At 58.5% G+C, this 57,671-nt stretch carries 43 protein-coding genes and 2 pseudogenes; 21 read left to right on the top strand and 24 right to left on the bottom strand.

Annotation, left to right across the window (positions count from 1 at the left end; all coding sequences use genetic code 11):
* The first annotated feature begins 501 nt into the window (after positions 1-501).
* Positions 502-957 (top strand): helix-turn-helix domain-containing protein, encoded by a 456-nt coding sequence (locus QZ460_RS08480; protein ID WP_290541144.1) that lies wholly within the window; start codon positions 502-504, stop codon positions 955-957.
* Between the two features lie 757 nt (positions 958-1,714).
* On the opposite strand, the gene QZ460_RS08475 is transcribed toward QZ460_RS08480, so the two are convergent.
* The 3 genes from QZ460_RS08475 to QZ460_RS08465 form a co-directional block, all read right to left on the bottom strand.
* Positions 1,715-4,684: a glycoside hydrolase family 2 TIM barrel-domain containing protein gene (locus tag QZ460_RS08475; protein WP_290541143.1), complete on the bottom strand. Its 2,970-nt coding sequence runs from the start codon at positions 4,682-4,684 to the stop codon at positions 1,715-1,717.
* A gap of 12 nt (positions 4,685-4,696) precedes the next feature.
* Positions 4,697-4,981, bottom strand: a complete 285-nt coding sequence (locus tag QZ460_RS08470) for a hypothetical protein (protein WP_290541142.1) — start codon at positions 4,979-4,981, stop codon at positions 4,697-4,699.
* 71 nt (positions 4,982-5,052) lie between these two features.
* A complete protein-coding gene (locus QZ460_RS08465) occupies positions 5,053-6,459 on the bottom strand; it encodes a hypothetical protein (RefSeq protein ID WP_290541141.1) in 1,407 nt (468 codons plus the stop codon).
* Between the two features lie 189 nt (positions 6,460-6,648).
* On the opposite strand from QZ460_RS08465, the gene QZ460_RS08460 reads away from it, so the two are divergent.
* The 9 genes from QZ460_RS08460 (at position 6,649) to QZ460_RS08420 (ending at position 20,769) form a co-directional block, all read left to right on the top strand.
* Positions 6,649-7,233: an RNA polymerase sigma-70 factor gene (locus QZ460_RS08460; protein WP_290541140.1), complete on the top strand. Its 585-nt coding sequence runs from the start codon at positions 6,649-6,651 to the stop codon at positions 7,231-7,233.
* A 58-nt stretch (positions 7,234-7,291) separates the two neighbouring features.
* Positions 7,292-8,320: a FecR domain-containing protein gene (locus tag QZ460_RS08455; RefSeq protein ID WP_290541139.1), complete on the top strand. Its 1,029-nt coding sequence runs from the start codon at positions 7,292-7,294 to the stop codon at positions 8,318-8,320.
* A 258-nt stretch (positions 8,321-8,578) separates the two neighbouring features.
* Complete coding sequence (locus tag QZ460_RS08450) at positions 8,579-11,935, top strand: SusC/RagA family TonB-linked outer membrane protein (RefSeq protein WP_290541138.1); 3,357 nt, start codon at positions 8,579-8,581, stop codon at positions 11,933-11,935.
* Between the two features lie 26 nt (positions 11,936-11,961).
* Positions 11,962-13,629, top strand: a complete 1,668-nt coding sequence (locus tag QZ460_RS08445) for a RagB/SusD family nutrient uptake outer membrane protein (protein ID WP_290541137.1) — start codon at positions 11,962-11,964, stop codon at positions 13,627-13,629.
* Between the two features lie 29 nt (positions 13,630-13,658).
* Positions 13,659-14,675, top strand: a complete 1,017-nt coding sequence (locus QZ460_RS08440; protein WP_290541136.1) for a hypothetical protein — start codon at positions 13,659-13,661, stop codon at positions 14,673-14,675.
* A gap of 68 nt (positions 14,676-14,743) precedes the next feature.
* Entirely contained in the window at positions 14,744-16,747 is a 2,004-nt protein-coding gene (locus QZ460_RS08435) for a glycoside hydrolase family 97 protein (RefSeq protein ID WP_290541135.1), read from the top strand.
* Positions 16,748-16,788: 41 nt separating this feature from the next.
* Positions 16,789-18,987: a beta-glucosidase BglX gene (gene bglX, locus QZ460_RS08430; RefSeq protein WP_366935005.1), complete on the top strand. Its 2,199-nt coding sequence runs from the start codon at positions 16,789-16,791 to the stop codon at positions 18,985-18,987.
* A gap of 157 nt (positions 18,988-19,144) precedes the next feature.
* A complete protein-coding gene (locus tag QZ460_RS08425) occupies positions 19,145-20,002 on the top strand; it encodes a zinc ABC transporter substrate-binding protein (protein WP_290541133.1) in 858 nt (285 codons plus the stop codon).
* Complete coding sequence (locus tag QZ460_RS08420) at positions 19,999-20,769, top strand: ABC transporter ATP-binding protein (RefSeq protein WP_290541132.1); 771 nt, start codon at positions 19,999-20,001, stop codon at positions 20,767-20,769. The genes QZ460_RS08425 and QZ460_RS08420 overlap by 4 nt, the downstream gene beginning before the upstream one ends.
* A 71-nt stretch (positions 20,770-20,840) precedes the next feature.
* Here QZ460_RS08420 and QZ460_RS08415 read toward each other — a convergent pair whose 3' ends face one another.
* Positions 20,841-21,128 carry a hypothetical protein gene (locus tag QZ460_RS08415; RefSeq protein ID WP_290541131.1) on the bottom strand — a complete coding sequence of 96 codons (288 nt, stop codon included), beginning with the start codon at positions 21,126-21,128 and terminating at the stop codon, positions 20,841-20,843.
* Between the two features lie 145 nt (positions 21,129-21,273).
* Positions 21,274-22,275, bottom strand: a complete 1,002-nt coding sequence (locus QZ460_RS08410; RefSeq protein ID WP_290541130.1) for a hypothetical protein — start codon at positions 22,273-22,275, stop codon at positions 21,274-21,276.
* Between the two features lie 132 nt (positions 22,276-22,407).
* Between QZ460_RS08410 and QZ460_RS08405 the strand changes: the two genes are divergently transcribed.
* The gene (locus QZ460_RS08405) at positions 22,408-23,262 is read left to right on the top strand and encodes a GIY-YIG nuclease family protein (protein ID WP_290541129.1); all 855 of its coding nucleotides are present in this window, start codon (positions 22,408-22,410) and stop codon (positions 23,260-23,262) included.
* Positions 23,263-23,308: 46 nt separating this feature from the next.
* Here the strand turns inward: QZ460_RS08405 and argS are convergent, their stop codons facing one another.
* Positions 23,309-25,090 carry an arginine--tRNA ligase gene (argS, locus tag QZ460_RS08400; RefSeq protein ID WP_290541128.1) on the bottom strand — a complete coding sequence of 594 codons (1,782 nt, stop codon included), beginning with the start codon at positions 25,088-25,090 and terminating at the stop codon, positions 23,309-23,311.
* A gap of 123 nt (positions 25,091-25,213) precedes the next feature.
* Between argS and QZ460_RS08395 the strand changes: the two genes are divergently transcribed.
* Positions 25,214-26,485 (top strand): hemolysin family protein, encoded by a 1,272-nt coding sequence (locus tag QZ460_RS08395; protein WP_290541127.1) that lies wholly within the window; start codon positions 25,214-25,216, stop codon positions 26,483-26,485.
* A complete protein-coding gene (gene dusB / locus QZ460_RS08390) occupies positions 26,482-27,504 on the top strand; it encodes a tRNA dihydrouridine synthase DusB (protein WP_290541126.1) in 1,023 nt (340 codons plus the stop codon). The genes QZ460_RS08395 and dusB overlap by 4 nt, the downstream gene beginning before the upstream one ends.
* 441 nt (positions 27,505-27,945) lie before the next feature.
* Here the strand turns inward: dusB and QZ460_RS08385 are convergent, their stop codons facing one another.
* From QZ460_RS08385 to QZ460_RS08370, 4 genes are all read right to left on the bottom strand, one after another.
* Positions 27,946-28,434, bottom strand: coding sequence for a methylglyoxal synthase (locus tag QZ460_RS08385; protein ID WP_290541125.1), 489 nt, complete (start codon positions 28,432-28,434; stop codon positions 27,946-27,948).
* A 73-nt stretch (positions 28,435-28,507) separates the two neighbouring features.
* Positions 28,508-28,912: a DUF5606 domain-containing protein gene (locus QZ460_RS08380; RefSeq protein WP_290541124.1), complete on the bottom strand. Its 405-nt coding sequence runs from the start codon at positions 28,910-28,912 to the stop codon at positions 28,508-28,510.
* On the bottom strand, positions 28,903-29,355 hold the full coding sequence (locus QZ460_RS08375; RefSeq protein ID WP_290541123.1) for a hypothetical protein: 453 nt from the start codon (positions 29,353-29,355) through the stop codon (positions 28,903-28,905). Before QZ460_RS08375 ends, QZ460_RS08380 begins: the two co-directional genes overlap by 10 nt.
* Before the next feature lie 3 nt (positions 29,356-29,358).
* Positions 29,359-30,270: a mechanosensitive ion channel family protein gene (locus tag QZ460_RS08370; protein WP_290541122.1), complete on the bottom strand. Its 912-nt coding sequence runs from the start codon at positions 30,268-30,270 to the stop codon at positions 29,359-29,361.
* A gap of 116 nt (positions 30,271-30,386) precedes the next feature.
* On the opposite strand from QZ460_RS08370, the gene serB reads away from it, so the two are divergent.
* From serB to QZ460_RS08355, 3 genes and pseudogenes are all read left to right on the top strand, one after another.
* Positions 30,387-31,607 carry a phosphoserine phosphatase SerB gene (serB, locus tag QZ460_RS08365; RefSeq protein ID WP_290541121.1) on the top strand — a complete coding sequence of 407 codons (1,221 nt, stop codon included), beginning with the start codon at positions 30,387-30,389 and terminating at the stop codon, positions 31,605-31,607.
* Positions 31,608-31,863: 256 nt separating this feature from the next.
* Positions 31,864-32,640: a DUF5689 domain-containing protein gene (locus QZ460_RS08360; RefSeq protein WP_290541120.1), complete on the top strand. Its 777-nt coding sequence runs from the start codon at positions 31,864-31,866 to the stop codon at positions 32,638-32,640.
* Positions 32,618-33,430 (top strand): annotated as a pseudogene (locus QZ460_RS08355) (DUF5689 domain-containing protein). The gene QZ460_RS08360 and the pseudogene QZ460_RS08355 overlap by 23 nt, the downstream one beginning before the upstream one ends.
* A 51-nt stretch (positions 33,431-33,481) precedes the next feature.
* Here the strand turns inward: QZ460_RS08355 and obgE are convergent.
* From obgE to QZ460_RS08325, 6 genes and pseudogenes are all read right to left on the bottom strand, one after another.
* Entirely contained in the window at positions 33,482-34,495 is a 1,014-nt protein-coding gene (gene obgE, locus QZ460_RS08350) for a GTPase ObgE (RefSeq protein ID WP_290541119.1), read from the bottom strand.
* A 238-nt stretch (positions 34,496-34,733) separates the two neighbouring features.
* A pseudogene (locus QZ460_RS08345) lies at positions 34,734-35,653 on the bottom strand (2-isopropylmalate synthase); the annotation flags it as partial.
* A 232-nt stretch (positions 35,654-35,885) separates the two neighbouring features.
* Positions 35,886-36,992, bottom strand: coding sequence for an alanine dehydrogenase (gene ald, locus QZ460_RS08340; protein ID WP_290541118.1), 1,107 nt, complete (start codon positions 36,990-36,992; stop codon positions 35,886-35,888).
* A 90-nt stretch (positions 36,993-37,082) separates the two neighbouring features.
* Positions 37,083-39,140 carry a TonB-dependent receptor gene (locus QZ460_RS08335; protein ID WP_290541117.1) on the bottom strand — a complete coding sequence of 686 codons (2,058 nt, stop codon included), beginning with the start codon at positions 39,138-39,140 and terminating at the stop codon, positions 37,083-37,085.
* A gap of 4 nt (positions 39,141-39,144) precedes the next feature.
* Positions 39,145-39,459, bottom strand: a complete 315-nt coding sequence (locus QZ460_RS08330) for a hypothetical protein (RefSeq protein ID WP_290541116.1) — start codon at positions 39,457-39,459, stop codon at positions 39,145-39,147.
* A 494-nt stretch (positions 39,460-39,953) separates the two neighbouring features.
* Positions 39,954-41,405 (bottom strand): aminoacyl-histidine dipeptidase, encoded by a 1,452-nt coding sequence (locus QZ460_RS08325; RefSeq protein ID WP_290541115.1) that lies wholly within the window; start codon positions 41,403-41,405, stop codon positions 39,954-39,956.
* A 67-nt stretch (positions 41,406-41,472) separates the two neighbouring features.
* Here QZ460_RS08325 and ispF point away from each other — a divergent pair, with 67 nt between their 5' ends.
* Positions 41,473-41,964, top strand: coding sequence for a 2-C-methyl-D-erythritol 2,4-cyclodiphosphate synthase (gene ispF, locus QZ460_RS08320; protein WP_290541114.1), 492 nt, complete (start codon positions 41,473-41,475; stop codon positions 41,962-41,964).
* A 57-nt stretch (positions 41,965-42,021) separates the two neighbouring features.
* Here the strand turns inward: ispF and QZ460_RS08315 are convergent, their stop codons facing one another.
* The 5 genes from QZ460_RS08315 to QZ460_RS08295 form a co-directional block, all read right to left on the bottom strand.
* Positions 42,022-42,672 (bottom strand): hypothetical protein, encoded by a 651-nt coding sequence (locus QZ460_RS08315; RefSeq protein WP_290541113.1) that lies wholly within the window; start codon positions 42,670-42,672, stop codon positions 42,022-42,024.
* Between the two features lie 202 nt (positions 42,673-42,874).
* Complete coding sequence (locus QZ460_RS08310) at positions 42,875-43,417, bottom strand: DUF4251 domain-containing protein (protein WP_290541112.1); 543 nt, start codon at positions 43,415-43,417, stop codon at positions 42,875-42,877.
* A 437-nt stretch (positions 43,418-43,854) separates the two neighbouring features.
* The gene (uvrA, locus tag QZ460_RS08305; RefSeq protein WP_290541111.1) at positions 43,855-46,671 is read right to left on the bottom strand and encodes an excinuclease ABC subunit UvrA; all 2,817 of its coding nucleotides are present in this window, start codon (positions 46,669-46,671) and stop codon (positions 43,855-43,857) included.
* Between the two features lie 175 nt (positions 46,672-46,846).
* A complete protein-coding gene (locus QZ460_RS08300; RefSeq protein ID WP_290541110.1) occupies positions 46,847-47,608 on the bottom strand; it encodes a nitrilase family protein in 762 nt (253 codons plus the stop codon).
* Positions 47,609-47,613: 5 nt separating this feature from the next.
* A complete protein-coding gene (locus QZ460_RS08295; RefSeq protein ID WP_290541166.1) occupies positions 47,614-49,431 on the bottom strand; it encodes a CocE/NonD family hydrolase in 1,818 nt (605 codons plus the stop codon).
* A 167-nt stretch (positions 49,432-49,598) separates the two neighbouring features.
* Between QZ460_RS08295 and QZ460_RS08290 the strand changes: the two genes are divergently transcribed.
* Together QZ460_RS08290 and QZ460_RS08285 are read left to right on the top strand one after the other, a co-directional pair.
* Positions 49,599-50,447, top strand: a complete 849-nt coding sequence (locus tag QZ460_RS08290; RefSeq protein ID WP_290541109.1) for a S1-like domain-containing RNA-binding protein — start codon at positions 49,599-49,601, stop codon at positions 50,445-50,447.
* The gene (locus tag QZ460_RS08285) at positions 50,434-51,198 is read left to right on the top strand and encodes a class I SAM-dependent methyltransferase (RefSeq protein WP_290541108.1); all 765 of its coding nucleotides are present in this window, start codon (positions 50,434-50,436) and stop codon (positions 51,196-51,198) included. Before QZ460_RS08290 ends, QZ460_RS08285 begins: the two co-directional genes overlap by 14 nt.
* A 38-nt stretch (positions 51,199-51,236) precedes the next feature.
* Here the strand turns inward: QZ460_RS08285 and QZ460_RS08280 are convergent, their stop codons facing one another.
* Positions 51,237-53,240, bottom strand: coding sequence for a hypothetical protein (locus tag QZ460_RS08280; RefSeq protein WP_290541107.1), 2,004 nt, complete (start codon positions 53,238-53,240; stop codon positions 51,237-51,239).
* A 336-nt stretch (positions 53,241-53,576) separates the two neighbouring features.
* Here QZ460_RS08280 and QZ460_RS08275 point away from each other — a divergent pair, with 336 nt between their 5' ends.
* Together QZ460_RS08275 and QZ460_RS08270 are read left to right on the top strand one after the other, a co-directional pair.
* Positions 53,577-53,798 carry a DUF2795 domain-containing protein gene (locus QZ460_RS08275; protein ID WP_009597992.1) on the top strand — a complete coding sequence of 74 codons (222 nt, stop codon included), beginning with the start codon at positions 53,577-53,579 and terminating at the stop codon, positions 53,796-53,798.
* A gap of 111 nt (positions 53,799-53,909) precedes the next feature.
* Positions 53,910-54,377, top strand: coding sequence for a hypothetical protein (locus QZ460_RS08270; RefSeq protein WP_290541106.1), 468 nt, complete (start codon positions 53,910-53,912; stop codon positions 54,375-54,377).
* Between the two features lie 961 nt (positions 54,378-55,338).
* Here QZ460_RS08270 and QZ460_RS08265 read toward each other — a convergent pair.
* Positions 55,339-56,610, bottom strand: a complete 1,272-nt coding sequence (locus QZ460_RS08265; protein ID WP_290541105.1) for a DNA-processing protein DprA — start codon at positions 56,608-56,610, stop codon at positions 55,339-55,341.
* 184 nt (positions 56,611-56,794) lie between these two features.
* Positions 56,795-57,478 (bottom strand): hypothetical protein, encoded by a 684-nt coding sequence (locus tag QZ460_RS08260; RefSeq protein ID WP_290541104.1) that lies wholly within the window; start codon positions 57,476-57,478, stop codon positions 56,795-56,797.
* Positions 57,479-57,671: the final 193 nt, after the last annotated feature.

Below are 57,671 nucleotides of genomic sequence, written 5' to 3'. Positions count from 1 at the left end.
GGCATAAAATAGGGGAGTGTATTTACATTTGTAAACACTCAAAAAGAGTTTTATTTCCATCTGTAATTACTTTTGTAAAAAACATTTGTTTGTAGCCTCTGTTAATAGTTACACTTGTAACAAACTACCTCAAGGAGCGGAAATGTCAGATCAGAGGCAAGCCCGCAAGGATCAAACCATTGAATAACATCAAAAAGAAGTATTAATAACCAGCTATTTACATAAATCATATAAAGCATCAGTTAAATAATACGAGGTCAAAACACGTAATAGTCGACAGCAGGGGCATACATAGGATATTACACACTATAATTACATATAAACAAGGATTTTAATCTATTTTATATAAATAAATAGTTTATATAATAGCTATCGAAGAAATTTAACCATATTAATTGATTTACACTTGTAAACTTTATCGACACTTATTAACATTTTACAAATGTAGATTTTTCTTGTTTTACAAAAGAAAAGCATTTATATTTGTAAAAAATTGCGCTGATGAGGGAAAAATTGCTCGATCTGATGAAAAACGAAGGATTGAAGCCGAGCCAGCTCGCGGAACTGCTCGGAATCAATCCTGCGGGAATTTCCCATATTCTCGCCGGACGAAACAAACCGGGATTCGATTTGCTCCAGAAGATTCTCCGGAGGTTCCCGCGGATTAATCCCGACTGGCTGCTGCTCGACTCCGACAAGATGTATCGCGACAGCAAGCCCGAACAATCCGCACCGACCCTTGCATCCGGCGCATCGATCTCCGAAGGGCTGTTCGGTCCCGAGCGGAATACAGGGATCAATCCACCGCATCAGGAGCCGGCTGCAGCCGCGACCGAAAATTCCACTCCGCAGGCAACGGTTCCATTTCCCGGCACACGGACAGATGTCGCCATCCGGCGGATCGTAATATTGTACGACGACCTCACCTTCGAGAGTTTCACGCCGACAAAGCGCTAAAAGCTATCGTCCGAAATATTTTTGTGAATATGGCACGCACGGGAAGATCCGGTAATCCATTTGTCTGGCACCACAAGCGAACTTAAAGCATCCTTCAGAAAAGCATCCTTGACTCGGGATGCTTCGGTTCAATCGGGGTGCTCCGGTTCCAATTGCAGGAAGGTCACGAGGCAAAGCCGAGGGAGCGGTAAAAGTTGAAATCCGGTGCATTGTCGCTTGTTGGGTCTGAAGCCGGTGCGTTGCCTATGGCAAAACAGCGGCATGTCGAGCTTAAATCTTCATCGTCCGAACCGGAACGCCGTGGTTTGCTTGGGATGGGCGGCCAGTAGTTTGGTCATGACGACAAGCGGGTGCATGCGGGTAACGATCTGTATAGATCATTCATAATACCGAGTGATGATCTGTTGGATTAGATGATCCACAAAATAGATCCGTATAGACCAGTTAACTGTGATCAGTTACAGTTGTAAAGGATTTTAGCCTCAATACAACATCAATACAGTACAAAGGTAATTGAATTAATATATTCATTATGTTAAATAATAGAGGTATGAGGAGTGCAAAAGAGCTGTCCGGCACCGATTTTCGGAAAGCATTGTTCGATCATCGGCTCCTCCGGCTATTTCCCCGGTTGGTAGAGCAGGCTGCTTTGCTCAGGCAGCAGATCCCAAAGGATGAAGCCGGGGAATGATCCGTTGCGCGACATGGCCCCCGGTAGAATCGGCCTTGCATTCGAGCAGCTCACAAGCAGCGTATTTTATCTATATATTCGGCCGTTCCGTACACAGTCCGATATCCGCCCGGGAACAATCAGAAAACCATAGTTATACTCCTTTTCACACAGCCGGTAGGGCCGTTCCGGGCGAGCCTTGATACTCCAGGAATCGGTGCCGCCGACCCCGGCCTGCGCAAGGTCGATATTCACAGTCATTCGATCGGGAGAATACTCCGTTTCGGAGGCATGAGCGGCTTCTTCCAAAGCCTCCGGCGAACAGCGGCGGACGGCAATGCCGAGTGGCTGGCGGCCAATAAACTGCACGCCGCGGCCGGCCGCATTCCGCAAACAGAGCCAACGGACTCCGGTCCGGTTGCCGTTCTCCTGCGGACGGACATACTCGTAGCAGAAATCATCGACACAGCCGTCATACACCGAGACAAAGGCCGAAAGGCAACGGTCGGAATAGTTTTCATGAGGCCCCCGCCCATAGAACGTCATCCGATCATAATCGCCGCGACACTGCGTCTGCATGCCGACGCGAAGCATCTCGGGCAACTGCGGATGCAGATGCCGAAGGGCGTAGCCGACCTCGACAATCCCTCCGCCACCAATCGTATAGGTCAACGTCAGGGACAAGGTGTCGGGAATCGACTTACCGACAGTCACGACCACCCTACCCGACTCTTTCGACACGGTCAAGTCATTGATTTTCATCCATTTTTCGGCATGTTTCCAGAAATCCAGCAGGACATCGGTTTTCCAACCGCGGCGATCGTTGTCGGTCGCCGCACGCCAGAAATCGGGTTTCAATGGACCGCAGATCACCGGGCTCCCGTCGAAGGAACAGGAAGTCAAATAACCGCTCGAACGGTCGATCACAATTTCGGTTGCTCCGGATGTAAACCGTAGACTGTCAGCATATTCACACACCGCTACCCTACCCTGCGGCAGATCGCAGCGCAAAGGATGCAACACACTGATTTTCAACTGATCGAAAGCGACTTCCCAACCCTTTTCGGCATAAGGGCGCTCCTGCGCCTCGTGGGCCGAAAGCCGGAGCCAGTACTCCGCGCCGGGAATTTGTCGGAAAGGCTTGCAAGGCACCGAAACCGCGACACTCTCACCGGCCGCCGTCGGAGGTACGGTCAACGTACCGCATTGAAGCACATGGCTTTCGTCGCGAAGTTCCCACTTGTAGTCGTAAACGTTGGTCGAAGAGAAAAAATTCCGGTTGACAACACGGATTCGCCCCTGTGCCGGGTCTACCGATTCGAACGCGATCGGCTGGAAGACATGCTTACATTCGTACATTGCAGGTTTCACCGTGCGGTCGGGTGCAAGAAGGCCGTTGATGCAGAAATTACCGTCGTGGACCTCTCCCTCCGGTTCGAAATCTCCGCCATAGGCCCAGCAGATACGTCCCGAGGCATCGCGTCGTTCGATTCCCTGGTCGATCCAATCCCAGATATGTCCGCCCAGCAGGCGCCTGTGGCGACGGATAAGCGTCCAATAGTCGTTCAGGCCGCCTGTGGAGTTGCCCATCGAGTGGGCATATTCGCACAACAGCACGGGCCGCGAGATATGGGGCCATTCGGCCAGGAATTCCAGTTCTTCGAGTGTCGGGTACATGCGGCTCAGGATGTCAACATATGCCGGGTCGTCGGGGTTGGCCATCTCGGCGAAACGCGCGGCCGTCTCCCCGGCTGCGACGACTTCACTGGTGGCCACCGCGGCCTGAGAACGGCTTATGGGGCGGTAAAGCGGATGCTCGGGCCGGCCCTGAGCCCCTTCGTAATGGATGAAACGCGTCGGATCGGTATCCTTGGTCCAGGCGGAAACCGCGGCAAAAGCCGGCCCGCAGCCCGATTCGTTGCCCATAGACCATCCGATGACCGAGGGATGGTTCCGGTCGCGCACGACCATGCGCGTGACGCGTTCCAGAAAAGGTGTGATCCAGGCGGGATCGTTGGCCAGCAATCCCCGCACACCGTGCGACTCGACGTTCGCCTCGTCGATGACATACAGTCCGTAGGCATCGCAGAGATCATAGAGGTAGGGGTCGTTGGGATAGTGGCTCGTGCGCACGGAGTTGAAATTATACTGTTTCATCAGCCGGATGTCGGCCTCGATGTCGGCCCGGGAGACCGTTTTACCCGTGCGGGCATTGTGGTCGTGGCGGTTGACACCGTAGAGTTTCACCGGAACGCCGTTAACAAGAAGCTCTTCGCCGCGGATCTCGACCTCGCGGAAACCCACGCGGACGCTCCGGGACTCGACTACCGCGCCCTGTGCATCGCGGAGCGTCAGCACGAGCGTATAGAGGTAGGGAGTTTCGGCCGTCCAGCGGTGCGGGGAGCGAAACAGCCGCTCCATGAGCGGATAGTAGACGTTGTCGCGCTGGGGATACACTTCGGTCACGATGTCTGCGGCAGGAAGAGTCCACGGCGCTTCGAGGCAGGTTTTGCCTGCCGCATCGAAAAGCTCGGCCCCGAGCGTCCAGCCCGTGAGATCCCGCTCGACATCATTACGCAGCGACGGCCGGATTTGCAGCAGGCCGTCCGCATAGTCATTGATCATTCGCGTACGGATCCCGAAATCGCGGATACAGACCCGCGGCGAGGCCATCAGGAAAACTTCGCGGTAGATGCCCGCCATGCGCCAATGGTCGGCATCCTCGAGGTAACTGCCGTCGGCCCATTTGTAGACCTGCACGGCGACGCTGTTACGCCCTTCGCGCAGGAACCGGGTCACGTCGAACTCGGAAGGAAGCGCCGAATCCTCGGCATAACCGACATATTCGCCGTTCACCCAGACGTAATAAGCCGAATAGACTCCTCCGAAATGCAGCGTGACATCCCGGTCGCGCCACGACGCAAGAAGGTCGAATTCGCGGTAGTAACTGCCCACGGGATTATTGCGGCAGATGCGGGGCGGATTGACAGGAAAGGGATAGCGGACGTTGGTATAGTTGGGAAAGCCGTAGCCGTGCATCTCCCAGCAGGAGGGCACGGGAATCGTGTCCTACCCCTCGACGCGGTCGCCGCCACGGAAAAAGTCGCGGGGACGGTCCCCGGCATCCGGATCGAAGCGGAAACGCCACGGTCCGTCGAGAAAAAGGATTGCCGAAGCACTGCGGTCGCCGCAGAGGGCCCGCTGCGGAGTGTCGTAGGAATAGGAGGTCGCACGCATCGGCAGGCGGTTGACGGCATTGACATGCTGATTCTCCCACTCGGCGGGAGCCGAGGCGGAAGCCGCGCCGCAAAACAGCAGGCCCAAGGCCAACAGAGAGCAGAAGGTTTTGGACATAGGTTGGGTCTTAAAACAGGGCGGTCCTACCGAGAACCGCCCTGCGCGTGACTGTTTCAGAAAAAAGCCGGTTATCGGCGGATAATCTCGATCGTCATCCGGTTGAAATTCAGGCGGAGCAGATAGACGCCTTCGGTGAAGGCCGGCCCCGTCGCAAAGTCGCCCGTCTTGTGGCCGTCGCTCGGCTCGATGCCGTCGACAAGGATATTTTCGGGAGACTTGGTGAAGTTATAGGACTGGAATTCACCGCCCCAGCCGCACTGCTGGAAAATCTTGAGGTTGATGTTGGACGAAAGGTAGAGCAGGGCTTCAAACTCTCCGTCGCCGGTCTTCCTGCAGAACGAACGCTGGTGAACGTCGACCGACCAGTTCCAGCCGTTGCCCGACCAGTCGATATCGAGCGAATAGGGCGGCTGCGGGAAACCGAGACCCATGCCCGAGATCCACAGCGCTGCGGGATAGGTCGCACCCCGCTGCTCGACATAAAGGCGCGATTGGGCAAGGTTATAGTAAAGCGTATACTCCCCGTCGAGACCCAGGAATTTCACCTCCGATTCGGAAACCGGCTCGAAGAAATTGGGATCGATCGCCGTAGCGATATCGCCGATGCCCGTGACGGTATAAGTCTGTCCGGAGGCGAGCGGAAGCGTTGCCTCCTGGTAGCCGTTACAGGAGGAGGGTTGCAACTCGGTGTCGCCGAAGACCACGGCCAGGTCGAGCACCGTGCGGAAGCCGACGGCATCGAAATTCATCTTCTTGATGACCGCCGCCGGATGGATCCCGGAAGGAATCCCCGCCGCCGAAGCGTCGGAGACGACCGCCACCCGACCGTCGACGAAGCCCCAGACAGGCGAAGAGTAGTCGATCTTACGGTCGGCGGTGAGTTTTGCGGCGATCTTGTAGGTTTCGAAATAAGGCGCCTTGACCTCCTTCGAATAGAGGTTGCCGGCACTGCGGGGCAGTTCGTAGACATCGCCGTCCCCGGTCACAAGGTAGACCTTGTCGCCCAGGACAGGACGTTTGACCAGTACGTTCTGCGCTTCGGGAAGCGTCACTGAAGCGGTTTTGTGGAGGGAATTGATCACATCGAGCTTCACCGCGGGATAAACGTCTCCGTCCATACCCGAGACAAACGGAACCGTGAACGTATGTTCGACATCGGCTGCGCTTCCCGTCAGGCGGAACTGTTCGGAGACAATCTCGTTGCCGCCCACCGTCACGGTCAGCGTCGCACGGCGCACTTCGTTGTCGGAATCGGTGATGTGCGCCCGAAAACACACGCTGCTTCCGGCCACAACCTCCGCTCCGGAACCGGCGGCGGGCTTGAGCGTCGCCGTGACGACCTCCGGAGCCGATACGACCGGCCACTCGGGCCACATCACATCGGGAACATCCTCGTCCTTACAGGAAATCAGGGTGCAAAACGCCACGAGCACAAGGGGAAACACCCTGCATATATTCCTCAGTTTTCGTTTCATAATTCAGTCAATAGTTAAAAATTAAACGGTTTTTCAAAACCTTTTAAAACTCCATCCACATATAAGACGAACCGGCGGCAAAAACCCACATAAATTTTTATTTTCGCAAAATTTGCGTAATATTGTATTCAAATCGGAGCGGCCGACAGACAATACGGCCCACGCGCAGACACGAAACAAACTCACAAAATGGCGGATATCAACGAGGACGGTGTGTTGTTGTGCAACATGGGCACCGACAGCGACGAGGCGTTTGCCACTCTGTTCCGGAAATACTACAAGGACCTGGTGTTGTTCGCAGGAACGATCCTCCACGAACAGGAGGTGTGCGAGGACATCGTGCAGACCATCTTTCTCAGGTTGTGGGACAATCGCAGCCGGATACGGATCGAGACTTCGCTGAAATCCTACCTCCTGAGCGCCGTGCGCAACAGCTGCATCGAGGAGATCCGCCACCGGAAAATCGTCTCGGCACACCAGCAGGAAACCCTCCGCAGAAGCGTATTAGGCGACCACGATACGTCCCGCTATATCCTCTACTCCGATCTGAACGACCATTTGCAGCAAGCACTGGAGAAACTGCCCCGAAAGATGAGAGAATGCTTCGAAATGAACCGCTTTCAGAACCTCAGGTACCGGGAAATAGCCGAACGGCAGAATGTCTCGGTGCGGACCGTCGAAGTGCGCATCGGCGATGCTCTGAATCTGCTCAGAATCTATCTGGGCGAATTCTATTTCGCAATATACATTATTTTGCTCCCGGGCATGTGGTAAAACCCCGCCAAACCGTCATATATAAGACCAGAGTATATTTTCAAGACCACAAGGACGCATGGACGAACAACAAAACATACTAATAGCCAGATACCTCGCAGGAGATGCCACGGAACAGGAACGCGAAAAGCTCCGAGCCGAACTGGACCGGTCGGAAACGCTGCGCGAAGAATTCCTCCGGCTGAAAAACCTGTGGGAAGCGACCCGTCCGGCTTTCGACCCCCAGCGGATCGACACCGACGCAGCACTGCGCAAAGTGCTGGCAAAACGCACGCAAACGCCGCGGCAGATTGTGCCCCGGACGACATTCGCCGACCGGTTCCGCCGCATTGCCGCCGTGCTGTTCCTCCCGCTGCTGGCCGCCTCGCTGTTCTTCGCGTGGAAGGCGGCGGATCACAGCGGAGAGGCTATTGCCGTCCACGAAGTGACGGCTCCCTACGGAACCATGACAAGCATCGTGCTGCCCGACAGCTCGCGCGCATGGATCAACACGGGAAGTTCACTCGAATACCCCTCCAGTTTCCGCCCCGGCGAGCAACGCACGGTGCGGATGACCGGAGAGGCCTATTTCGAAGTTCACGCCGATGAAAAGCGACCGTTTATCGTCGAAGTCGGCGGCCTGAGCGTCACGGCCAAAGGCACGGCTTTCAATATCAACGCCTACGACATGCTCCGTGAGATCGTCGTGACGCTGGTCAGCGGCAAGGTGGACGTTGCGGCAGGCGGCAAGGAAAACCGACTTCTGCCCGAACAGCAGCTGAGTTATCGTACCGATGGCACGATGCGGATAACCGATACGGACTCGTTCCGGAAGATTTCGTGGAAAGACGGCATTCTCGCCTTCCGCGACGACAGTCTGAACGAGGTTTTCAACCGGCTGGGCCAGATATACCGGGTGCAATTCGAACTCATGGACCCGGAACTGGGCGACTACGTCTACCGCGCAACCTTCCGGGGCGAGACCTTCGACCAGATCCTGCGCCTGCTGGAAATCAGCGCGCCGATTCGTTTCGAGGAACAACCCCAGGTTCAGGAATCGGACAGCGGATTCTCGAAAAAAATCATCCGCGTATACAAAAATCAATGACCGTTTAAAACCAATGAAAACGGGCCAATCGACCGGTTGGCCCGTTTTCTTTCGACGGCATGGCTCCCCCGATCCGGACAGAATGCGAAAAAAGATGTGGGGTTTTGCACGTGGTTCGTCTTATTCATAGCAGCGGTCCTGGAACCGCGAAAAAACCAAACCAAACCAAACCAAACCATTTGTTATTGCAGAAAACCTTTTACCTCATCCATCCACCCAAAAAACCGAATCAATCGAAACAAAACTACAACATCAACCATGAAACACATCCTATTTACGTGCTTCACGTGCATGTGTCTGCTCTGGGTCTGTTCCGCACACGCCCAAAGCAAAACCGTCACGATGAATAAATCGAACGTGCCGCTGACGGACATACTGGATGCAATAGAGACCCAAAGCGGATATCTGTTCCTCTACAACAAGCAGGTGGTCGGGGTCGACAGAACGGCCTCGCTCAACGTCACGAAGGCCCCGCTGGCCGATGCGCTGGAGCAACTTTTCTCCGGAACCGACATCGCCTACACGGTCAAGGGACAGCAGATCGTGCTGACCAGGCGCAAAGCTGCCGCAAAAGAGAGCCGGCAGGATGACGGTGTACAGGGTCGTGTGCTGGACCGGAAGACCAAGGATCCCATCGTCGGGGCAACGGTGATCGTCGAAGGAACCTCCAGGGGAACCACGACCGATTCGCAGGGCCGCTTCCGGATCGAAGGAAGCAAAAGCCTCGTCCTCGGCATCTCCTACATCGGCTACACGCCACAGAGCGTACACGCCGAGGCGGGGACAGAGATCGAGGTATATCTGACCGAAGATGTCAAACTGGTCGACGAAGTGGTTGTCGTGGGCTACGGCACGGTGTCGCGCCGCAATCTGACCACAGCCATCGCACAGGTGAAGCCCGATGAAGTGCCGAAAGCGGCGAACAGCAACATCTCGCAGATGCTGCTGGGACGCGCCGCAGGTCTCCAGGCCACGGTAAACAGTTCGCAGCCCGACGGTAAGGTGAACATCTCGATCCGCGGTGCGGGCAACCCGATCTACATCGTCGACGGCATCGTCATGCCGTCGAACACCATCGGGCTGGGAAGCGCAACAGGACTCCCGAGCAACGTCAACCGCGCCGGTCTGGCGGGACTCAACCCCGCGGACATCGAGTCGGTCGAAGTGCTGAAAGATGCTTCGGCCGCAATCTACGGCATCGGGGCCGCCGACGGCGTGATCCTCATCACGACGAAAAAAGGCTCCGAAGGTGCTCCCAGGATCAGCTACGAAGGCAGCTATACCTTCACGCGCAACTACAAGTACCTCGACGTGCTCAACGCCCAGGAGTACATGAATATCGCAAACGTCTACAGCAAAGAGAATTACCTCTACAACAACAAACAGTATCCCTACGGCGGCCTGGCCTACGACGGACGCTGGACCCCCGTATTCTCGCCCGAAGAGATCGCCGGGGCCACGACGACCGACTGGATCGACTATGTGCTGCGCAGCGGATACTCGACCAATCATAACCTGACGGTGAGCGGCGGCACGAAGCACATCACCTACTACATGGGCGGCAGCTACTTCGACCAAAAAGGAACCGTATCGAATTCGGGAATGACCAAATACACGTTCCGCGGCAACTTAGGGGTGCAGCTGTTTCCGTTCCTGAAACTATCGTCGGCCTTCAACGCCAACCAGAACCATTATACAAACGGCATGGTGGGCGACGACGTCGGCAACCGCGGCAACACGGCCGGAGGTTCGCTCAGCTCGGCTCTTCTCTACCCTTCCTACCTCCCGATCCGGCAGGAGGACGGTTCGTATTCCATTTTCAACAGCGTCCCCAACCCCGCATCGTACGACGATATTCAGGACAAGACCAAACAGAACGACTACATGCTCAACTTCACGGCCGACCTGAATATCTGGAAAAAATACATCACCCTGAAGGGCGTGTACGGCATCAACCAGGAGAACATGCGCCGTGCGACCTATGTGCCGTCGTCGATCTTCTTCGACCGCATGTACAAAGCGCGCGGAAACATCGCATCCGAACGTCGACGCAACCAGACAATGGAGATCATGCTCCAGTTCTCGAAGAAATTCGCCGACATCGTCCAGGTCGACGCCCTGGTCGGAATGGGTAAGTATCTCGAAGACTACGAAGGATATTCGGTCTCGTACGAGGACACCAACGACCTAATCAACGAACACAATATCTCATCGGCCGCCGGAAAAATAACCCCGGCCTCCTACACGGGCAAGAACCAGAAACGTTCGCAGTTCGCCAAGTTGAGCGTCGATGTCCTCGACCGCTACGTGGTTGCCGCAACGCTCCGCCGGGACGGAGCCGACAAGTTTTTCCCCGACAAGAAATATGCGTTGTTTCCCTCGGTATCGGCAGCCTGGAAAATATCCAACGAATCGTTCCTGCGCGACGTCGAATGGATAAGTCTGCTGAAAATCCGCGCCAGTTGGGGCAAATCCGGACAGGACAACCTCGGAAGTTCGCTTTACGGAGTCTACAGGCCCAGCGATTTCAAGGTGACATTCGACGGCAACTCCACCTTCTACATCCCCTACCAGCTGATAAGCGCCAACTATCCCGACGTAAGCTGGCAGAAAACCACGATGAAGAACATCGGTGTCGATTTCTACCTCTTCGACGACCGTCTGTCGGGTAGTTTCGACCTCTACCGCAACGACGTGACAGACCTGCTGGGCAACGCTTCGACATCGCCGCTGGCCATCTTCTCGTCGCGTCCGATCAACGGTGCGCATTTCTACCGCCGCGGCTGGGAGATCGCACTCAACTCGGTCAACCTCAGGGGAAAATTCGAGTGGAGAACCAACCTGACCCTCTCGCGCGTGCAGCAATTCTGGAAAAAACGAATGCCCAACTTCGACTATCAGGCCTATCAGCAGCGCGACAACGAACCCTTGTCCGCCATGTACTACTACAAGATAGACGGCTACATCAACATGGACCGCAGCAACATGCCCGAATCGCAGAAATCGCTTCAGGCCGCAGCCCAGATGCCCGGATGCCCCATCATCGACGACAAAAACGGAGACGGCATCATCGACATCAACGACATCCACATGCGCAACACCGCGCCCGACCTCTACATGGGATTCGGAAACACATTCATATACAAGAATTTCGACCTCGACATCTTCATGTACGGACAGTTCGGCGCCTACAAGTACAACATGGCGCTGAGCGCAGCACAGGCCGGACCCCTGGCCAATACCCCCGCGCCCAATACCAACAAGTACGCTTACCGGCTCTGGAACTCGCAGATCAACCCCAACGGAACCCGTCCGGGTATCGCCTACAGCAAGATGGGAGCACTCCCCGGCGGCTGCGGCGTGAATGCCGACATGGAGAGCGCCTCGTTCATGCGCATCCGCAACATCACGCTCGGCTACACCATCCAGGGCAAAGTGTTCGGCCCGGTCCAGAAGTACATCAAGAGCATCCGCGTCTATTTCGACGTGCAGAACCCATTCGTAATCACCAAGTACACGGGTTTCGACCCCGAAATATACACGGGGCACAACGAAGCCCGCGGACAGTTCCCGCAGGTGCGCTCGTTCTCGCTCGGCGCTAAAATCAACTTCTAAACACACCCTAAAACGACACATCAAAAATGAAACGTCTGAAAATATGCGCCTGGGCGGCTGCGGCGCTCATCACACTGAGCGGCTGCGAAGGCAATTTCGATCCCGAAATCTACGGAAGCCTCTTTCCGGGGAACTTTCCGTCGACGGAGGCCGAGTACGAAAGCTACGCCATGACCTGCTACCTGCCGTTTACCAACACCTGGACCTATTATATCGGTGACAGCGGCACGCAGCACAGTTTCTACATCCCCGAAGGCGGCATCATCCGCATGTTCGACTCGCCGTCGGACGCCATGGTGCCTTGGCAGGTCGGCGGATTCGGCGAGTGGGCCGAGCTCTCGAAGGCCAACTTCAACAACACCTACTACTACCAGCGCGGCTGGGTGGGTGAGAACAACCCCTGCCACATCGGCAAACTCTCGCAGATCACACGCTTCACCGAGATCATCAGCCAGCTGGAGAAGGCCAGCGCCGAGATTCTGTCGGAGAGCAAGCGCAAGCAACTGCTCGGCGAAGTACACATCTGCCGCGGCCTGATGATGTACTATCTGCTCCACATCTACGGTCCGGTTCCGGTCGTGCTGAATCCCGACGACGTGATCAACGACGCGGCTCTGGAGAACCTCGTGCGCCCGACACTCGACGAAATGTGCGGATGGATCACCGCGGACTTTGAGGAGGCGATCCAAAAACTGCCCGAGACCGTCTCGGAGCAGGGACGCTACACGGCCGACTATGCGCGTTTTTGCCTGATGAAGCACTGTCTGAACGAAGGTTCGCACATGCCGGATTACTACAAGCGCGCCCTGGAGATGTACGACGAACTCAATACGGGCAAATACGACCTTTTCAGGCAGGGGACAAATCCATTCAAAGAGATGTTCTATGCCAAAAACGACTTCTCGTGCGAGATTATCATGGCGCTGAGCTGCGCTCCGGGAGCCGACGGCAGCAACCAGAACGGCAACTTCTTCCCGCTCATGATGCTCGCAACGCCGAGTGATGCGTCGAAAAAGAACGGCGACGGATCGCCCAGTCCCTTCGCCAATCAGGGCGGCGGCTGGATGCGAACTCCGTTCAATGTCGCTCCCAGGCTCTATGACAGCTACGACGAAAAAGACCTGCGCCGGGAGGTAATCGTCACTGAATACTGGATCAAGGCCGATCCGAGCGACAGCGGAACTCCTACCCAAAAACGCGGAAAAGAGGATCTCGGGATTTCGTGGGACGGATACATCATCAACAAATTCCCGATCGAGAATCCCAACGGATTCCAGGCCAACGACGTGCCGCTGGCCCGCTGGGCCGACGTCCTGCTGATGATGGCCGAAGCGGACGTGCGTCAGAGCAACGTAGCGCCTTCGGCAGCTGCCGTGCAGGCGGTGAACGACGTGCGCAGCCGCGCCGGACTGGACGGACTGAGTGCCGAGCAGACCGCATCGAAAGATGCGTTCCTCGATGCCATACTCGAAGAACGCGGCAAGGAGTTCCTCTACGAAGGCATGCGCAAGATCGATCTGATTCGCTTCAACAGGTATGCGCAGGAGTGCTACAAGACCAAGAAGCTCAAGCCCACGCACCAATACATCCCCCTGCCGAACTACATCGTCGAACAGGCCAAGAACTACGGCAAGACGCTCGAACAGACCTACTCCCGTCCGGGCTGGGAGGCAGACCTCGGCGCCGCAAGATAAATTCAAAACCCCAAACCGAAAACAAAGCAATGAAAAACATAATATATATCGCTACAGTACTGTTGCTCAACCTGGTCGGATGCTGCGGATGCGACAGTGAATCGGAAAATGCACCCATCCCCGGCACGCAGACCGAGGGAGGATACCTCTTCGCACACATGAAAGATTCGGACTACGGAGGGATCTACTACTACATCAGCAAGGACGCCCGGCAATGGACTGTCCTGAACGACGACAAGACGATCGAACCCCGTTACAGCGGCCATCCCGACATCATCAAGGGTGCCGACGGACGCTATCGCATGATCGGCGTGACGCGCACGCTACCCAAATCGCTCGTACTGTGGGTTTCCTCGGATCTGGTGACATGGCAGACCGAAGGCGCGATTCCCGATGCGGCCATCATGGACACTCCGGGATACCATCCCGACGGCTGGTACAGCGCCCCGAAACTCTTCTACGACACGGATTCGGACAAATACCTGATCACGTGGCACGCTTCGCGCAACGAAGTGGCCGAGGGTTCGGATCGGTGGTGGAGCGAGATGCGCACGTTCTACATGACAACGGCCGATTTCAAGACATACAGCAAACCCGCACGGCTGTTCGACTTCAAAAGTGAGGAGTTCAAGGATGCGGCGACGATCGATGCCATCATCCGCAAGATCGGAGACTCGTACTACGCCGTTTTCAAGGACGAGCGTTCGAACGACATCGCTCCCACAGGTAAAACCGTGCTGATCAGCAAGTCGGCGACCCTGACGGGGCCTTACAGCGAGCCGATCAGCGTCGTGACCCCGAAAACCGAAGCCGGGAAAACCAACAACTGGCACGAAGCGCCGACGATCGTCGAGCAGCCCGACGGAAAAGGATGGTACATCTTCGCGGAGCGCTACCCGACCGAATACGTCCGATTCGAAGCCCCGGACATCGAATCGCCGACATGGAGCCAGTATGTCATCGGCATCCCGAACGCCCGCCACGGCGTGATGGTCCGCATCACCGACGAACAATATGATGCAATCACGGCAAAATACGGCTTCTGACACCTATTTCTACGGCCTGTGAGGCAACACCCACGGGCCGTTTTTCAACCACCCAAAATTCTTAATCCATGAAACCGACAAAACACCTGGTGACCTTGGCCCTGTGTCTTCTGACGACCTTGAGCACAGAGGCTGCACCCCGAAAATTCACCCTTCAGTCTCCCTCCGGAACACTTCGCGTCGAGGTGGCGGCTGCGGACAGCCTAACCTACCGCCTCTACCACGGGGACGACCTGATGCTCGGCGACTCGCCGCTGTCGCTGACCCTCGGCGACGGCCGTGTGCTGGGCGCCGGAGACCGTCTTTCAGGCACGTCGCGGCACAGCACCGATGAAAAAATCGCCACGCCCATTTACCGCAAACAGTCGATCGAGGACAAGTACAACGAACTGACTCTCCGGTTCAAAGGATACAACGTCATTTTCCGTGCCTACGACGCGGGCATGGCCTATCGGTTCGAAACGACCGGACGCAAACCCTTCACCGTGGTCAGCGAACGGGCCACTTTCCGGTTCCCGACCGACCCCAAGGCCTACATCCCCTATGTACGGGGCGAGCGCGGCACAGCGACTACCGAAATTCAGTTCTGGAACTCGTTCGAAAACAAATACGTGTATTCGGAGTTGTCGTCCTGGCGCGACGGCGTGCTGGCCTTTCTGCCCATACTGGTCGAAGGTGAAGGCGGCAAAAAACTCTGCATCACGGAGGCCGACCTGCTCGACTATCCCGGCATGTACCTCGCACCCGAAAGTCCGGGCACGTCGCTTCGGGGCGTATTCGCACCCTATCCCGCCAAAATCGTCCCGGGAGGACACAATGGGCTGGAAGAAATCGTCGAGGAGCGCGAGTCGTACATCGCCCGATTCGATGGTCCGGCGCGCCTCCCGTGGCGCGTGGTCATCGTGGCCGCCGAGGATGCCGAACTGGCCGACAACGACCTGGTATACGCACTCGCCACACCCGCAGAAGGCGACTTTTCGTGGGTGAAGCCCGGCAAAGTGGCCTGGGACTGGTGGAACGACTGGAACCTATACGGCGTCGATTTCAAGACCGGCGTAAACAACGATACCTATAAATATTACATCGACTTCGCCGCCGAACACGGCATCGAATATGTCATCCTCGACGAAGGCTGGACGAAACTCTACACGGCGGACCTGATGCAGGTCGTTCCCGAGATCGACATGCCGATGCTCGTGGACTATGCCGCATCGAAAAATGTCGGCATCATCCTCTGGGCCGGATACAACGCCCTGAATCGCGACATCGAAGGCGTGTGCAAGCACTACGCCGCAATGGGTGTCAAAGGATTCAAGGTCGACTTCATGAACCGAGACGACCAGCAGATGGTGGACTTCCACCACCAAGCCGCACAGATCGCCGCCCGCTACGGGCTGATGCTCGACTTCCACGGAACTTACAAACCCGCAGGATTGCAGCGCACATTCCCCAACGTCATCAACTTCGAGGCCGTGGACGGGCTGGAGCAACTCAAGTGGGCCAACGAGATCGACCAGGTGACCTACGAAGTACAGCTCCCCTTCATCCGCCAGGTAGCAGGCCCCATGGACTACACGCAGGGAGCCATGCGCAACGCTTCGAAATCGACCTACCGTGCCGTCTACTCCGAGCCGATGAGCCAGGGAACGCGTTGCCGCCAGCTGGCGCAGTACGTGGTTTTCGAATCGCCGCTCAACATGCTCTGCGACAGTCCCTCGAACTACCGCAGCGAGCAGGAATGCCTCGCATTCATGACCGGGATTCCCACCGTCTGGGACGAAACCCGCATCCTCACGGGCCACATCGGCGAATACATCGCCACGGCACGCCGCAGCGGAGAAACCTGGTATGTGGGAGCAATGACCGACTGGAATGCCCGCGAACTGACTCTGGACCTCACATTCCTGGGCGAAGGCGATTTCAAGGCGGAATGTTACACCGACGGGCCAAATGCCGACCGTGCGGCCCGCGACTACCGGAAGCATGAGGAGACGGTTCCGGCCGACCGGAAAATCAGCGTCCGAATGGCTCCGGGCGGAGGATTTGCAGCCAAAATCACCCCGATGCGATGAAGGCGGCAAGACTATGGCGCCTTACCGCCCTGCTGGCTGTCATGGCATGGGGCGGATGTACCGCTCCGGCCCGATATGACGACACCGACCGCAAAGTGGATTCGCTCCTGAAGCAAATGACACTCGACGAAAAGATCGGCCAGATGTCGCAGTTCTCCTGCAACTGGGACGTTACGGGGGCCATCATGCCCGACGATTATCGGGAATACCTCCGCAAAGGCATGGTCGGTTCGATCCTGAACGGCTACACCGTGGCGGGACTCCGCCCGCTGCAAAGCGAAGCGCTCGAGCATTCGCGGCTGAAAATACCGCTCTTGTTCGGCTACGACGTTGTGCACGGCTACCGCACGATCTTCCCGATTCCGCTCGGCGAAAGTTGTACATGGGACCTCGAACTGATGCGCCAGAGCGCAGCCATCGCAGCCGAAGAGGCTGCCGCCGGAGGCATCAACTGGACGTTTGCACCGATGGTGGACATCACGCGCGATCCCCGCTGGGGCCGCGTAATGGAGGGTGCCGGGGAGGATCCCTATCTGGGGTCGCTGATCGCCCGGGCACGTGTCGAAGGATTTCAGGGCGACGACCTGGCCAGTCCCAAAACCGTGCTGGCCTGCACGAAGCATTTCGCCGCATACGGAGCCGCAGAGGCGGGCCGCGACTACAACACCACGGATCTGTCGGAGCATACGCTGCGCGAAATCTACCTGCCGCCGTTCCGGGCGACGGTCGAAGCCGGCGTCGGATCGTTCATGGCTGCGTTCAACGAGCTCGGAGGCATTCCGGCAACGGCGAACCGTCATCTGATGACCGACATCCTGCGCGGTGAATGGGGGTTCGGAGGGATTCTCGTATCGGACTACACGGGCATCAACGAACTGATTCCGCACGGAATTGCCGCGGATGAAAAGGAGGCCGGAGAGAAGGCTCTGAATGCCGGGATCGATATGGACATGACGGGGGCCGTCTATCTGAAAAACCTCCGGCGTTCGCTCGACGAAGGAAGCGTGAGCCTCCGGCAAATCGACAACGCCGTACGCCGCATCCTGCGCCAGAAATTTCTGCTGGGGCTGTTCGACGATCCCTATCGCTATCTGGACAGTCTGCGGGAACGCCAAACCCTCGGCAAGCCCGAATTTCGCGCCAAGGCCCGGGAGATTGCCGCACGGTCGATCGTGCTGCTCAAGAACGACGCCGGCGTGTTGCCGCTTGAGCCCGACAGTCGGATGACCGTGGCGCTGGTGGGGCCGATGGTGCGCGAACGCACCAGTCTGAACGGCGCATGGGCCGGAAGCGGCGTGCGCGAGGAGAGTGTGACGCTGTTGGAAGGAGTGACGAAACGTTACGTTGGGACCGGCATACGTTTTATCACGGCCGCGGGATGCGACCTGGAGACCGACGACAGGAGCGGGTTTGCCGAGGCCGTAGCGGCCGCGCGGCAGGCCGACATCGTAGTGGCGGCCATGGGCGAACACTACAACTGGTCGGGCGAAACGGCATCGCGCAGCGACATCACCCTGCCGGGTGCACAACGCGACCTGCTCCGGGCCCTGGAGGCCACAGGCAAGCCGGTGATCCTCGTGGTGCTGAGCGGCAGGCCGTTAGATTTGAGTTGGGAGGATGCACACCTCGAGGCAATTATCGAAGCGTGGTATCCGGGGACGACAGCGGGCGACGCCATTGCCGACGTGCTGTCGGGCGACTACAATCCTTCGGGCAAGCTGACGATGAGCTTCCCGCGCAGCGTGGGGCAGATTCCGGTCTACTACAACCACAAGAACACGGGACGCCCCGCAGCTGCCGGACAGACCGGGCGATGCTATCGTTCGAATTACCTCGATATCGTGAATGAGCCGCTCTACGCCTTCGGACACGGGCTGAGTTACACGACATTCGAAATTTCGGAACCCGTACTCGACCGCGACACGTTTTCGAAAGGAGGCCGGATCACGGCCTCGGCCCAAGTGCGCAACACGGGCGGGCGCGACGGCGAGGTAGTCGTCCAACTCTACATACGCGATGTGGCGGCCAGCGTAACGCGTCCGGTCAAAGAACTGAAAGGATTTCGGAAAATCGCCCTCCGAAAAGGTGAGGTGCAGACCGTAAGGTTTGAGATCGGCGAGCCGGAGATCGCTTTCCTGAATGCCGACTTCGTACGGCGGCCCGAGGCGGGCGAATTCCGCCTGTGGATCGCCCAGAGTTCGGACGATGATGCCCGTCCGGCGACGTTCCGCTACGAATAGCAGCCCCATTCCGCCGCAGAGCTCCCTGCAAACGGACGGTTTGCAGGGAGCTCTTTTGTGGGGTCCATCTGTTTTTCCGCAAAAAACACTACCTTTGCACCTGTAATTCGGGACACAGGCTCCCGAAACAACAACGACAAACAGATGATTATCAGCCATGTATAAATTAGCAACATACCTACTCGCGGCCCTGCTGCTCGCGGCATGCACGCCGAAACAGCCCGCCGGGGAAAATACGCTTTACGTCTCGATACCTCCGCTGCGCAGCATCGTGGAAGGGATTGTCGGCAACGATTTCAAAATCGAGGTGCTCGTGCCGCCCGGAGCAAGTCCCGAGACGTTCGAACCGACGCCCCGGCAGTTTGTGGCGCTGAACAGGGCGCAGCTCATCTTCAATGTGGGATTGATCGACTTCGAAACCTCACTGCTGGGCAAGGTCGGCGATCAGGCGAAAGTCGTAGACCTGAGCCGCGGAATCGAGCTGATCGCAGGTTCCTGCTCGCACGCCCACCACGGCGCCGGTCAGGAGCATGCTCGCGGTGTGGATCCCCACGTCTGGACCTCGCCCAAGGCCCTGCAAACGATGGCCGCAAATGCCTATAAGGCGATCCGCAGCGCCTATCCCGATTCGGTGCAATACGAGGCCGGATACAACCGGCTGCAGAAGACACTGCAGGAGCTGGACACACGCACGGCGGAGAAGATAGCCCGGAGCGGTGTGAAGAGTTTCATCGTCTACCACCCCGCACTTACCTACTACGCCCGCGATTACGGATTGCGGCAGGTAGCCATCGAGGCCGACGGCAAGGATCCTTCGGCCAAGCAGCTGACGGCGATTATCCGGCAGGCTCGCGAGGAGGGAGTGCGGCGGATTTTCTACCAGAACCAGTTCCCGGCATCGACCGTGGAGACCATTGCCCGCGACATCGACGCCGAGTGTGTGGAGATCGACCCGCTGGACGAAGACACCATCGGAGCCATCGACGCAATGACCGATTTAATCACGACAAAATGAATCTGGTAACTCTGCGCGACGTAAGTGTCGCATACGACGGCTACGAGGCCCTGCGCCACGTCGACCTGGAGATTGGCGACCACGATTTCCTGGGGGTCATAGGGCCCAACGGAGGCGGAAAAACCACACTCGTGAAGGCCATTTTGGGAACCGTCCCCCACACGGGAGAGCTGACGCTCGCTCCGGAGCTGTTCCGCGGAAAGGAACGGCTGATCGGCTACATGCCGCAGATTTCGGACTTCGACCGCGCATTCCCGATCTCGATCCTCGAGGTGGTCCTGTCGGGATTGCAGGGCCGGCGCGGATTCTGCTCCCGATACACGAAGGAGGACCGTACACGGGCCATGGAACTGCTTGACGCGTCAGGAATTGCCGAGACAGCCCGCTGCCCCGTCGGCGAGGTGTCGGGCGGGCAGATGCAGCGGGCACTGCTGGCCCGGGCCGTGATCTCTGAGCCGAAGCTGCTGATTCTGGACGAACCCGCAAATTTCGTGGACAACAAATTCGAGAAGGAGCTCTACCGCACGCTGCACGACCTGAACGACCGCATGGCGATCGTCATGGTGTCGCACGACATCGGCACGATAACCAGCGTCGTGAAAGAGATCGTCTGCGTCAACCGGCAGGTACATCGCCACCGTTCGAACATCCTGACCGAGGAACAGTTGCGCAACTACGACTGTCCGATTCAACTGCTGTCGCACGGACACATCCCCCACACCGTGCTGGAACACCACCCCGGCGACTGCTGCCGTGACCACGAATAAAACGAACGGAGCGCCCCGCATGAGGCGCTCCGCTGTTTTGCATCGAAAGGGACTACCCTGTCTCTACCCTACTACTTATGTCCGTTGATCTTGCTCAACTTGTCGAAGAGTTGGCCGAAAACCTCCTCGATCTCGACACGCAGGGCAGCATAGTGCTTGCGGACGAGCGACGGATTGTGCGGCTCGGCGGGATTCATCGCTTTGGAGAAGAGCATGTTGCGAACGCCGACAGCCTCCTGCATCAGTTCGAAAATCTCCTTCTCCTTCGAAGGCTGGAAACAGATAGCCATATCGCAGTCGAAAACAACCTCCTCAAGGCGGTAGTCAATCTCCTTCTTCAGGTCTCGTAAATTTGCCATATTCAGTCGATTTTAAAATTTTTGCTCTGGCAAAGGTAATAAAACGTTTCGGATTATCAAATATTTTCGGACTGCGTCCCCGGGAATTATTTCCCGGACGGATGGCGGACAAAAAAGATCCCGGAAGGCCGGGATCGTTTTCGCATTACATTTTTTCGAGTTCCTCGTAGGTCTTCCGGGCGGCCTTCTCGGCTTTCTTGGCAGCCTTGGCCTCCTTCCGGGCAATCTTTTGGGCGGTCCTCTCCTGCTGACGGACGATCTTCTGCGCTTCGCGGGCCTCCTTTCGGGCGCGTCTCTCGGCGGCCTTCGCCTCCTTCTTCATCTCCCGGGATTCCTCACGCATCTCCTTCCCGTACTCGTGTTCGCCGGGCATCTCGACGATGAGTCCGTTCACCTGCTCGTCGACAACGACATAGGGTTCGGCCGGTTGTGCGGGCTGCGGCTGCGGAGCCGGCCGGGGAATCATGGTGCGTTGCTCGACGATGTTGCCAGCTCCGTAGCCGATCGTCAGCTCGACCCGCCGCATCTTCGGCAGAACGTTATTTTTCAGGCAGTTCCACGCAGCAGGCATCTTCTTGAGCGCTGCCTCCTTCTGGCAGGGCGACTGCTTGCCGTCGATGATGTTCAGCACGGACTGCCGGTCGGGCATCGACGACTGGGCGACCAGCGCGCGGCACGCCTCCCAGTTCTCGGCAACGGAATGCACCGTCACCTTGTACTTGTTCGAAAAATCGTATTTCCGGTCGACATAGGCCTTGAAGTCTGAGGCCCGCTTGGCGGCCAACGCTTCGTTGAACTTCAGCGGACCGTCGGGAGAAGCATAGCCCGTGATCGTCACGGCGCAGACCCGACGGAGCGTGTCCTTCACGAGGTCGTCCACAAAGGCATTGAGCCCGTCCAGCTCCTGCGGATTGCCGTTGAGCCCGGTGTTGAGCGTCGCCAGATTGATCTGGTAGCGAATCGAATAGTCGGCATCGTCGCGGCTTTGGACGATGAACCTGCGCACGATGTAGTCGCCGTCGGTAGTCTCCGACAGCAATACGGTATCAGCCGCAGGGGCCGGAACCGCACTCCTGGTTTGGGCCGTCGCTCCGGCAGCGGCACACAACGCGAGAGAAAGAGCGAAAGTTGATGTAAATGTTTTCACGCTAAAATTGTGTTAGTTAACGCTTCGTCTCTCGCAAGATTCATACCACGGTTTCAAACGGCCCTTTTTTCAATCGCCCCACAACCGCATTTCAATAAATATCCGTATCTTTGCAAAAATAATTCGTTCAAGATGGCGTACGGCAAGAAAATAACACTGTTTCTGATGGATGGCTCCGCGGAAGGGCGTATCAGCTGCGAATTGTCCAACTGGAATGGAAAAGCATACCGTATCCCGAGATCTTGCATCCGCCAATGCATGGACCGAAAGGATATGGACAATGCCGGCGTTTACATCCTGTTCGGCAAATCCGACAATACGGACAAAGAAGGTCTGGCATATATCGGCGAAGCCGACGGCATTCTGAAACGGTTGACACAGCATCTTTCGCAAAAAGATTTCTGGAATGACGCCATCGTGTTCGTCAGCAAAGACAACAACCTGAACAAGGCTCACATCAAATACATAGAGAACAGATTGTACGAAGCAGCCGACGAAGTCGGCCGTTACAAGCTGGAAAACTCCAACACCCCTACCCGATCGACCATCTCCGAACCGGACGAGGCCGAAATGGAGGAATTCATCGCCAATATCAAGCTGCTGATCGGCACGTTGGGGTTCAAAATCTTCGAACCATTGATTTCATCGCAAAACACAACGCCGAACCGCATCTTGTATATTCAGGCTGCCCGAGGAGCGAACGCCCAGGGGATTAGCACCACAGAGGGATTCGTCGTATTGAAAAATTCCCGAATCGCGGATTCCGTCACCCGCTCTTTCCCAGACAATTACCTGCACTTACGAGATAAATTGCTTAGCAACAAAACGATCGTTCAAGACCCGGAGGGACTCGTACTGACCAAGGACCTGTTATTTTCCAGTCCTTCCACAGCCGCCAGTATCGTCATGGGGCGTAGTGCCAATGGCCTGTCAGAATGGAAAACGAAAGACGGATGCATTCTGAAATCGCTGGAAGAAACCAAATAAAAGAGGCTGCTTAAAAGCAGCCTCTTTTCAGATATACCCTTCAAAATTACATGCGTTCGGGAACGTCGATGCCCAGCAGTTTCATGCCCTCCTTCAGGACGCGGGCGACCTGCTGCGCCAGCTGGAGACGCATCTTGCGCACCTCAGTGTTCTCCTCCTTGAGGATCGAATGGTCGTGGTAATAGCCATTGAACTGCTTGGCCAGCTCGTAGACATAGGCCCCGACGATCGACGGCGCAAAGTTATCGCCCGCAGCCTTCACCACCGACGGATACTCCGTCAGCGCCTTGACCAGGTCGACCTCCTCGCGCAGGTAATCCGCCGCCGCAGTCCCTCTGAAGTCGATGCCAGCCTCGGCGGCCTTGCGCAGCACCGAGCGGATACGCGCGTGGGTGTACTGGATGAAAGGTCCCGTATTGCCGTTGAAGTCGATCGACTCGCGGGGATCGAACAGCATCGTTTTCTTGGGATCGACCTTGAGGATGAAGTACTTGAGCGCTCCCAGCCCGACCATCGTCGAGACCGCTTCGGCCTCCTCCTCCGAGCATCCATCGAGCTTGCCCAGCTCGGCCGACATCTCGCGCGCCGTCGAGACCATGCCCTCGATCAGGTCGTCGGCGTCGACCACCGTACCCTCGCGCGACTTCATCTTGCCCTCGGGAAGCTCCACCATGCCGTAGGAGAGGTGGGTGATGTGGTCGCTCCAGTCGGCATAGCCCAGTTTCCGGAGCACCAGTTTCAGCACCTGAAAGTGGTAGTTCTGTTCGTTGCCCACGACGTAGATCATGTCATCGAGCCGATTGTCCTCGAAGCGGCGGAAAGCCGTGCCGAGGTCCTGCGTCATGTAGACCGACGTGCCGTCGCCGCGCAGCAGCAGTTTTTCGTCCAGTCCGTCCGCCGTGAGGTCGATCCACACCGAATTGTCGGGACGGCGGTAGAAGACCCCCTTGTCGAGCCCCTCCTCGACGAGCGACTTGCCCAGCAGGTAGGTCTGCGACTCGTAATAGACCTTGTCGAAGTCGACGCCCAGCGCCTTGTAGGTCACGTCGAAGCCCTCGTAAACCCAGCCGTTCATCTTCTCCCAGAGCGAGTAGACCTCGGGATCCCGGGCCTCCCACTTGCGCAGCATCTCCTGGGCCTGGAGCATGATCGGGGCGTTTTTCTTGGCCTCCTCCTCCGACTGTCCCTGCGCAACCAGCTCCTTGATCTGCTCCTTGTAATGTTTGTCGAACTCCACGTAGTAATCGCCCACGAGGTGATCGCCCTTCAGACCCGACGAAGCCGGAGTAGCCCCGTTTCCGTAGAGCTGCCACGCCAGCATCGACTTGCAGATGTGGATGCCGCGGTCGTTCACCAGATTGGCCTTGATGACCGTATGGCCGTTGGCCTTGAGAATCTGAGCCACGGAGTAACCCAGCAGGTTGTTGCGGATGTGTCCCAGATGGAGTGGCTTGTTGGTGTTGGGCGACGAGTATTCGACCATCACGGTGCGGCCCGTCGCAGGAGCATGTCCGAAATGTTCGTCGGCAGCGACTTCGGCGAAGCGGGCCGCCCAAAACGCATTGTCGAGCGAAAGGTTGAGGAAACCTTTGATCACGTTGAACGACGCGATCTCGGGGACGTTGGCCGCCATGTATTCGCCGATTTCGGTCGCGGTGGCTTCGGGAGACTTGCGGCTTCGCCGGAGCAACGGAAAGGTTACGAGGGTATAGTCGCCCTCGAACTCCCTGCGGGTCTTCTGAATCTGCAACTGCTCGTCGCCAAGCTCACCGTAAAGCGCCTCCACCGACCGGCGGACCGCATCCGAAATAAAGGTTTCGATATTCATATACAATAGATTTTGCCCGCAAATTTAACGTTTTTCGGCGAATAAGCAATTCCATCGGGACCATATTCTTTGGTTTTAGCCCGACATCCATTATCTTTGCGACACAAACCGACAAGACACTCCATGGAAATTCTCGTCATTCTGCTGCTGATCCTGCTCAACGGGCTGTTTGCCATGTCGGAGATCGCACTCATTTCGGCCCGGCGCTCGAATCTGGAGCTGCAGGCCCGACAAGGCAGTGCGGGCGCCCGACAGGCCCTGAAACTGGCCAAAGACCCCGACCGGTTTCTATCAACCGTGCAGATCGGCATCACCCTGATCGGCATTCTCACGGGTATTTACTCCGGCGACACGCTGGCCGCAAAATTCGGCGGGGAGCTGGCCCGTCTGGGCATTCCGCTGCGCACGGCGACCGTCACGGCGCAGATCTCGATCGTCATCGTGGTCACCTACCTCACGATCATCTTCGGCGAACTGGTCCCCAAGCGCATCGGCATGAACGCCGCCGAGCGGGCCGCAAAAATCGTCGCACAGCCCATGCGGCTGCTCTCAATCATGACGTCGCCCTTCGTGTGGCTGCTCTCCAGAAGCACGGCGGGCATCACCCGACTGCTGGGGCTGCAACAGGCCGAAAGCAAGGTCACCGAGGCGGAAATACGCTCGATCATTCAGGAAGGGGCCGAGGACGGCGAGGTGCAGGCGGTCGAACGCCAGATCATGGACCGCGTCTTCTCGCTGGGCGACCGCACGGTGGAGTCGATCATGACCCACCGCAGCGAACTGGCATGGATCGATGCGGCGGCGTCCGCGGAGCAGATCCGCGAAACGGTGGCCCGCGCTCCCCACAACTGCTATCCCGTCGGTCTGGGCAATCTCGACAAACTGCTGGGCGTGGTCTATCTCAAGGACCTGTTTCTGCACCTGGGCGACGAGGAATTCGACCTGCACGGGCTGATCGGTCCGGCGAAATTCTTCCACGAAGGGTTTGAGGTTTACAACGCCCTCGAGCAGCTGCGCACCGAACAGCTGGACTACGGCATCATCTGCGACGAATTCGGCGTGACGCGCGGCATCATCACCCTGCGCGACATTTTCGAAGCCCTGGTCGGCGAGCTGCCCGATCCGCGCGAGGAACCGGACATCGTCCGGCGCGAGGACGGCAGCTGTCTGGTCGACGGCCAATGTCCTTTCTACGACTTCCTCGACTGCTTCGGGCTGGAGAACTCCCTACCCTGCAACACCTACAACACCGTCAGCGGGCTGATCCTCGACCAGCTGGGCCACATTCCCGCCACGGGCGAGAAACTGGAATGGAACGGTCTCACGCTCGAAATCGCGGACATGGACGGAGCGCGCATCGACAAAATCCTCGTCAACCAGAAACAACAGTCATGAAAATCGCAAACATAGAACTGGGCGAACAGGCCCTGCTGCTCGCTCCGATGGAGGATGTCACCGATCCGTCGTTCCGCTACATGTGCAAACGCTTCGGTGCCGACATGGTCTACACCGAGTTCATCTCGTCGGACGGACTGATCCGCGACGCGGCGAAATCGCTCAAGAAACTCGAAATCGGCGAGGCCGAACGTCCCGTGGGCATTCAGCTCTACGGCCACCTGATCGACCCGATGGTCGAGGCGGCACGCATGGCCGAGGCGGCCGATCCCGATGTGATCGACATCAATTTCGGCTGCCCGGTGAAGAAGATCGCCGGACGCGGAGCCGGATCGGGGATGATGCGCGACGTGCCGCTGATGGTCGAGATGACCCGCCGGATCGTCGAGGCCGTGAAGAAACCCGTGACGGTGAAAACCCGCCTCGGATGGGACGAGGAGTCGAAAAACATCGAGGAAATAGCCCTGCGCCTGCAGGATGTGGGAATCGCCGCGCTGACCATTCACGGCCGCACGCGGGCCCAGATGTACCGCGGCGAAGCCGACTGGACGCTGATCGGCAAGGTGAAGAACAATCCGCAGATCCACATTCCGATCATCGGCAACGGCGACGTCGACTCGGGGCCCAGGGCCCGGGAGATGTTCGACCGCTACGGTGTGGACGGCATAATGATCGGCCGCGCCACCTACGGACGTCCGTGGATCTTCCGCGAAGTGAAGCACTTCCTCACCACGGGCGAAGAACTGCCGCAGCCGTCGGTCGTCGAGCGCGTGGCCATCGCGAAGGAACATTTGCAGAAGTCACTCGAAATCAAGGGCGACCATGTCGGAATCCTCGAAATGAGGCGTCACATGACCAACTATTTCAAGGGGCTGCCCGACTTCAAGGCCACGCGGCTGAAACTCGTGACGTCGCTCGACACCGCCGAGCTGTTCGCCACACTCGACGAGATCGCCTGCCGCTGGGGCGACTACGATCTGAGCGGAGCGGTTCCCGCACCGCTGTCGCACAACCTGTAAAAAACGGGGAAGCAGGGAGCGTGCAGGGCCGCATTCCCCCATCGGAATCGCAGCGCGGCGACCTGTCCGCAGCGGCGCAGAGCATGCAAATTCGGACCTCGCCCATCGGTCCGGGGGACACTACCCTATCGGCGGATTCGGCCCGGCGAACCTCCCAGAGGCGGCCTTTGCCGGAAAGGTTCTGCGGAGGGGGCCTACGGAGAAGCCGAGGGTTTACGCCCGAGGCGGAATGTTACGTTTGAAGCGGGGTGTTGCGTCCGAGCCGGAATGTTACATTCAAGGTGGGGTCTCCCGTCCGAGGCGGAATGTCACGAAAAAACCGGACAAGCGAGCCGGGAGGAGGCAAGCGCGCCGCAAGAAGCCCGGTTTCCCGGGAGCACTTCAAGAACACAAAAGGCCCGGGTGTAAACGTCACACCCGGGCCCTTTTGCAATTCATCGTCTATTTCAGCACCCGCTCGACATAGGCCTTGTAATCCTTCACGACGGGTTTGTAGCTGTCGTCCTCGAACAGCGGCGAGGAGATCAGGAAATCGGCCGACGATCGGTTGATGGCCGTCGGAACGTTGTAAAGCGTCGCCAGGCGCAGCAGCGCCTTCACATCGACATCGTGCGGCTGGGCCGACATCGGGTCCCAAAAGAAAATCAGCGCATTGATCTTTCCGTCGGCGATGAGCGACCCCAGCTGCTGGTCGCCGCCCAGCGGGCCCGACTTGAGCAGCGTGATTTTCAGCTCGGGCTGTTCCCCGGCATACTCCTCATGCTCCTCCCGGTGGTCGCGCAGGGTCTTCTCGACCATCTTGCCGGTCGTACCCGTACACACCAAGTGGTGACGGCTCAACTTGCGGCTGTTCCAGTCGACCCACTCTGCCAGGTCGCGTTTCATGTTGTCGTGGGCAACCAGTGCCAGCACTTTCGTTTTCTTCTCCATAACGACAGGTCTTTATGAAAGCCGCAGCGGCTTTCGGTTCGTCACACCCCGGCACGGGCCGGGATGCTGCTCGCTATTCGTTTCCTTCCGGGAGTTTGAATTCCGTGAATCCCGCTCCGACCAGCGTGTTGTACCACGCGAAGCACTTCTTGATGTCCGAAACATGCACCCGGTCGCGGTCGTACTCGGGAAGCACCTCGGCAAATGCGGCCTTCAGCTGCTCGGGCGACTCCTTGGGGCTGATCGCCTCTTTGCCGCCCGTATGGGCGTAGATCCGGGTGAAAACGTCGGCCAGCGCAATGTCGTCGCCTTCGGTGAACATCGAAATCTCCGAAAGGGCGCTCACCTTGGCGTTCGCCGAGGCATTCATGCGTCGCCCGTCGAGCAGCGACTCGACGATCACTCCGCGCACGGACTGCGCCACGAATTTATAAAGTCCGGGCTGGCCCGAAATGGCCAGAATCTCTTTCAGTTCCATAAAATTGCTATCTCTTTGTTTAAATGGGTTGTTCGAATTTGTCCTCCCACGCCATCAGGGACCCTGTATTCCTGAAGCTGCGTATAGGAGGCTACGTTGTATGCCGTGATGGCGCGGATCCGGAAAGTAACTTTCCGGCCGGCCTTCTGCCGCGGAATGATACCCTCGTAATCGAACGAGGTAACACCGGCAGGCGGCTCGGTCTTCGCAACGGTCCTCACGTCGGATTCGTCGTCGTCGAGCATATAGAGGATGCAGACGTTGCGCAGCCCGTAGGGGCACGAAACGGAGACCTTCACCCGGACCTCCGAATCGGAGTCGATGGTCTGCGGCTGCACGGTCACCTCGCCGAACTCCGCCGGGGTCGTATACTCGGGACCCCGGTTCGGATTGCAGGCCGCAAGGCTCACGGCCGCAAGAACGGTGAAGAGTCGCGTGTTCATAGCCTACTCCTTGGTCAGGTGCACGTCCATCTGCGGGAACGGGAAGTTGATGCCCACCTTGGGCAGCTCCTTGTAGAATTGTTCGTTATGCTCGAAAAAGGTGTTCCAGTAGTCGGGGTTCTTCACCCATGCGCGGACCGTGAGGTTCACCGAACTGTCGGCTAGCGCCGTGACCCACACCACCGGGGCGGGATCGGTCAGAATGCGCGCATCGGCCGCCAGCATCGAAAGAATCGCCTTGCGAGCCACATCCACGTCGTCGCCGTAGGAGATGCCCACCGACCAATCGACACGGCGCGTCTCGGAGGTGGAATAGTTGTCGATGATGGCTGTTGCGATCGTGTTGTTGGGGATGTAGATCGTCTGGTTGTCGACCGTGGTGATCACCGTCGAGAAGAGCTTGATGTCGCGCACGGTTCCCGACTGGCCCTGCGCCGAGATGTAGTCGCCGATACGATAGGGTTTCATCAGCAGGATCATCACCCCGCCGGCAAAGTTCTGGGCCGTGCCGCTCAATGCCATACCGATGGCCAGCGTGGCGGCCGACGCAACGGCAATGAGCGATGTCACGTTGACGCCCAGCGTCGAGACGACGATCAGGATGAGCAGCAGCGTGAAGAACGCACTGACGGTATTACGCGTGAACGAACGCAGCGAGATGTCGACATTGCGGTGCTGCATGGCCACGTCGATCAGCTTCAGCAGACGATGCACGATCCACCGCCCGACGAAGTAGATCGCCAGGGCAATGGCGATTTTAATGATAATCCAGATCGACTCGGAGAGCATCTTCTGCAACAGGGCATACAAATCGATGTTGGCAAGTTTCTCGACCGTCTCCGCAAAATGGGCTTTCTGCACGCTGTCGGGAACCATCAGGGGACCCGGATCTCCGACCGCTAAAAATATCCGCATAACTCCGTGTTTAAGTTTATGAGGCAAAAATAGCCAAAAAAAAGAGAACTTTATTAACTTTGTCTGCGCTTTTTACAGAAAGAGAAAGAAAAACACCATTCATTATACGACAGACGATGCAGAACAACGTTGAAATTATCCAGATAAACATTTCGGGAGAAGACAAACCGGGCATGACCTCGTCGCTCACCGAGATTCTCGCGCGCTACGACGCCTTCATCCTCGACATCGGACAGGCCAACATCCACCAGTCGCTGACGCTCGGCATCCTGATAAAGACCACGGCCGACAAGTCGGGAAACATCATGAAGGAGCTGCTCTTCAAGGCGTCGGAACTGGGCGTGATGATCCGTTTCGCACCCATCTCCGAGGAGCGATACGACGACTGGGTGAGCCGTCAGGGCAAAAACCGGTACATCATCACCCTGCTGGGACGCACCGTCACGGCCCGACACATCGCCCAGGTGACGAAGGTCGTGGCCGAGCACGGACTGAACATCGACGCCATCAAGCGCCTCACGGGACGCATGCCCCTCTGCAAGGACGACCGCGCGGCCAAGTCGTGTATCGAGCTCTCGGTGCGCGGATCGCTCACCGACCAGGAGCGCAGCACGATGCAGGAGGGATTCATGAACCTCTCGGAGATCGGACTCGACGTCTCGTTCCAGAAGGACGACATCTACCGCCGCAGCCGCCGCCTGATCTGCTTCGACATGGACTCGACGCTGATCGAGACCGAGGTGATCGACGAATTGGCCGAGCGCGCGGGCGTCGGCGACAAGGTGCGCGAAATCACGGCCAGCGCCATGCGCGGCGAGATCGATTTCCGCGAGAGTTTTTCACAGAGGGTCGCGCTGCTCAAGGGACTGGACGTCTCGGTCATGGAGGAGATCGCCCGCAGCCTGCCGATCACCGAGGGGCTGGAACGCATGATGACCATCCTCAAACGCGTAGGGTACAAAACGGCGATCCTCTCCGGCGGATTCACCTATTTCGGCAACTACCTCCGGCAGAAGTACGGCTTCGACTATGTCTATGCCAACGAGCTGGAGATCGAGGACGGACGCCTCACGGGACGCTATGTCGGCGAGGTGGTCGACGGGCGCCGCAAGGCCGAACTGCTGCGGCTGCTGTGTCAGTTCGAGTCGATCAACATCGCCCAGTCGGTGGCCGTCGGCGACGGAGCCAACGACCTGCCGATGCTCAACCTCGCGGGTCTGGGCATCGCCTTCCACGCCAAACCCAAGGTCAAGGCCACGGCCCGGCAGTCGATCTCGACCATCGGGCTGGACGGAATCCTCTACTTCCTGGGACTGAAGGATTCGCGCATCGAATAACAAGCGTTGCCGGATGCAATCCCGCACGATCGGCCGCCGCGGGATACGGCCGATCGCTACCGCCTCCGCCGGCATCGTTCATCGGGCCGGGAGGCCGGGCCGGGCATCGGTCGGACAGCAAACCGGAGACTAGGAGGCCGGGCCGGACAGCAACCCGAAGACCGGGCCGGACATCGGTCGGACAGCAACCCGGAAAGGGTCCCCGCGAGCGGACCGGCCGGGGCCCCTGCAAACCTCACCTCCATTGCGTAAAAATATGCTTCACATCCGTTCCATACCTCTCTTCGGCGCCATCGCCTCGCTTCTGCTGGCCGGGTGTTACGACTCCTCATTCGGCAAACCGGACGATCAGGACCACGAAAAACCCGCAACGGAGACCATCGCCGCACTGCGCGACCGCTATGCGGGCACGCCCTTCACCGTCACGGGCGACATTGTCGTCACGGGGCGGGTTGCGAGTTGCGACCGCGCGGAGAATTTCTACCGTACGCTCTGCATCTGCGATGCTGAAGCGGGGGTTGAAGTGATGGCGGGTATCGACCATCTGCACAACGACTTCCCCCTGGGGAGCCGCGTGACGCTGTCGCTTCGGGGACTCACCATCGCCCAAAGTCGCGGAGTGTTGCAGGCGGAACGTCCGCCCGCCGCCGGAAGCGGCTATGCAACGGACTACATCGGCTCCCGGGCGGCACTCGGCGCCGTGCTGGTACGCTGCGGCGAAACTCTGGCAGCGCCCTTCCCCGCCCCGCTTGCCATTCCGGCACTCTCGGAAAGCCGCTGCGGCACGCTCGTCCGCATCGACGAGGTGCGCTATACGCCCGAAGACCTTTCGGAACCGACATGGGCCGGCTACAAGCGCTTCACCGATGCCGACGGCAACACCGTCTATACCTATGTCCGCCGATATGCCCGTTTCGCCGACGCCGAAGTGCCTGTCGGCACGGTCTCGCTGACGGGAATCCTCCAGTACGACGCCGCAGGCGACGGGCGTTACATCCTCAAACTGCGCGATGAAAACGACTGCACGCATTAGTCCGCCGACACGGCCGGCACGGCTGGTACTGTCGGTACTGCTGGCGCTATCGGCCGGATGCGACCGGGCCACAGAACCCCAATTCACGGTCTGTCCCCCGGAGTCGCAGCATTCGGTAGCCTATCTCAAATCGCTCTGCGACGGGAAAAGCAGCGTTGCAATAACGCAGGAGATCACCATTCGCGGATTTGTCACGGCCAACGACCTCTACGGCGAATTTTACAGAACAATCGTTGTCGAAGATACCTCGGGCGGCATTGCGATCGCCGCGGAAGGAGCTCCGCTGGCGGATCTCTTTCCGTTCGGGATCGTGGCGAATGTCCGCTGCAACGGGCTGACGCTATGCGACTACGGCGGAAAAATCCGTCTGGGGACGACTCCCGGCGACAACGGCGCAGGGTGCATTCCGCGCGAAGAACTCGCGCGCTACATCCGCACCGAACCCTCCGGAGGCGAGACGCCCGCCGCATAGCTCCTGACGTTCGACGCCGTCTCGGCCCGGCACATCGACACACGCGTGCGTTTCGACGACGTGCGTTTTGTCGATGCCGGGAAAAGCTGGTGCGACACCGACCCGGAGACGGGCCGTATCGTCGCCACCGAGCGTGAGATCGTCGACACGCGGGGCCGGACCTTCACCGTGCGGACCGCCGCGACCTGCGTCTACGCAAAGGAGCCTCTGCCGCAGGGCACAGGCTCCTTGTATGGAATCATCGACTATTTCGCCGGAAAATACACCCTGCGCGTCACCAACCGCGAAGCGGAGTTTCGCAGCGAGGCAGGGCATTGAGAGGGCATCGTCCCCCGCCGGCCAGATCTCCGCCACCGGAAAGGCCGGGAATCAGCGCTGCAACGCCTCCCACAGCATATCCTTGAGCCGCGGGATGTTCAGACCCGAAACCGACGAGATGAAGACCGAAGGAACGCCTTCGGGCAGGTGGCTCCGCATCTCGACAATCAGATCCTCGTCGAGCATGTCGCACTTGGTGACGGCCAGCAGGCGCTCCTTGTCCAGCAGTTCGGGATTATATTGCGTCAGTTCGCCCAGCAGGACGTCGTAGTCGCGGCGGATGTCGTCGCTGTCGGCAGGGATCATGAACAACAGCACCGAATTGCGCTCGATATGGCGCAGAAAACGGGTTCCCAGACCGCGCCCCTCGTGCGCCCCCTCGATGATGCCCGGGATGTCGGCCATGACGAACGACTTGTGGTCGCGGACCTCGACGATACCGAGGTTCGGCTCCAGCGTCGTGAAGGCATAGTCGGCGATCTTGGGCTTCGCGGCCGAAACCACCGAGAGCAGCGTAGACTTGCCCGCATTGGGGAAGCCCACCAGCCCCACGTCGGCCAGTACCTTCAGTTCGAGGATGAACGTCCCTTCCTCACCATCCTCGCCCGGCTGGGCATAGCGCGGCGTCTGGTTGGTGGCGCTCTTGAAATGCCAGTTGCCCAGACCGCCACGGCCGCCACGGAGCAGCACGAGCCGCTCGCCGTCGGCAGTCACCTCGCCCACCGTTTCGGTGGTCGTGGTTCCGTCCTCGTTCTCGATGACACGCTTGGCGACCGTGCCCAGCGGAACCGGGATCACGATGTCGCGGGCATCCTTGCCCGAGGAACGCGCCCCGGAGCCGTGTTCGCCGTCCTCGGCAAACTGGTGGCGCTGGTATTTGAGGTGGATGAGCGTCCAGTACTGCCTGTCGCCCTGCAGGACGATGCTGCCGCCCTTGCCGCCGTCACCGCCGTCGGGACCGCCGAAGGCTACGAATTTCTCGCGGCGAAAATGCGTCGAGCCGCCGCCGCCGTGCCCCGAACGGGCGAATATCTTTACGTAATCTACAAAATTGGATCCTGCCATATTTGTCCTTCGTTTTGGTGCTGTCAATCGCCCGTGCCGCCGTCGGCGTCGGCCACAAGTCGGCCCCACGCCCCCAGAGCCCTTCCGTGCGAGGAAGGACTTTGCCGCTATACAGCCCGAACGGGGCAACAAAGATAGTACAAAAAAAGCAGACCGCGAAAAAACGGTCGGTCGGCAAGACGGAATTACGGGGTCAAATCGGCGAAACGGCGCAGTCCCTCACCCCGGTGATCGTGCGGAGCGCTTCGAGATTTTTCAGGATATTGGCCTTGCCCGAGGTTTTGCCCAGGGCATATTCGCGGACACGCCCGAAACGCTCGGGGAGCAGTTCGTTGCAGTAGAGGTTGTTCTTGCTGTCGCCGTCGGCATGGATGCCCGCACACTGTGTGAAGACGCTCGCACCGACGATCGGGCGGTTGGCAGGGATGCGGATGCCCGTATAGCCCTCGACCGTGCGGCTGACGCGGTTGATCTTCGTCTCGTCGACCCCCGTCGTACGGCCCAGACAGTCGTGCAGCTCGGCCACCGTGCTCGACAGCGGCGCGTTGCCGGCCCGCTCACCCAGCCCGTTCACGGTGACGTGGACCCCCTGAAAGCCCGCCCGCACGGCGGCGGCGGTGTTGGCCACGGCCAGGTCGTAGTTGTTGTGGGCGTGGAAATCGAAACGCAGCGACGGATAGCGCGTCACAAGGTCGCGGCAGAAACGTTCGGTATCGTAGGGGTCGAGAACTCCCAGCGTATCGGGGCACATAAATCGGCTGACGGGAGCGTCGGCCAATCCGTCGAGCATCGCGTAGACATAGTCGGGCGAATGGCGCATGCCGTTGGACCAGTCCTCAAAGCCATCCCGCGGTCGACAGACGCAAGGGTCTCGGCGCGCACATCAGCCAGATGGCGTTCGGGTGCGTAGCCCAGCTGCTCCTCGCAATGCTTCCGCGATCCTTTGGCCAGCAGGTTGACCACGCGGCATCCGGCAGCTCCGAGCCAGTCGAGCGAGACCCCGCCGTCGATGAAGCCCAGCGCCTCCACACGGTCGGCATAGCCCTTGGCCGCAGCCCACTCGGCAATGGCGCGCACGGCCTGCTCTTCGCCCTGCGAGACCCGGGCCGAGGCAATCTCGATGCGGCTGACGTGCAGGTCCTCCAACAACAGCAGGGCTTGAAAATCCGACGCTTCCGACGGTGATTTCCGGTCGGAATGGAATCAAAATGAATTATGTAACCTGTTTATGCTCTTGCAAATATATGAATTATTCAATAATTTCAAAAACAAATCGTCCGAAAAGGCGGATGGATACACACCGGCGGCCTCCCCGCCCCGGATGGACAGGAAGGCCGCCGCAAAACAGGACGACAGGCCGCATCGTCTGCCGATCAGACGCCCCGGCCGCTTAGAGCTCCAACGGTTCATAGGGCAGGCCCCAGGCTTCGGCCACGGGTTGGCAGACCACCCTGCCGCCGACGATGTTCAGTCCCAGCGCCAGTTCGGGATTCTCCTGCGCGGCGCGGCGCCAGCCCTTGTCGGCAAGCTGGATGACGTAGGGAAGCGTCGCGTTGGTGAGTGCAAGGGTCGAGGTGCGGGGCACGGCTCCCGGAATGTTGGCTACGCAGTAGTGCAGGATGTTGTCGACATAATAGACCGGATTCTCGTGCGTGGTGGGGCGCGAAGTCTCGAAACAGCCGCCTTGGTCGATGGCCACGTCGACCATCACCGTACCCGGCTCCATCTCCCGGAGCATGTCGCGCGTGACGAGTTTCGGGGCCTTGGCTCCCGGAATCAGCACCGAGCCGACCACTAGGTCGGCGTGCTTCAGCTCCTCGCGGATGTTGTATTCGGACGACATCAGCGTCTTGACGTTGCGGGGCATCACGTCGGCCAGGTAGGTCAGCCGCTGCAGCGAAATGTCGCAGATCGTCACGTCGGCACCCGTTCCGGCAGCCGTACGCGCCGCAGCCGTGCCGACAACGCCCGCACCGATGATGAAAACCCGGGCCGGCTTCACACCCGGGACTCCGCCCAGAAGCACCCCCTTGCCGCCGCGCGGCTTTTCGAGGAAATAGCGCCCCTCCTGAGCGGCCATGCGCCCCGCGACCTCCGACATCGGGATCAGCAGCGGCAGCGAACGGTCGGCGCACTCGACGGTCTCATAGGCACAGCAAACCGCCCCGCTGTCGACCATCGCCCGGGTGAGGGGTTCGCTGCTGGCAAAATGGAAGAAGGTGAAAACAAGCTGGTCCCTGCGCACGAGCCGATACTCGGGAGCCACCGGTTCCTTGACCTTGACGATCATCTCCGCCCGGGCGTAGACCTCCTCGATCGAGGGAAGCAGCTCCGCCCCGGCGGCCGTGTAGGCATCATCGGCAAATCCGCTGTTCACACCGGCCGTAGCCTGCACATAAACTTTGTGGCCCCGTTTGACAAGCTCCCGGGCTCCTGCGGGGGTAAGAGCAACGCGATTCTCGTTGTTCTTGATCTCTTTTGGAATACCGACAATCATGGATCTGAACGTTTTTAAGGTTTTTACCCCTCCAAAATACGAATTTAACGCGGAAATCCAAAAAAATGCGGTCGTTTTTTCCGGTGCGGGTCAGAATCGGTAAGAGACTGTGAGATAGAACGAACGGGGCCACGCATAGGTATAGCGCGAGGCGTGGGGTGCATAGAGCACGTCGTCGCCCGGGCGGATGCGGCGCACGCGCAGCGACTCATAGCCGTCATGGATCGTATCGGTTTCGCCCGTCAGGTTGCGCAGCATAAGCGAGGCGGTGAGCCGCGAACGTTCGAAGCGGAACGTCTTGAACAGCGAGGCATCGAGCGTGAAGGCGTCCGGAAGCCGCTCCTGACGGGTGAAGGCATCGAAGAACTCCCGCGTGATGCCGCCCTGACCCGCAAGGCGGTCGGTGCGCCGCAGGGGCATCGGCTCGACATGGCGCCATCCGGCATATCCGGCCGAAGCGCGGCATCCCCACCCCTGCGGACCGAACCAGGAGATTTCAGCCAGAGCCGTCAGCTGCGGGGAGCCGCCCATAGCACAGCAGCCCATGCGGCTGACGGCCTGCATGTCGACGGCCGAGTTATCCACGTCGGAGAGCACCGTGACACGCGGATCGCGGATGTATTTGTAGCGCCCGGCCGAAGCCGCCAGCGACAGCCGCCAGCGGTAGGACAGCCGGAGGTCGGCGGCCGCCTCCACGCCGCACGACATGCGCCCGACGCCCGTCACGGCCATGTCGCAGTAGACCGAGGCCATATCGTCGTAATAGGCCCGTGTCTCGATGCCGTCGAGCGTCATGACGGCGAAGAACGATGCCTGGAAATCGAGGACGGGGCCCGTCAGGCGGCAGTTGAGTTCGGCGGCGTAGAGGCGTTCGGGAACGGGGTTGTCGACCGCACGGTTGTTATAGAGCGGCTGAAAGAAAAGATCCTCGGCCCGAGGTGTGCGGGCGGCGGCCGCAGCGGCGATTTCGATATAGCGCCGCGGGGAGAAGACCCAGCCCGCAACGGCCTTGAGCGCGTAGGGCGTGAACCGCAGGGTCCGCGAAGGACCGAAGGACCGTGGGCCGGGAAAAAGTTCCTTCTCATAGTAGCCCCGGCGGCGGACGGCATCGCTCCCCAGCTCGACCGGAAGATCGGCCCGGAAACGGTCGGAGCGGTAGTCGGCCTGCAGGCGGAGCACCGCCCCGCGCAGCGTCAGCGCATAATCGTAGCCAAAGCGGTCGCTTTCGCCGACCCTCCGTCCGGGATGCCGCAGATCGTTCTGGAGCCTGTTGCTGTACGTGTCGTCGTCGATCAGGAAGCGGTCGATGTCCACGACATATCCGGCGCCCAGCAGGTCGCGCATCTGTTTGTAGAAACGGTTGTTTTCGCGGCGGAGCGAAACCCCGTAGCGAAGCGTCAGCCGGGAGTCGAGATCGGTGGCCAGCGACGCGTCGAAGGCCAGGTTGCAGAGCCGTTCGACGCGGTCCTCCAACGCATAGACCGCATGTCCGCCCGCCATGCGGTTCTGTCGGATCAGTTCGTCCCAGTCGATCTGCGTATGGCGCGGATCGCCCGAGAGCCAAGCCTGTTCGGTCGCCCCGTCGCCCGTATGGCTCGGCAGGTAGCGGTAATTGTCGGGCATCGGCGTGCGGGCGTCGTACCAGTCGAGCATGCTGTACTTCGCGACACCCGTCTCGGCGGCAAGCGTGGCGGCGAGCGAGGTCGAAGCCGACAGCGGCACGGAATAGGCCACCAGGGTCAGCGGAACCGTCTCGCGCCGCACGCGGGAGTTGCGCACCCGGCCGTCCTGCCAGCCCCACGCCGGGTTGTAGAGGCGGTCGCCCGTGAGCCTGAAGGCCTCTTCCGAAGAGGAGAGGCGCGTGCCCCGCACCGAGGGTGTCACGACACACAGTACGGAGAGTTCGTGTCCCTCGCCGAAACGTTTGGCGAGGCGCAGTCCGGCGGTCAGGGCATTGGTGAAGACCCCTTCGACGTGTCGGTCGCGGCCGGTGCGGGCGTCGAGCGCCGCCGAGACGAGCCAGCCATTGCCCGGAGACACCGAGGCGGCGGCCTTTGCCCTCACGAGGTAATTGCGGTCGGCAAAGCCTGCCGAGGCCAGGAAAGGTTGCAGAGGCTCCCCCTCCGGGAACCGCGGCAAGTCCCGCATAGCGCTATTCGTCGGCCCCGAGCAGGCGCAGCACCGGAAGGTAACGGTAGGAAACCGCAACGCCCATGAGCGAGGTGCGTTCCCGGGAGTAATCCAGTCCGCGGCGCCGGAGGGCGACCTGCGGCAGGTTGAAATCGGAGCGAAGACCGTAAAGGTCCGAAGGGGATTGCACGGCGCGGTAGAAGATCGCCGAATCGGTCGTGAGCAGTTCGCGCCGCTCCTCACGTTCGGCATAGGGATAGTATTCGTCGTCGGGATACTGGGCCGCCGCCACACACGGAAGCAGGAGAAACAACAGGGCACAACGGCTTTTCAGCATATCATCGCAACTTTACAGAACACAAAGATAGCAAAAAGTCCGACAATTCAAAATCGGCGTGCATGCAGCGCGGCCAAATGATCCGGGAACCGGAAATATCGTCACAACTCGGCTTAGGCCCTATCCGACGGGAATGGGGGGGGGCAACAAACTCCGGGCGGACAGGCGGAGCTCCGGCCGGGAGGGAAGGAGGGAGCGGCCGGGGAGAGGGAACAGATTCCGGCCCGGAAGAGGAAACAAACTCCTGCCCGGGAGAGGAAACAAATTCCAGCCTCGTGATGATGAAGAGTTCCGACACCGCCGTAGAGACAACAAATTCCGAGCGGCAGGCGGAGCTCCGGCCGGGAGGGAAGGAGGGAGGGAGCGGCCCGGGAGAGAAAACAAAATCAGGCAGAGGAAAGACCACAAATTCCGGCCCGGGAGAGGGAACAAACTCCGGCCCGGGAGAGGAAACAAATTCCGGCACCCCCGCCGTGGGGATGCCGGAATCGGAATCAGATTGTTTTCAGCACTTCAGTCAGCAGGTTCCAGAACTTGGGGACCGTGGCGATTTCGAGCCGTTCGTCGGGCGAATGCACGCCGCGGAGCGTCGGGCCGAAGGAGACCATCTCCAGATCGGGATACTTCTCGAGGAACAGGCCGCACTCCAGTCCGGCGTGGATGGCGCGGACCTTGGGTTCGGTGCCGAAAAGCCGTTTGTAGGCTTCGACGGTGACCTCCAGCAGTTTCGACTGCGGATCGGGCGTCCAGCCCGGATAGCCGTCGGAATGGGCCACATCGGCGCCCGCCAGCGCGAAGACCGACTCGACCATCTGCATCACGTAGGTCTTGGCACTCTCGACCGACGAGCGTTGCGACGAGGTGACAACGATGCGGTTGCCCTCCGCGAACTTCACCGAAGCAAGGTTTGTCGAGGTCTCGACCAGTCCCGGAACGGCGAACGACATGGAGACGACCCCATTGGGAACACCTACCAACGAGTAGACCAGCGCCGACTGCGTCCGGCTGTCGAGCACCTCGTTGACCTGGGGCATCTCGTTGAGCGTGATTTTGAAATTGGGCTCGCGGAAGCGGAATTCGGCTTCGAGATCCGCGGCGAAGAGGTTGTAACGTTTGACGAACTCCTCCTTGAAGCGGGTCGGGACGCCGAAGATGGCGTAGGCCTCGCGCGGAATGGCGTTGCGGAGGTTGCCGCCGTTGAAGTAAGAGAGTCTGAGTTCGAACGACTGCATGCCGTCCCACAGAAGACGCGCCACGGTCTTGTTCGAATTGACCCTCCCCTTGTCGATGTCGTCGCCCGAGTGTCCGCCCTGGAGGTCCGACACGTCGACACGGAAGAACGTGTAGTTCTTCGGCGAAGGCTCCATCGTATAGTGGAACGTGGCGATGGTGTCGATGCCGCCCGCACAGCCGATGAAGATTTCGCCCTCGTCCTCCGAATCGAGGTTGACGAGGTATTTGCCCGAGAGCATCCCCTCACCCAGTTCGAAGGCTCCCGTGAGGCCCGTCTCCTCGTCGACGGTGAACAGCGCCTCGACAGGGCCGTGCTCCACCGTCTCGTCGAGCATCACGGCCAGTGCGGCGGCCATGCCGATACCGCAGTCGGCTCCCAGCGTCGTGCCTTCGGCCCGGACCCAGTCGCCGTCGATACGCGTGCGGATGGGATCGTTGTCGAAGTCGAACTCCACATCCGAGTTCTTTTCGCAGACCATGTCCATATGCGACTGGAGGATCACGGCAGGATGCTCCTCCATGCCCGGAGTGGCGGGCTTGCGCATCACGACGTTGCCGATGGCGTCCCTTTTGTATTCGATATGGTGCTTTTTGGCGAAATCGATCAGAAAATCGATGATTTTGCCCTCCTTCTTCGAAGGACGCGGCACTCGCGTGATGGCGTCGAACTGTTCCCAGACAAGACGCGGTTCCAAAGAGGTTATTTCCGACATAAATTTTTGCTTTTTTGCAAAGTTAGGAAAAATCCGTAACTTTGGCAATAATAAAACAGGGAAACAAATGGATTTCAGAATAGGACACGGATACGACGTACACGCCCTGGCCGACGGCCTGCCGCTGGTTCTGGGAGGCGTGGAGATCGCCCACAGAAAAGGGAGTGTCGCCCACTCGGACGGAGACGTGGCGATCCACGCCCTGTGCGACGCCCTGCTGGGTGCCGCGGCACTGGGCGACATCGGGCTGCACTTCCCCGACACGTCGGCCGATTTCGCCGGCATCGACTCGAAGATCCTGCTGCGCCGCGTGGCGGAACTGCTGCGCGAAAAGGGCTACGAAATCGGAAACGTGGACTGCACGATCCGCGCCCAGCAACCCAAACTGCGGCCGCACATCGACGCCATGCGCACGGCGATGGCCGGTGCGATGGGCATAGCCGTCGACAGGGTCTCGGTCAAGGCCACAACCACGGAGCATCTGGGTTTCGAAGGGCGCGAGGAGGGCATCTCTGTCTCTGCCGTGGCGTTGATCTTCCGGCCTGCGGACGGAAAATAGTCCCGGGGCCGGACCTCCAAACCGGGTCTGCGGGAGCACGACGGCATCCGCACAGGGTCAATCCATCCTGCGATACCGCGGGTCGTTCACCCGCTTGTTCCACAGCCAGCCGACATAACGCATCGTGACGTCGGGCGTCAGAAGCGTCAGCACCGTTTCGCCCGTGGCCGTAGAGGCGGCGAAATCGGCGTGGTAGAGGGCATTGCCGTCCGAAATATCGAAGGAGACCGACCACCCCCACTGCACGCGGGAGGCCCGATAGTCACGGACCGTCATCGAATCGAAATTCAGCATCTCGACATACTGGGTGATGCCCCGCTCGGTGGGCAGGTGCACCTCGACATGGTCGACAAACACCCCGAAAAAGAAGTAATCGGCATAGATCGAACGGATCATCCCGCCGGGCAGCTGCTGCATCGAGTTGGGGAAGAACATGTAGTCGCGCGACTGCACCAGCGAGTCGATCCTCGCGGCGTAGACCCGGGCCTTATAGGCCCTGCGCCGGGCGCGGTCCATCCCCGACACGGGTTCTTCGTAGACGGTCGTATGCTCCACAACCTGCACCGGAGCCTGCTGCACGGGGACGATCGTCGTCTGCGGCACACTGTCCACGGCCGAGGTTTCGAGCGTATACTGCGGAGATTGCGCGACGGCGGCACAGGCAATGAAAGAGAGTGCGCCGCAAGTGACAAGGGCAAAACGTTTCATAGGTCGGATATCGGATTGAACGGGACAAAAGCCCCCGCCGAAGCGGGGGTTTGAAAACTTCGCCGGAGCGGCAAACGGACAGCACGGCAGACACGGCAGGTGCAGCAGGCACGGCGGATGCAGCGGGCACGGCAGGCACGGCAGGCACGGCAGGCACGGCAGGTGTGGCCGTCCGGGATGGGGCCGGCAAAATGGAGTTACGTCAATAGAGCTGCGAAATGGAACCCGTATACTGCACGGGATTATACCACGGATTGGTGATCGTCAGCGTAGCCCCGCCCGTGCGGGAGAAGATTTCGAAGGTGAAGGTATAGGTCGAGGCCGAAAACAGCGAGGTCGAGAAGGTCACCATCCAGCCTTCGTGCGTCTGCTCGGTGATATAGCCCTGCAAATCGGAAACCGTGTAGTTGATGATCGTCACATAGTAAGGCGGCACATAACCCTTGATATAGGGAAGCGTGATGTCCGCCGTCCCGTCCCACAGGCCGACGTTGAACGCGGGATTCATGATCTGCCGCATCGGACCCGCAGGCTGGCGCTGGAAGGTCGACGGATTGAACTGGAAGTTGCGCGACAAGACGAGCGAATCCATGAATTTCTCGTAGTTGGCGATACGTTCCGCACGGCGTTTCTCGCGGATCTCGCGGCGTTCTTCCTTGGGCGACAGCACTTTTTTCTGTCCGATCACGGTTACGGCAGCCGCACAGAGCAGCAGCCCCACAACGATAATGACTGTTTTTTTCATGGCACATAAGGTTTGTTACGGCTATGAAAGCAAAATGTGTGCCGAACACTCTGAATGTCGAGGGAGGGTGTCTCGTGCTGTCGAAGGCCGTTCTTCACGGCCTTTGGCCGTGTTTGCAGGTCCGCCCCTCCCCTAAATCCCCTCCCCGGAGGGGGACTTAACACCACGAGAGCATGGATTTACCATACTCCCGCGGCAAAATGGACGGATTTCATCTGTGACAGCTCAGAAATCGATCGTATGGGATGCCGAAGCACTTCCATCGCCAGAAGCAGTTCGTTTAACTGCAAACGGTTCTTTTTCCCCTGCAAACGTAAATTTGAACGGTCGGATTCCCGCCCCTTACCGTAATCGTTGCTTGAAATCCGTTTGACTCCGGGCCATAAATCTGCGTCCCGCCTTTCGTTCGCTCTGTAAATGTTTTCGAACCGAGCAATTTACAAGCCGATCTTTTTGAGGAACTGACCCGTATAGCTGCCCTCGCACTGCGCCACCTCGTGCGGTGTGCCCGCAACGACGATCTCACCGCCGGCCGCCCCACCCTCGGGACCTATATCTATAATGTGGTCGGCGACCTTGATGACGTCGAGGTTGTGTTCGATGACGATGACCGTATTGCCGCGGTCGACGAGCTTGTTCAACACCTCCAGCAGCAGACGGATATCCTCGAAATGGAGGCCCGTCGTGGGTTCGTCGAGGATGTAGAGCGTGCGGCCCGTGTCGCGTTTCGAAAGCTCGGTCGAGAGCTTGATGCGCTGGCTCTCGCCGCCCGACAGCGTCGTGCAGGGCTGGCCGAGCGTGAGGTAACCCAGGCCCACCTCCTGGATGGCACGGAGCTTCTGGTAGATGTTAGGTATGTTCTCGAAGAACTCCACGGCCATGTTGACCGTCATGTTCAGTACGTCGTCGATATTTTTGCCCTTGTACTTCACTTCGAGCGTCTCGCGGTTGTAGCGGTGCCCGCCGCACGCCTTGCAACGCACGTAGACGTCGGGCAGAAAGTTCATCTCGATGGTCTGCACGCCCGCGCCGCGGCACTCCTCGCACCGGCCGCCCTTGACGTTGAACGAGAAACGCCCGGCCTTGAAGCCGCGGATCTGGGCGTCGGGCGTCATCTCGAACAGCTTGCGGATGTCGGAAAAGACGTTCGAATAGGTCGCGGGATTCGACCGCGGAGTGCGCCCGATGGGCGACTGGTCGACGACGACCAGTTTGTCGATGTGCCCGATACCCTCCGCCGCGTCGTACTCCAGCGGCTGGTCGAAGGAGCGGTAAAGCTCCCGGGAGAGGATCGGACGCAGGGTCTCGTTGATGAGCGTCGACTTGCCCGAGCCGCTGACTCCCGTCACGCAGATGAATTTGCCCAGCGGAAATTCGGCCGTGACATGCTTGAGGTTGTTGCCCCGCGCTCCGCGGATCACGATGCTCTCGCCCGTTCCCGGGCGCAAGGTTTCGGGAATCTCGATCCGCCGCCGCCCCGTGAGGTAATCGGCGGTGATGGTGTCGGAGCGGAGGATGTCGTCGAACGTCCCGGCAGCCACGATGTTGCCGCCCTTGCGTCCGGCGCGGGGGCCGACGTCGACGATGAAGTCGGCCGCACGCATCATGTCCTCGTCGTGCTCGACGACGATCACCGAGTTGCCCGCGTCGCGCAGCTCTTCGAGGCTGTGGATCAGCCGCAGGTTATCGCGCTGGTGAAGGCCGATCGACGGCTCGTCGAGGATATAGAGCACATTCACGAGCTTCGAGCCGATCTGCGTGGCGAGGCGGATGCGCTGGCTCTCGCCGCCCGACAGCGACCGCGACGAACGCGTCAGCGAGAGGTAGCCCAAGCCCACATCCATCAGGAACCGAAGGCGTTCGCGGATCTCCTTGACGATCTCCCGGGCAATCTTCCACTCCTTATCCGACAGTTGCTTTTCGAGGGTGGGGACCCACTCCGAGAATTCGGAAATAGACATGGCCGACACCTCGGCGATGTTCTTGCCGGCGACGCGGAACTGCAACGACTCCTTCCGCAGGCGCGAACCGCCGCAGACCGAACATTTGCGGTAGACAAGGAACTGGTCACGCCACTTCTGCCCGTGTTTCGAATCGTCGTCCTCGGTGCGGCCGATATATTCGGCCACGCCCTCCCACGAGAGGAACTGGCGGCCGCCCGAGGACGAGAACTCCCGCAGGTCGACCGTCAGCGGCTCGGAATCGCCGTACAGCACGGCATTCAGCGCCTCCTCGGAGAAACTTTCGACAGGGTCGTCGAGCGTGAAATCGTAACGGCGCCCCAGCATCTCCAGAATGGCGAAAAGCATGTTGTTGCGGTACTTGCCCAGAGGCCCGACGGCCCCTTCGCGCAGCGAAAGACCCGCATCGGGAATGATCTTAGCCACATCGAAGACCGCCTCCTCGCCCAGTCCGTTGCAATGCGGGCAGGCGCCCTTCGGCGAGTTGAACGAGAAGGTATGCGGTGCAGGGTCTTCGAAGGCCACGCCCGTCGAGGGGCACATCAGGTGGCGCGAGTAGAAACGCAGCTGCTCGGTTCCGTAGTCGTAGACGGCCATCGTGCCCTTGCCCTGGCGCATCGACTCCTTCAGGGAGGTCGCCAGCCGATCGCGGGACTCCTCGCTGACCGCGAGGCGGTCGACCACCAGATCGACGGTGTGGACCTTGTAGCGGTCGAGGCGCATGCCGGAGGATATTTCGCGGATCTCGCCGTCGATGCGTGCGTAGATGTAGCCCTTCTTGGCCAGCGACTCGAACAGCTCGCGGTAGTGGCCCTTGCGGCCCTTGACGATGGGGGCCATCAGGGCAATCCTGCGCCCGGAGAAGCCCGAGAGGATCAGTTCGGTGATCTGGTCGTCGGTATAGTGGACCATCTCTTCGCCCGTCACGGGCGAATAGGCCCGCGACGCCCGCGCATAGAGCAGGCGCAGGAAGTCGTTGATCTCGGTCACGGTGCCCACCGTCGAGCGGGGGTTCTTGTTGGTCGTCTTCTGCTCGATGGCCACTACGGGGCTCAATCCCGTGATCTTGTCCACATCGGGACGCTCCATCGTCCCCACGAACTGCCGTGCATAGGTCGACAGCGTCTCCATGTAGCGGCGCTGCCCCTCGGCATAGATCGTGTCGAAGGCTAGCGACGATTTGCCCGACCCCGACAGGCCGGTGACGACTACCAGTTTGCGGCGCGGAATTTCGAGGTCCACGTTCTTGAGGTTGTGAACCCGGGCGCCCAGTATTTTGATCGTATCTTCCATTTCAATGGTATATGAACGTGCGGAACGTCCGGTTTATTGGATCGCAAATCAGCATCGTGCAAAGATACGTTTTTTTTCGATACATTCTCTTCGCCGCCGTTGTTGCGGTCGGGCTTTCGCCCCAAGGGGAAGGGTCGGCAGGCCGGGGCGATCGGCACGGAGGCTTCGGCAGGCTCTATTTCAGGGTGAAATCGTCGGCATCCCGCCACACGGGGAATTTTTCGCGGAACGCCGCCAGCGCATCGGAGTCGAAGGTCTCCGTCAGCAGCTCTTCCCCGCTGCCGGCTTCGGCCATCGTGCGGCCCATGAAGTCGACCAGGGCCGAATCCCCGGCATAACGCGACGAGGGGTCCTCGCCCACGCGGTTCACCTCCGCGACGTAGCACTGGTTCTCGATGGCACGGGCACGCAGCAGCGTCCGCCACGCCTCCCGCCGAGGCGCAGGCCACGAGGCGCAGCACAGGATGGCGTCGTAGTCGCCCCGGCAGCGGCTCCAGACCGGAAAACGCAGGTCGTAGCAGACAAGCAGCAGAAACCGAAGACCGCCGTATTCGATCCGCAGGCGGCTCCGGCCGGGCGTGTAGTGGCGCGTCTCGCCGCCGGGTGCGAACAGGTGGCGCTTATCATAGCCGGCAGATTCGCCCGAAGGTTTCACGAAATACATGCGGTTGTAGAAACGTCCGTTTTCGGCAACGGCAACGCTGCCCGCGACCGCCTTGCCGTATCGGGAGGCCCAGCGCCGCAGGGTCGTGACGACAGCCCCGTCGGTCCGATCGGCCACTCCGGCGGGATCGGTCGTGAAGCCCGTGGCGAACATTTCGGGCAGCACCACAAGATCCGCAGCGGCCGCAGTGACCAGCGGTTCGAGCCGCGCGAGGTTCCGCGCGGGTTGTTCCCAGGCGATGTCGCACTGGCAGAGGGCGATGCGGAGTTTCATGAAAATCAGAGTCGGTAGACGGTAAGTAACGAAGCGCGGTCGCGCTGGTGGAAAAGAGTCACCCGGCAGGGCACGAAGTCCGACGCCGCACAATGCCACAGGTCGACGAACTGCTGGGGGTTGCGCTCCAGGAGCGGGAACCACGAACTCTGCACCTGCACCATGATCCGGTGTCCGGCGCGGAAGGTGTGCGCGATGTCGGTCGTGCGGAAAGGCACCCTCTCGGGACTGCCCGGAACGAAGGCTTTCGGGTGGGCGAAACCGTCGCGGTAGCGGCCGCGCACGACATCGCCGCGGACGAGCATCTGCATTCCCGCATGTTCGCCCCCGTCCCCGTCGGGGAAAACATCGATCAGCTTCACGACGAAATCGGCATCGGTGGTCGAAAGGGCCACCTCCAGAGTCGCCTCGACCGGTCCGGCAAGCGTCACATCCTCGGTCAGCGGCTCGGTCACGAACGTCAGCACGTCCCCGCGCCCCCCGAGGAAGCGCTGGTCGGCGATCATATACTCCCGGAGACGCCGTGCAGCGGAGTGTTCGGTATACGGCACGGGGTCGGACGGATCGGAGGTATAGCTCGTCGACGAGGATTTGGCCTCGGGCCGCTGCGTGTCGAGGCGCCCGCCTTCGGTCAGGTAGAGGGTCAGCCTGCGGACCTGCGGGGGCGTCCAGCGGTCGAACGTGTGCCAGCGGCCGTCGCCCGAGGTGAAAACTGCCACGGGCGGCAAGCGGTCGACGGTGTCGCGCGCCCAGAGGTAGCAGTCGAAAAAGGGGGCCTCGAAGTGCTCCATATAGTAGGCGCCGGAGGCCTCCGCCCCGAAATCGAAGTCGCCCAGCCGGCGCCCCTCGCCGCGCCACGCCCCGTGGGCCCACGGCCCGACGACCAGGTGGAGCGGGGTCCGGGCACTCTGCCGCAGGACCGATTTGTAGAGGTTCCAGGCTCCGTAGCAGTCCTCGGCATCGAACGTGCCACCCACGATCAGCATCGCGGGACGGATGTTGTAGCAGACCCGGCGCGTATCGCGCATGCGCCACCACTCATCGTAGTCGGCGTGAGCGGCCAACTCCTCCCAAAAGGGATTGGGCGCCAGCAGTTGCGTCAGATCGGCCCGCGCAGGGTGCTCCGCCAGGAAGAATGTGCGCTCGTCGGGGGTCACCGTCAGCGGGCGCCGCGGCATGGTCTCCGTGGGGGTATGTCCGGCAGGAGCATTCATCGAATTGAGAAACCGCACGGCGTCGCTCAGCATCAGCACGCCGTTGTGGTGGAGATCGTCGCCCATATACCAGTCCGTAACGGGGGCCTGCGGCGATATGGCCTTCACGGCCGGATGTCCGCTCAGACCGCCCATCAGGGCGTAGAAGCCCGGGTAGGAGCATCCCGCGAAACCCACACGGCCGTTGTTGCCGGGGATATTCTCCACCAGCCAGTCCACCGTGTCGTAGCTGTCCGTCGTCTCGTCCACGCTGCCGAAGCCCGCCGGGCGCACGTGCATGAACGCACCCTCGCTCATGTAGCGACCCCGGACATCCTGCCGGACGATGATGTAGCCGCGGTCGACGTAGCTGCGCATGTAACCCGCCCCGAAGTTGTCGGGAAACCGACCCTCGCCGTAAGGACCCGTACCGTAAGGCGTCCGGAAAATGATTATCGGGGCCTTGCCGGGAGCCTTGGGGGTGAAGACCGTGGTGTGCAGGTGAACGCTGTCGCGCATGGCGATGCGGTATTCAGCCTTGTCGTAGAGCGAGTCGACCGGCTGGGCGCACAGGGAGCCCGCCACCGGCAGCACCGCCCAGAGCAGGAACAGGAATCGGCGCAGTTTCATCATTTCGAGAGATTTTTGCGTTTCGTAAAGATACGGTTTTTCGGGCAATCCGCAAAACGTCCGTCCCGCAAGCCGGGAAATACGCAGCATCTTCAGGCGGCGGGAGCCGCGAAGTTTGGATTCGGCGGAAAATAAACGTACTTTTGCAGCACTGATACCGAAAAGACATGTTGAAAGCAGGACGCATACAAACCCTCACCGTAAGCCGCATCTCGGAATACGGCCTATACCTCGCCGACGAGGAGCAGAACGAAGTGCTGCTCCCCAACCGATACACTTCGCTGACGGACAAGGTCGGCGACCAGAAGGAGGTATTCCTCTACCACGACTCGGAGGACCGTCTCGTGGCGACAACCGAAACCCCGCTGCTGCGCGAAGGCGAAGCCGGCTATCTGCGCGTGGTGGACAAGACGGCCCACGGCGCATTCCTCGACTGGGGTCTGCACGGAAAGGACCTGTTCCTCCCCAACCGCAACCAGCAGGGCGGCATTCTGGCCGGGCACAGCTACATCGTCTACCTCTACGAAGACAACATCACGGGACGCTGCGTGGCGACGACCAAACTCAAGAGTTTCATAAACAACGACCTGATTTCGGTGAAACCCCGGCAGGAGGTCGCCCTGCTGGTGGCCTCGGAGTGCGAAATCGGATTCCGCGTGATCATCGAGAACCGCCACTGGGGCATGATCTACCACAACCAGATCTTCCGTCCCGTGGCCGTCGGCGACCGGCTGAAAGGATACGTCAGCCGCATCACCGAAGACAACCGCATCGATGTGTGTCTCCAGCTGACGGGATTCGCCCAGGTCAAGGATGCGGCGGAGGTGCTGCTCCGGCTGGTTCGGGAAAACGGAGGGTTCCTGCCCCTGAACGACGACAGCGCTCCCGAAGAGGTGACGCGTCTCACGGGAACAAGCAAAAAGGTCTTCAAACGCTCGCTGGGCGTGCTCCTCAAGCGAGGCGCGGTCGAAGTCGGCGAAAAAGGCATCAAAATCCGGAACCATGGCGAAGATTAACACCGCAGAGCGCGTTTCGGCGGAAGCATCGGACAATTTCGTGTTCCAGCGCTCGCTGCTGGCCTACCACGCCGCAGCGGCACGCATCGGGGGCGATGTACTCGAAATCGGGACCGGAGCCGGATACGGCATCGAGGTCGTGGCACCCCGGGCCCGGAGGTTCGTCACCATCGACAAGCACGTCCCGGACCCGGCACTGCTCGACAGGCCCAACGTCGAATTCCGGCAGGCGGTGGTCCCGCCGCTGGACTTCCCCGAGGGGAGTTTCGACTGCGTGATCTCGTTCCAGGTGATCGAGCACATCAAACGCGATGCGGAATTCGTGCGCGAGATACACCGGGTACTGCGCCCCGGAGGCCGCTTCATCGCGACAACCCCCAACGCCCCGATGTCGCTCACCCGCAACCCGTGGCACGTGCGCGAATACACGGCCGAACAGTTCCGCGAACTGCTCGCCGGGTGTTTCTCGCAGATCGAGGCCCTCGGGGTCTTCGGCAACGAAAAGGTGATGGACTACTACGCCGAAAACCGCCGCAGCGTCGAGCGCATCACGCGCTTCGATCCGCTCGATCTCCAGCACCGTCTGCCGCGCTGGATGCTGCAGATCCCCTACGACATTCTCAACCGCATGAACCGCCGCAGGCTCCTCCGGGAAAACACCGGGCTGACCAACTCGATCCGCAGGGACGACTACCGCATCGAGCCGGTGGGAGACGGCTGTTTCGACCTGTTCTACATCGCACGGAAATAAACGAGGGAGGTTTTCGAAAACCTCCTCGCTGTTACGGGCTACGGCAGCCTGACCCCGAGACTCTGACCCGCGCGGAGCCTCTTGCGGACGATCTCCCGCCCGCCCTGCGTCACGGAAACCTCCATCCCCCGGGCCGCACGGCGCACCTCGATGTCGAACTCCGAGCCGAAGGCCCGCACGTTGCGCAGATTCATGTGGTCCCACGCCGCGGGCAGACGCGGGGTCAGGTCAAACGACCGCATTCCCGTCGGGCGGATTCCGAACACGCCCTCGGTCAGGATGCGGCAGTAGAGGCCGCTCTCGGCCGAAAGATGACGCTGGGAACCTTCGGGCCACGCCTCGATGGCGTAGGGAACATGGTCGCCCAGCAGACGCTCCCCGGAATAGTAGGACAGATAGTCGGTGGCCTTCTCGGTCTCGCCCGCGGCATAGACCCCGCGCAGGGCGTAGAGCGTCGTCCGGTCCCAGAAGGTCTTGTCGCCCGACCGGGTCAGCAGGCCGTTTTCGGTCCACAGTTTCGGCGAGAAAAGCGCCTCGATGGTCGCCTCCTTCCGCTCGTCGATGCCGACGATCAGCGGAATGCAGATCCACGAGCGCAGGCGGTCGTTGCCCGTATAATAGCGGTAGGTGTCGAAACCCTCGACCATGCCCCCGAAATGGAGATCGATGTTTTTCCGCAACACGGCGGCCTGACGTTCGTATGCGGCCAGCTGCCGGGCAGGCTTATGCAGCTCGCGGCCCAGCATGGCGGCCGAGAGCAGCGCGTCGTAATAAAGCGACGAGGTGCACAGATTGGCATCCCCGGCCGGAAAGCGTCCCTCCAGTTCGTCCGAATCGGAGGCCACCACGCCGTCGTCGGTCAGCTGCCGGCGGCAGTACTCCAGGCACCACTCCACCAACGGCCACAATTCGGCGGCTTCGGCCGCATCGCCGTACGCCAGCGCATAACGCGCCGCACCGTAGGCGATCATGGCCGCATCGCCGCGGTCCCCGGCACCGTTCCAGGTGTCGGTCCCTTCGGCGATGATCGAGCTGGGAATCGGCCGGTAGTCGGGATTCATGTAGCGGGCGAAATAGCCGAACGAGCAGAGCGCCGAGCGGTTGCCCCGGTCGTAGCCCAGGAAGGGGAAGAAGGGGTTGACGTACTCGGCCTGGTCGTTGGCCCAGATCGCGGCATAGTAATATTCGCCGCCGGGGCAGTGCATCAGGCCACCCCGGGTGTCGAAGATGCTCTCCGCGGCACGGATCTTCGCAAAGGCGAACATGGCGTCGATCACGGGATCGGAGGTCTCCAGCACCAGATTGCGCTGCCATTCGGCCACCAGTGCGCGGCGTTTGGCAAGTTCCGCATCGACATCCAGCCTCAGGGCTTCATCTCCGGGCCGGCCGCCGCTGAAAAAGGCCCCGAAGGAGACCGAGGCACGCGGAGCGAGCATCAGCGCCGTGTCGCCGCAGATCTCGGCAACCAGTTCGTAGCTGCCCTCCACGCCCTTTTCCGGGGCTGTCCGGATCACCGAACGCGCCCGGGGAATCTCGACGTAAAGCGGCTCGTCGCCCGTATTCTCCAGGGTATATTTTTCGCAGAAAGCGGCCGCATCGACCGACGGGAAAAGGACACGCGTCAGCGAAAGCGAGCCATTGACCGCCGTCCAGTCGCTCTTGACGGTCATCGTACCGTCGAGCCCGATCCAGCGGACCTGCTCCTGCTGGAGGCATTTTTCATTGACCGAAAGCATCCGGGGAACATCCCACGCGAAACGCCGCATCAACGAGGCGTGCGTATTGTTGGGAACGGTGCGCAGCATCGGCCACACCAGGCTGCGTTCGAAGAGAAAACCACCGTCGGTATCGACGCCGTAGCGCAGGACGGTCGAAACACGCAGGCCGCTCATTTCGATATGGTCCCGGTGCGAATCGCCCTCGCGGACATGCCACACGATGGCCGTGCTGTCGGGAATTACCGCCCAGCGGGTTTGATCGGCAAGGGCGGGTGTCGTCAGGCTGCAGAGAAAAAGCAGGAAAAAGCAACTGATTCGGGTCATGGAATCGGGTTTTCGTTTGGTTTTAACAAGTTGTATTGTTTCGAAGCGTAACAAAAATACGATAAAAAACGGACTCCGCAAAACACGACGGCCCGGATTTCGCGCAACGCCGCCCGCCGGAGCAGGCAAAATCGGTACGGCACAAAGGGGACCAATTTTTTTGCCGAACAAAGCAATGGTTACCAGACATATAAGAACTCAGGGACGATGTTTTAACGAATTTTCTTTGTTTTTCTCGTTTTTTTTATACTTTTGCAAATCAGCCACGATGAATTAACCCTCCCCCTTGAGGAGAACTAAAATGCTGACAATTGGGAACTTAAAAATATTCTAACTATGTATTGGACGCTTGAATTGGCATCGAAACTCGAAGATGCCCCCTGGCCTGCAACGAAAGATGAACTGATCGACTATGCAGTACGTTCGGGTGCGCCGCTCGAAGTGCTCGAAAACCTGCAGGAAATAGAAGACGAAGGCGAAATCTACGAATCGATCGAAGACATCTGGCCCGACTACCCTTCCAAGGACGACTTCTTCTTCAATGAGGAAGAATATTAGTCGGGAGATTCGATAGCGAATTATTTAAATACCTGCTAATCTGTACGATTAGCAGGTATTTATTTGTTTGTATGGACAGTACGTCTGACCGCCTCAAATGGTGAGGTTTGTTTGGATAAAATACATTTTTTGGAGGAAAAATCGGGATTTGTTTGTCTGAAATACATCAGTTTTAGTTCTCCTCAGGAATATAATATTCTTGAACTGTATCGGAAAGATGCCGAACAGCAGGAACAGGCTGTGCAGCGAAATACACTGGTGGATTATCAGGAGCTTAAACGGCAGCGACAGGATAATGTGCGGCTTAAGTATCTCAACGAGAATCAGACTGCACTGATGCAGGAGTTTCTCGACCAGTTGACGGAGCCGTCTGTCCGGGAGCGGATCTTCTCCATCGCAGATGCACTGATTAGCGGGCAGCTTGTAGCTGTTTCATACGGTGGGAGGAACCCTGATTCCGGCCTTTGCTGGGACGGGCGCAGACCGGATGAGGAGGAAGAGGCGTATAGGAAGAGGTGGAGTCTGCTTTATGCTATCCGAACGGTCAATAGACCATACAAAAAGTCAATACACAGATAAAGAAAGGCATCTATTCATTCCGAATAGATGCCTTTTCAATTTAACAAACCATTATCTTCTTTTGCAGCCGTACAGAATAATTTTCAGAAATGATCCAAACAGTAGTTTTGAGAATCGGGCGGAAAGTTCTACAGAACTCTCGAAACAAGAAGGAATTACACATAATGATACGGACATCTATGTATAAATTGATATCAGATATTACGTTAGGGGCATTTACGAATCAAAAATTCGTTTCCACTCTTCATTTGGCATTATACGGAAGGTGCTGATGATTACCAACAACATATTTCTAATTGTACACTGATGATCTGTATTTTCTGTAAAGACTGGTATTCGATTGGAATCAGGTTCTGCAAGTCTATGGTATTATTGTTAGCAAGTTCTTCTAAAGAGTATCTTTTCAATATAACCGATAACGTGTTAGTAATAGGTTGATTAAATTGACTGATTGTGAGAATCTTTAGATCCAATAATATGCTGTTGTTTTGAATGACGGTTACGCGACTGGATGGTGCAAGTTGTTTCGTGGAACATACTTGCTGCCGGTTAAGCCACCGAAAGTCCCTACTAAAATAACATTTTGTGAAGATCTCTTTATGATATGATCAACATGGGTAGTATCTGCAGATTTTACATCACCATTTATTCTGTCCCGCAGAAATGTCTCATCTGCATTGCTTGCATGTCTTGTTAGGTCGCTTGGCTCGGTATCACAAACAAAAAAACCTTGCACCGTCGAAACATCCCATTTGGATTAGGTTATACGCAATATTATATCCACCATTACCTACGGCAATCACAGTTATGTCGGAGTCGTTTTTCTGAACATCGCTTCTTTTTTGAGTCTTGCGCCATATATGCTTATGCATTAAGCGGCTAAATATTTGAAGAGTTTCCTGCTACACAGGTTTAAATTACCATTGATTTCCGTATTATTCGAACTGGTTGCTATTGTATTTTAATCCCACCAATGCAGGATGTTTTCTTTTAACAGTCTGAACAACAAACAATAGGCTTTTTTATAGCGAACTTCCTGTTTTTCTCCCAGATAAAATGTTGTGGCGCAGAATCGTACTTCAAAACGTTTTTTGTTTTTGAGATTGACATGCGCAGGAAGATACTCCATATCCTTTCCTTCATTTCCATTTTTAAGAACAATTTGCAGCAGTCGGCTGGCCAATTCCATTTGTGAGCGAATATAATCGCCATTCATTCCGTGTGAGAATTGACGCCAATAGTCGATCATTCGATCGATTTGAAATTTCAGTACCAAGAAAATTCCATCATGATCACAATCTGCTCCGCTGTTACGGATGAAATGCTGCCATTGGTAGTATTTCTGCCGATGGATCAAATCTTGATAATCGGCCCAATCTTCCCGGGACATGTCATGACGACACCAGCGATAATAATTTTCACAATCTTCCTCTATGCTTGTATCGTCTACAGGACATACGCCGACAGGTTCCCAATGTATATTGTTTGCCGCCATGAATGCATAAGACATCTTTTTGCTGAGCGGATGCTTGTCCCATTCGAGTTGTTCTTCAGCTCGCTCTTCCCGATGTTTCCTCTGCCACACCTCTTCCAGATGAACCAGACGACGTTCATTCTCCGACAAAGGAGCAAGGTCCTGCGTGACATTTGAAGCAATCCCATTTTCCAGCAAATGTTTGTTCCCGTCGTTTGAGCCATTATATGTTTCGTAGCGACAGGCCAGAATCGTTTTTCCGCATTTGCGGGCAAAATCAATAGCATGCATTACCGGACTTTTCATGGCTGCATGTACCACTACAATCGGATTGGCTAGTGCCACTTGAAGACGGGCACACGCAATACGATGGGAAGTGGTCGCTTTTGTGCCGGGTGGTTGTTCCGATAGTAACAAACCGCCTTGCTTTAGGATGGGCGTACATAAAGTGTTTCCAAGGGCAATGTCCAATCCTGTCGCGACAATCGCAATTATCCGTTCCCAAGCCGCCACGCATCCTTGGCTCAAATTGCTGACTATGACGTAGTCATCATTCTCAAATTCATCGGCAAAGTCTAGTGTTCTGTTGAGCGCTTTACGAGAGCCGATGATCGCCACCATTTTCGTATGGCGTAACAACTCTATATTTCCGTAAGCATAAATTCTCGGCGGCATTTCATCACCCAATACCCGGAATGCCCATGGATAGCGAGAATCCGTCTGTTCAATAGTGGTTATTCCAAGGTTCGATTGTATCATTTACCCCTGATTAAATTATGTTTTATCTCGATGTAAAGATCAGAAGTTGTTAGGCTAAATTACGGCACAGTGTATCGTAAATAATTAAAATATGAGCATTTAATAAAAAATTCCTCTTCCTGCAATTAGGAAGAGGAATCGTATGATAGAACTTAGATTGGGATATTCCGGCGAATCGAAGTATTTATATATATTTTTTCGCCAATTCCGTCAAGGCTGCGACATGTTCCGTTTCTGATTTACCTTGCGGATGTTCTGTCCCGATGAAAACAGTATCTCCGATTTTGTAGACAATGGCTTTGTATTTGGACCAATTTTTCTCTTCATGAACTACCGGCTCCTCATCGCTGTTCACACTGCACAGGAAATCATAATCCCAGTTCTTCCCGGTGAGCAATATCACAACCTTTGGCCGCAGGACAGACAATTCCTGCTTGAATATCTCAAAACAGAGGTTTCCCTGTTTCTTGCACAACGCATCGGACGGATTCGAGCCATCCGGAGACAGTTTGTAAAGATTGTCCCACGCAATATGTTCATACCAGTCCGACTGCTGGCCAATCACCCCCTGTGTAACGTTCCGGATAACCCGCCAGAATGCGGATCTTTTCCAATAATTCTCCACCCACTTCATCTGGTTAGGGCGGGCAAATACCTGCGATTCGCAACTATCCGTAAACAGCCGTTCGGTATCCCGGTCGTCGACGGCCCATCCGTAAGTTGCACGCCCGACGAACAGCATGCCTCCGGGTTGGTATTTTTCTCCCCATTGCAAGCAAAATGTCGTGTAGCTTTGTTCTTGATCGACTTCTGACAATTCCTCGTATATAGGATAGATGGCTGCTTTCAAGGATTCTTTTATGCCCATAATAAAAAATTTTAGTTAATGCTTAAAACATGTCGACGATTTGAAGTTAAACTAATATATTAATACTTCGTTAAATTTGTAACTAATCCGTTGAAAATAAACACGTTAATTAATAAAGTTTAGCAGAATAAAATAGGCCAAGTAGCTGATTTTCAGTATCTTTAATGGTATTCCACCACACATTAAAGCAATG

The sequence above is a fragment of the Alistipes sp. genome, from assembly GCF_020026455.1.
Lineage (GTDB): Bacteria > Bacteroidota > Bacteroidia > Bacteroidales > Rikenellaceae > Alistipes.
Note: the sequence above shows the minus strand (reverse complement) of the source record. Positions and strands in the feature narration are given on the sequence as shown.

Excerpts from the sequence above, each read along its gene's own strand:
- QZ460_RS08285 (WP_290541108.1), top strand. The coding sequence starts at position 50,434 with ATGGCGAAGATTAACACCGCAGAGCGCGTTTCGGCGGAAGCATCGGAC.
- QZ460_RS08290 (WP_290541109.1), top strand. The coding sequence starts at position 49,599 with ATGTTGAAAGCAGGACGCATACAAACCCTCACCGTAAGCCGCATCTCG.
- QZ460_RS08375 (WP_290541123.1), bottom strand. The coding sequence starts at position 29,355 with ATGAACACGCGACTCTTCACCGTTCTTGCGGCCGTGAGCCTTGCGGCC.
- QZ460_RS08360 (WP_290541120.1), top strand. The coding sequence starts at position 31,864 with ATGCTTCACATCCGTTCCATACCTCTCTTCGGCGCCATCGCCTCGCTT.
- QZ460_RS08450 (WP_290541138.1), top strand. The coding sequence starts at position 8,579 with ATGAAACACATCCTATTTACGTGCTTCACGTGCATGTGTCTGCTCTGG.
- ispF (WP_290541114.1), top strand. The coding sequence starts at position 41,473 with ATGGATTTCAGAATAGGACACGGATACGACGTACACGCCCTGGCCGAC.
- QZ460_RS08275 (WP_009597992.1), top strand. The coding sequence starts at position 53,577 with ATGTATTGGACGCTTGAATTGGCATCGAAACTCGAAGATGCCCCCTGG.
- QZ460_RS08455 (WP_290541139.1), top strand. The coding sequence starts at position 7,292 with ATGGACGAACAACAAAACATACTAATAGCCAGATACCTCGCAGGAGAT.
- serB (WP_290541121.1), top strand. The coding sequence starts at position 30,387 with ATGCAGAACAACGTTGAAATTATCCAGATAAACATTTCGGGAGAAGAC.
- QZ460_RS08300 (WP_290541110.1), bottom strand. The coding sequence starts at position 47,608 with ATGAAACTCCGCATCGCCCTCTGCCAGTGCGACATCGCCTGGGAACAA.
- QZ460_RS08435 (WP_290541135.1), top strand. The coding sequence starts at position 14,744 with ATGAAACCGACAAAACACCTGGTGACCTTGGCCCTGTGTCTTCTGACG.
- QZ460_RS08265 (WP_290541105.1), bottom strand. The coding sequence starts at position 56,610 with ATGATACAATCGAACCTTGGAATAACCACTATTGAACAGACGGATTCT.
- QZ460_RS08310 (WP_290541112.1), bottom strand. The coding sequence starts at position 43,417 with ATGAAAAAAACAGTCATTATCGTTGTGGGGCTGCTGCTCTGTGCGGCT.
- QZ460_RS08295 (WP_290541166.1), bottom strand. The coding sequence starts at position 49,431 with ATGAAACTGCGCCGATTCCTGTTCCTGCTCTGGGCGGTGCTGCCGGTG.
- QZ460_RS08380 (WP_290541124.1), bottom strand. The coding sequence starts at position 28,912 with ATGGAACTGAAAGAGATTCTGGCCATTTCGGGCCAGCCCGGACTTTAT.
- QZ460_RS08425 (WP_290541133.1), top strand. The coding sequence starts at position 19,145 with ATGTATAAATTAGCAACATACCTACTCGCGGCCCTGCTGCTCGCGGCA.
- QZ460_RS08325 (WP_290541115.1), bottom strand. The coding sequence starts at position 41,405 with ATGTCGGAAATAACCTCTTTGGAACCGCGTCTTGTCTGGGAACAGTTC.
- QZ460_RS08395 (WP_290541127.1), top strand. The coding sequence starts at position 25,214 with ATGGAAATTCTCGTCATTCTGCTGCTGATCCTGCTCAACGGGCTGTTT.
- QZ460_RS08335 (WP_290541117.1), bottom strand. The coding sequence starts at position 39,140 with ATGCGGGACTTGCCGCGGTTCCCGGAGGGGGAGCCTCTGCAACCTTTC.
- dusB (WP_290541126.1), top strand. The coding sequence starts at position 26,482 with ATGAAAATCGCAAACATAGAACTGGGCGAACAGGCCCTGCTGCTCGCT.
- uvrA (WP_290541111.1), bottom strand. The coding sequence starts at position 46,671 with ATGGAAGATACGATCAAAATACTGGGCGCCCGGGTTCACAACCTCAAG.
- bglX (WP_366935005.1), top strand. The coding sequence starts at position 16,789 with ATGGCATGGGGCGGATGTACCGCTCCGGCCCGATATGACGACACCGAC.
- QZ460_RS08420 (WP_290541132.1), top strand. The coding sequence starts at position 19,999 with ATGAATCTGGTAACTCTGCGCGACGTAAGTGTCGCATACGACGGCTAC.
- QZ460_RS08260 (WP_290541104.1), bottom strand. The coding sequence starts at position 57,478 with ATGGGCATAAAAGAATCCTTGAAAGCAGCCATCTATCCTATATACGAG.
- QZ460_RS08385 (WP_290541125.1), bottom strand. The coding sequence starts at position 28,434 with ATGGAGAAGAAAACGAAAGTGCTGGCACTGGTTGCCCACGACAACATG.
- QZ460_RS08280 (WP_290541107.1), bottom strand. The coding sequence starts at position 53,240 with ATGACCCGAATCAGTTGCTTTTTCCTGCTTTTTCTCTGCAGCCTGACG.
- obgE (WP_290541119.1), bottom strand. The coding sequence starts at position 34,495 with ATGGCAGGATCCAATTTTGTAGATTACGTAAAGATATTCGCCCGTTCG.
- QZ460_RS08480 (WP_290541144.1), top strand. The coding sequence starts at position 502 with ATGAGGGAAAAATTGCTCGATCTGATGAAAAACGAAGGATTGAAGCCG.
- QZ460_RS08470 (WP_290541142.1), bottom strand. The coding sequence starts at position 4,981 with ATGTCCAAAACCTTCTGCTCTCTGTTGGCCTTGGGCCTGCTGTTTTGC.
- QZ460_RS08465 (WP_290541141.1), bottom strand. The coding sequence starts at position 6,459 with ATGAAACGAAAACTGAGGAATATATGCAGGGTGTTTCCCCTTGTGCTC.
- QZ460_RS08445 (WP_290541137.1), top strand. The coding sequence starts at position 11,962 with ATGAAACGTCTGAAAATATGCGCCTGGGCGGCTGCGGCGCTCATCACA.
- QZ460_RS08315 (WP_290541113.1), bottom strand. The coding sequence starts at position 42,672 with ATGAAACGTTTTGCCCTTGTCACTTGCGGCGCACTCTCTTTCATTGCC.
- ald (WP_290541118.1), bottom strand. The coding sequence starts at position 36,992 with ATGATTGTCGGTATTCCAAAAGAGATCAAGAACAACGAGAATCGCGTT.
- argS (WP_290541128.1), bottom strand. The coding sequence starts at position 25,090 with ATGAATATCGAAACCTTTATTTCGGATGCGGTCCGCCGGTCGGTGGAG.
- QZ460_RS08405 (WP_290541129.1), top strand. The coding sequence starts at position 22,408 with ATGGCGTACGGCAAGAAAATAACACTGTTTCTGATGGATGGCTCCGCG.
- QZ460_RS08460 (WP_290541140.1), top strand. The coding sequence starts at position 6,649 with ATGGCGGATATCAACGAGGACGGTGTGTTGTTGTGCAACATGGGCACC.
- QZ460_RS08440 (WP_290541136.1), top strand. The coding sequence starts at position 13,659 with ATGAAAAACATAATATATATCGCTACAGTACTGTTGCTCAACCTGGTC.
- QZ460_RS08415 (WP_290541131.1), bottom strand. The coding sequence starts at position 21,128 with ATGGCAAATTTACGAGACCTGAAGAAGGAGATTGACTACCGCCTTGAG.
- QZ460_RS08330 (WP_290541116.1), bottom strand. The coding sequence starts at position 39,459 with ATGCTGAAAAGCCGTTGTGCCCTGTTGTTTCTCCTGCTTCCGTGTGTG.
- QZ460_RS08370 (WP_290541122.1), bottom strand. The coding sequence starts at position 30,270 with ATGCGGATATTTTTAGCGGTCGGAGATCCGGGTCCCCTGATGGTTCCC.